We start from the raw sequence: 57,671 nt of genomic DNA, 5'->3' as shown, positions 1-57,671 counted from the left end.
ACAACATTTTCTTCTTTTTTACAAAGTGTTACTTTTATGAGTTTACTTTTCTCCACTTCGATTGCCTTGTTCCATAATACCTCTTGTAGTTTTAAATACCTCGCCTTTGAAGCTAATTTCGCAGCTCTACTCATCATTTCAATCATTAATGCTCCGGCAAGAATGTTTTTGTTATCAACCTTATGATTTTTTACATATGATTGATTTTCTTGTAGTTTTTTAATAAAAGCTATCTCTTCTAGATTAGATATATTCTCATCTATCATAATGGAATCAGATTTCATATTTTCAGTGTTCTCTTCTTCTACTGACACCCAATATCTCTTCCTGTCATAATAGTAAGTAGGTAAGGGAATCCTTCTAGCTGTTCCTCGACTTTCTAGCATACTCCAATCTACAGATGACTCATGAATCCATTTTTTCGCGACAGCCACTAGCTCTGCTATGTTCTGCATTCTTTCCGCTGTGTTGGATAATTCTTTCTGAATGTATAGCTTCCCTTCTAAAGTGTCACTAAGAAGTCCGTCTATGCTCTCCAATAAGCCAGTTACACTATTGCAAACGATAGCTGCACGAACATCAAATACTTCCCTACCAGTCTGCAATGTATAGGCTATATTAGGTAAATCAATTTCCTTTATATTTTCTCTTTGTATAAACTTTTTAAATTCGCCAAGATAGTTTCTTAATGATGCTTCTTTCTTTGCTGAAAAAACGAATACATTATCAATATTTCTCTGCTCATTCTTGTTTTGTGAATGTATTGGGTATTCTTGAATAATTACATGAGCATTTGAACCTCCCGCTCCAAAAGAACTAACTCCAGCTGTTAATGGATATTTTTTTTCGTCGATTTCCACTGCTTCCCAGGTGCAATACTTATGGGATAGCCTAAATCTTGTGTTTTCTAACTTTAGATCCGGATTTGCCACTTCTGAATGAAGAGATGGAACTAGTTTTTTATATTTCAGCTGTAGTAATACTTTTGTTATTGCGATGATTCCAGCAGCAGACTCTAAGTGACCTACATTAGATTTAACTGAACCTAAATAGCAAGGTTCCATTGTTTCTCTGCCAAAAGCTCTGGATAATCCATTTACTTCTATAGGATCTCCAAGAGATGTTCCAGTTCCGTGTGCCTCAATATAATTTATTGTTTGAAGATCCACACCCGAATTACCAATAGCATCTTTTATTACCATTTCTTGAGCTTTAGGGTTGGGCACTGTGTAGCCACTAGTCTTTCCCCCGTGGTTTATGGAAGAGCCTTTAATTACTCCATAAATATGATCTCCATCATTGACCGCATCTGCCAATCGTTTAATTAAGATGGCTCCCACTCCTTCACCAGGAACATAGCCATCCCCATCAACGCCAAAACTTTTACATCTACCTTCTGAGGATGCAAATTTGCCCTGAGCTAAAAAGACATATTTCGTAGGATGTAGTGAAAGGTTTACACCACCTACTAGTACCATATTACACTCTCGATCTCTTAAACTCTTCACTCCTAAGTGTAAGGCTGTTAGTGATGAAGAGCACATGGAATCTATTGCCATGCTAGGACCTGATAGGTTTAAATAATAGGACACTCTGTTGGCAACAGTAGCATAAGATGAGGATGCTGCAACAAGATCACCTTTTTCTTTATTGTGATTTGAAAACAGTTGATAATGGCCATACATTACTCCTACATACACACCAACTTTATTGTTCTTTTGTATCATATCCCTCGTATAGCCTGCATCTTCAAATGTGTTCCACGCAGTTTCAAGGAACAGTCGTTCTTGGGGATCCATTAACTCTGCCTCTTTAGGTGATATATTAAAGAATAATGGGTCAAACTTATCAACATCCTCAATAAAACCACCCCAACTTGAAAATGTCTCCTTGCCCTGATTTACACCTTCAAACATGTCAGGATTCCAGCGTTCTTGAGGAACTTCTTCAATACAATCCCTTCCATTAACTAAATTCTCCCACAGTTCATATACATCTTTACTTTTGGGATATTTCCCGCTCAATCCTATAATTGCAAATTCTTCCTCTATACTCTCTTTGTCATATGTAGTTCCTAGCTGATCATCACCTTCAACCAAACCTTTATCGTTTGGGCTCTCTACGTTTTTTATTCCGCTTTCATTAGCTGAATGATTGAGTGCATTTACTTCCTTTGGATAATGTTCCTTCAGATACTGCTTCAATTCAGAAATGGAATTATTCTCAAACAAAAGAGTTTTCGATAAGTCTCTAAAATACACTTCTAGTTGATTGATTATATTCAACATAATTAACGAGTCCAAGCCATAGGCATCAAAGGTTTGATTTACGTCAATTTTATCCGCGCTAATCTTGCTTTCTTCACTGAGAACCTTGATTAACAAATTTTCTAAAGAATTCATAGAATTTATGTTCTTTGCTTCCAACCCCTTTTCTGTCGTTTCTACCTTTTTAGAGGTTGCGGATTCTCTAATTGTCAAGCCTAAAATAGATAGAAGGACCACTCCATCTAGGTCCAATATAGTTATAGAATGCTTCCCAGTTTTCTGTTCTTTCTGGCAATATGCATAGAAAGAAGTAGGTATACTGCGATGAACCAATATTTCATTAATTGCAAAGGGTAGCTTCATTGAGTTTTCATGCTTGTTTATCATTACTCCTAAAACAGATTGGAGCATTGCGTCGATCAGGATCGGCCCATATTCTTTTTTGTTTTCCTTAACATTTAAATGACTACCATTAATATAGGCTAGTGAACTATGATCGTTATAATATATATTTTCAATTAATTGGAAATTCACTCCGTAGTTCATGCCACTTTTCTCAAATTGTTTATAGCACTCCTCTTTTGAAAGAACGGAAGATAAACGCTCGACAAGGGCTTTAATATCATACTTTTCCTCTTCAATATTTTTCCTTGTAATAATCCCACTACAATAAGTTTCATTACGATCATTTTTAAAATTACATTTGTAATCATTTTCTCTTGCTTCCATACTAAACTGTAATTGCATAGGCTCAACTACTTTTAGTACTCTTTCTACAGCCATATTTTGAATGGTATTATAATCCTTATAGTTTTTCTCCATTTTCTCTAATAGTTCAAAAATATAGCCTGCAAAAGGAAATACTTTATTTTCTTCTATTACATGCTCTCTAATAAAAGCTTCTTGGCCACTGTAATCAAATCTATTCATCATAAGATTTTCACTTTTATTGTTCACTTCTTCTTCCTTAACCCAAAAAACGTCTTTTTGAAACGCATAAGTAGGTAACGGTACATTATAACAACGTAATTGTTTGAAAAAACTAGAAAAATCAACCTTTTGCCCTTTAAGATATGTTTCCATATCCTCTTGTATATCAAAAGAAATTCCATTACCTTCTATATATTTTTTTAATTTTAGAGTGAGATCGTCTATATTTTTTGCCCAAAAAGCTATTTTATTTTTATATTGCTGTCTTCTAATGCAAAGGGTATAGGAAATATCTTGTATTGTGTACTCTTCTTTATTTTCGTTAATCCAATAGTAAAACTGGCTGAGGTATTCAACTACAGCAGACTCTGTTTTGGCCGAAAAAAGAAAAGGGAATGTCAATCCCCTTTTCACTACTCTTTCAGCCATAGGTGGTGCTTCCTGAATAATCACATGGGAATTTGTCCCACTAAATCCAAAAGAGCTTATGGCTGCTATTCGTTTTCCATTTTCACTCCCCTTCCAAGTATTAAGCTTTTTATTAATATAGAAGGGTGAGTTTTTGATATCAATTAATTTATTTTCTTCCGTAAAATAGATGTGTGGTGGGACTTTTTTATGTTTTAAACAGAGTAGGACCTTTATTAAACTTGAAATACCAGCAGCATTTGCTGTATGCCCAATATTATTTTTTACTGAGCCTAAAGCACAGTATTCTTTTTTATCTGTAAACTTCTGAAATGCTTTTTTCAATGCTTCAAATTCTATTGGATCTCCAAGCTTAGTTCCCGTTCCATGTGTTTCTATATAGGTAATTTCTTCTGGATTAATATTTGACTTTTTATATAAATCGTATTCTAATTCATACTGAGATTGAGAACTTGGGGCAGTGATCCCATTTGTTCTCCCATCCTGATTTAATCCAGTTGCCTCGATCACTCCATAGATGTTATCTCCATCTTCTATGGCTTTTTCTAACGGTTTGATTAATACGGCTCCACAAGCCTCCCCTGGAACAAATCCGTTCGCTTTATCATCAAAAGCTCGACACTTTCCGTCAGGAGATAGCATAGCCGCATTACTTGCAATAATATAAAATTTCGGAAGGGCTGATAAATATACCCCTCCAACCAAAGCCATATCACAATCATTATTGATAATACTTCTACAAGCGACATGCAAAGCTACAAGAGAAGAAGAACAAGCCGTATTAATAGCAAGAGTAGGTCCCTTTAAGTTTAATAAATACGAAATTCTAGAAGGGATAATGGAACTGTCATTCCCCCAAAATGATTGAGGTTCAAAAGGTACTCCAGCATCTTCTATATTCCTCATATAATCTCCTGAACCATTCACCCCTACATAAACCCCAACATTACTGTTTGCTATACTCTCATTTGCATAACCAGCATCCTCTAGCGTATTCCAACATTCTTCCAAAAATAATCGTTGTTGAGGATCCGTCAATTCAGCCTCCTTCCCAGAGATATTAAAAAATAGCGAATCAAACTTCTCAATATCGTTTAAAAAACCTCCCCATTTACTATAAGTTTTCCTTAAATCTTTTGTGTTTTCTTCATAATAATCATCTACATCCCATCTATCCTTAGGAACTTCCGTAATGCAATCCTTCCCTGAAGAAATATTATCCCAAAATTCAGTTGTATTTTTTGCTCCAGGAAATCTCCCGGACATTCCAATAATAGCAATCCCTAATGAATTACTACTATTTCTTTTTAGTAAATGTAAGGCTTCTTCTGGGTTAATATGTCCCGACTTAACCATTTTGAGTATCGCTTTCCGATCAATTCTTTGTCCCATAAACACCCTCCATTAGCTCATCTACTTCTTCTATTTCTAAATGACCATCATATAATTGTTTGAATATGTCTAACAAATATGAATCTTCTTGATCCTTATCTTCAATGACTAAGCTATGATTTTCTACTTTTAAGCTCCTTTCCATTTCGGCCGGATGCTCACTTACATACTGGACTTGGTATTCACTTGAATGAATAATGTAGTCTACTAAACTATTTATGTCACTATAATCAAATAGGATCGTGCTTCGTAGATTTAACCCTAATTCCCTGTTTATCTTCTTTATTATCTCTACACCAACAATAGAATCAATTCCGTTATCAAAGAAGGATTCATTTTCATTTATTTCGGTATCTAATTCAAGTGTTTCCGAAATGAGTGTAACTAGCGTCTTCTTTAACTGTTCTACTACATGCTGTTCTCCACCTTGATGCTCTACTTCCTGCTGTCTAATATGCTGAACAATGTTGTGTTTGGTATCTTTAGTAGTATGCTGCTCAGTATCTTGTAACATCAATTCGTCACCATATTCATTTTCTATATAATCAGACAACTCACTAATATTAGTGTAATCGAAGAATAAAGTACTTCTTAAGTTGATACCCAATTTGTGATTCAAAGTATTAATAAGCTGAATAGAGAGTATCGAATCTATCCCTAAATCCACAAAGGGCTTTTTCTCATCAACCTCTTCAATCTCTAATGTACTAGAAATGGTTTCTAAAAGGATATCATTTACTTTATTAATAGCCTTTGGAGTATTGCTGTTATTAATGATATCTGAATGAAGCTTCAAATTTTCATCTACATATTTTGTTCCATAAATAATTCTTTGACCTAAAGGCAGATGGTGACTATTTGTATTTGATACGAATATTTGCTGTTCCTTTAACAAATCTACCCATTTATCGTATTTTAATAATGGTGAACCACTTACCCTCACGTTCTCATCATTAAATAGCCACCATCCATCAACTAATCCGAATGTCAATGTTAGATATAAACTTTTTTCAACTGTTTCATTCAATAACAGCTTTCCTTCTGCTTTTAACAAAGTACGAATATTCCCTAAAGTAGTAGAAATATTTTTGGTAGCATGGATAACATTAGTGGCGATGATTAGATCAAATGATTGTTGAAGTGTTTGTATTTCTGCATTCTTCTCAATATCTAAGATTTGATATCGAACAAAGTGATTGTAATTAGCAAATTGCTTGCTAGCATGTTGTAAGAAACGGATAGAGACGTCAGTATAGTAATAGCTAATTCGATCACCAAACCTATTAATTTCTTTTAATACCTTTTCACTCGTTCCACCTGTACCTGCTCCTATTTCTAATATTCGTACTTTTTTATTTGGGTTAAGTTTAATAAATTCTTTCACTTGAGAAGCAACTAGCTCATTATAATAATCTGCAATGTTGTTATTTTTATATAGATTTTCCACATACCTTAATGAAGCTTCTGGAAACATGATATCTGTAGCTAAAAGTTCTCCTTTTAATACTCCAATATAATTTTTAACACACTCATGAAGCAATGTTACATATGGCATAATACTTGGGTACTTTTTAGAGTATTGGCTCGATACCATTGTTAATAAATCTTTATTCTGCTTGACTTGTTCTGCCCATCTGACTAAGAGACTCTTGTTCAAATTGCTGTAGCTAATCAATTCGTTAATAAGTCTAGTATATCTAGTAGATAGAGGGATTCTGATCATATCCTTTTTTAATTGCTTCTGAGTTAGTAAAGCTTCTAATAAACCTAATTCGTCAAGTATCGACACTAATGCAACTTCTGATAGACTGTTAATAGCTTGATATTCTTCTAATAAGGTATTGCCTGTTGATACCAACGTTTGACTATTAAATTCCTCTATTATCTTCCTATCAAATTTTACGGCAATGATTTGAGAGGCATCATCCTTCAAAAAGCTTTCAATAATAGAAAAAGCTTCTCCAAGATCAATGGAGTACACACCTTTAGAATGTAAGCTTTTCTTATACTGTTCAGATGCAACCACGCCTACATCACTAAAATATCCCCAATTAATAATCTTAATTTTTGTGTCGGTCTCAATTCCAACATATTTAGCAAAAGTATCTTTAAACGAACAAGCTGCTGTATAACTAGATTGCCCTAAGCTTCCTGAAAAAGACTGAAAAGATGAGAAAAACATCATAAAATCTAGCTTCTCTCTCTTGAAAACATCCCAAAGGATAACTGATCCATCTAACTTTGGTGCGATTACTTCCTTAACTATGTTTTCATCAGATTTTTTTATTAAGGCATCCTTTAATACTAAAGCTGAGTGAATGATTCCATTTAAAGGGATATTAATTTTCTCTTTTAACTTTCTTACATCTTCATGATTATTAATATCACATTGAATATATTCACCATTACCGCCAAGGTTTGTAAGAGTCAGTAGCTTTTCTTTAATATCTCCGTTAATTTTTCGCCTACCTACTAAAAAGATTCGAGCTTGATACGACCTACTCAAATACTTAGCCAGCTCATAACCAACTCCTTGGCCACCACCTATAATCAAGTACACCCCATGCTTTTTGAAGCTCAACGAATGGTTGTCTTTAAGAATTTTTGGTACTAAGTTATAGGTATACCTCTGGTGATCTCGTAATACAATCTCTTTATTATTGTGATCTGGTAAACTTAATGTTAAATCTACTACCGAAGTATTTTCGATGTCATCAATGTCTAAGTCAATATTGATAACATTCCAATTGCTAAATTCCTTTGCGATTGATTTAATCAAGCCTTGGACACTAGAACCATATGGAATTATTCTTTCTCCTTGTAATGAATGAGTATTGTTTGTAATAACCTTAAGGTTAATTTTTTTATCTGCTGCTCCAGTATCATCTAAACTTTTTACTAGTCTAAAAAGACCTAATACCCCTCTGTTTTTTACAGACTCGAGACTTAAAACATCTACTTGGCCCTCTAATTCCTCTAATGCTAGATAGTAAATAGTGTCAACGTCAACTAATTTTGAGAGTAATTTTTGAAATGCCCCTTGATCATTAGCATCGATTGTATATTCCTTATCGGATATTCTCATAAATGTATTACTTAGTAGCACTCCGATTGCATTTGGATAGAGCGCCATTAAATCATTCTCTATTTTTCTACTATCTTCTGTATAAATGATGAGCGTTTTTCTCGAGTAATCTTCCTCAAAGGCTTCGTTCTGAAACTTTATCCATTCCATCTGATAGATCTCAGTCTCTTTATTGTTCTTAATTATCTTGGTAGCCTGTTTTGTTTGTTGATTAAGTTTCAATTCTCTTGAGGCCATTTCCTGTATTTCCAAGACGATATTCCCCTCTATATCTGTGACTGTTAAATCAAACCTATCCTTTCCCCTCTTTTGAACAAATGAATACCCCTCTTTAGGTACCTTTGAGAATATGCTTATTTTTTCAATTGAGAATGGAACTTTGGGTAAATGTTCATTTGCAAATAGTTGCTCTGTTACCCCTACTGTAGCTTGTAAAGCGCCATCCATTAGGGTTGGATGTAAAAGATATTGACTATACTCATGATCAAGCTCTGGAGGTAGCCTAAACTTGCATAGGCTAGTCCCATTTTCACCACAGTACAACCTTTCTAAGGATTGACAATAAAGCCCATGAGTTACACTAGTCTTCCTAAAGGACTCATAAAAATCATCCTTAAGAATTAATTTTGAATAGTTGGATTTTAGTTTTTCTATATCCACCTTTCCTCTTTGCTTTCTTTTGACCTGTCGACTAACGAAAGCCTCAGAATGAGTCACCTCTTTAGTCCCTTTAGATACTAATGTAAACTTTAAGCCGTCTTGAGTTTTGCTTACATAAATCAGGATTTCTAGTTTGTTATTAACCACAATCGGTGCTAACCATTGAATTTTTACATCAAAGGTATCCTCTTTTAGTATTGTCCTTGCTATTTGACAGATACTTTCCAGGTGCCCTACTCCAGGAAGAACACATTTTCCATTAATCGTATGATCTCTCAATATATAATCTGATGCTTTGAACAGCTTCTTATAAACGAGGTGTCCCATCTCCATCGGGGCTTCATGGTCGATTCCGTCTACCATCGTTCCTATGCTGCTAATTGCCTTAATATTTCCTTTCTTTGGTATCCTATTAAACCAGTAAATCTCATTTGCAAATGGGTATTTTGGAAGAGGTACTTTTTTTCTTTTATCCTCTCTTATTGATTCCCACTTTATTTCTGTACCATTGACCCAAAGCTTTAGAAGGCTATCATACTTCTTCTTTTTTGCTAATATATTTATTAACTCACTAGTGTCTTCTTTTTCCATTAATTCTTCAACGAGTGAGTTCGAAGCATGTCCTGTATACATTCTTTCTTCTTTAATGTTATTTATAAAATTGGTGAGCTTCTGTTTCACCTCCACTTTATCCCTTGCTATAAAAGCTAATCTACTCTCCATCTCTACCCTACCAACTTGCAGTGTATAAGCAATATCACTCAATAATACTCCCTTATCTTTCTCTATTAACAATGGACTGATTTGTTTCCTTACTCCTTCAATAAATTCTTGAAGTGTTTTATTGCCATCGTAAAATCTAAGGTCAGTATCTAATTCAAAGGTACCTTCTAAATACTTTACTATTCTTCTATATTTTATGGCGTCTATTCCAAGGTCTTGTAACCTGTCAGTTAACTCCAAGTTCTGGCTATCAACAAATAGTTCCTTAGAGAATACCTCCATAACTTCAGAAACGCTTATATCTCTATTCTCCAATACTGTGTTAGACTCTTTTTCCATATCATTCATATAATGTAACATGTCTTTAGCATACTGAAGTAATCGTTCTTCCGTTTTAGCAGAGAGAATAATCATTTCCTCACGATGCGTCACTTCATTTGGAATTTGCTCCTTCTCAACATATTCCTCCAATATGACATGGGCATTGCTACCACCAAAACCAAATGAACTTATCCCAGCCCTTCTCGGAAAGTTTTCACCCTGCTCCTTAATAGGTTCCCATGCCATGCTATCCTGAGGAAGTCTATAATTTGTACCTTTTAGGTTAAAGTAAGGATTAAGCACTTCTAGTCTTGAATTACCTGGTATTTTCTTGTTTTTCATAGCCAATACAACCTTAATTACTCCTGCAATTCCCGCAGCAGACTCCAAGTGTCCAATATTTACCTTAACGCTACCGATTGCACAGTATCGTCCTTGATCAATTTTTCCATTTGATTCCTTAAAGGCTTTTACCAATCCATTCATTTCTACTGAGTCACCTAATTTAGTACCTGTTCCATGTGCCTCAATATAAGTGAGAGTATCGAAATCTACTCCTGCATCATTGCATGCTTTTAAAATGACATCTGCTTGAGCATTTGGATTGGGTGATGTGATTGTATTCGTATGGCCTCCATGATTTTCCGCCGCACCTTTAATCAAAGCATAGATGTGATCCCCATCCTCTAAAGCCTTACTTAAAGGCTTAAGTAAAACAGCTCCGACCCCTTCTCCTCTTATATATCCATTTGCCTCTTTATCAAAAACTCTACACTCATTACTTTTTGACAGCATGCCTGCTTTACTAAAGGAGATATGAACGGTAGGACTCAAGATAGCATTTACGCCACCAGCAATGGCCAAATCACACTCTCCATTCCTAATCGATTTTATTGCTTTATTCATAGCAATAAGAGAGCTAGAGCAAGCTGTATCGATAGCCTCACTTGGCCCTCTAAAATCTAAAAGATAGGAAACCTTGTTTGCTATCATGGCATGAGAATTTCCAGTAGCTGTATAGGCATCTATTTCTACTCCAGCCTCTTTTAGCAATTCATTATAATCCATCCCAGATACCCCTACAAAAACCCCAACATTCTGTCCCTTCAATTTTTCTGGTTTGTATCCACCATCCTCCAACACTCTCCATGATGTTTGTAAGAACAATCGTTGTTGTGGATCCATTAACTTTGCCTCTTTTGGAGAAATTTTAAAAAATTTCGCATCAAATTCATTTATATAATTAATAAATCCACCCCAGACATTATTCATTGTGTTATCTTCAATAAGGGGATCTCCATAATATTCCTTCCAATCCCAACGGTCATGAGGAATTTCTGTGATACTAATCTTATTATTAATTAGATTATTCCAATATTCGCTGAGGTTATGAGCACCAGGGAATATTGCATCCATACCAATGATAGCGATTGGTTCTTTAGATGATTCTTTTATCAGTTCTATTGGGTTGTTCAAGATAGGTTCTGTGTTGATAGAATGTAGGGTTTCTGGTTCTCCCCCTTCTTTTTCAACCATAACCTCAACTTCTTCCACATACTCTTCCATGTTAAATTTATCTCCGAAATATTGTTCTACATAAGCAATGAAATCCTTTATGACTGAATATTCAAAAAATAATGCCGGTGTAATATTTAAGTGGAAATTGTCCACTAATTCATTAGTCAATTCAGTAAAGGTAATAGAGTCAAATCCATATTGATTAAATTTTTTCTCGATATTTATGTCTGCCTCATTCATTTTCATGACCTTACTAATTGCCTTTTTTATCTCCTTTTGTATTTCCCTATTAAGTGATCTACTCTTGTTCTTGCTTATTCTTCTTTCTTTTTTCTTAGTAGCCATGTATTCAAATAGTTGGTTGCTGTCTCCTTTAAATACTATCACTTGACCGCTGTTACAATTTTGAGCTACTTGTATGGCTTTTAATCCTTCGTCTACTGACATTGGCTCCATACCAGTAAGTTTCAGGATATAACTACTGTTTCCATTTCCTAACTTCATACCACCACAATCCCAAAGAGGCCAATTAATTGATACTGTATTTCCAGGCAAACCTTTTTCTCTCCTATAGCTACTATAGTGATCCATGAAACTATTTGCATAGCCATAGTCAGTTTGTCCGATATTCCCTACAACAGAGGTTAAAGATGAAAACAAAATAAAAAACTCTAAGTTTTGATTAGAGAAATATTTATCAATTAAGATGGTTCCATCTATTTTAGGCCTTAGAACACCTTGTATTCCCGCCTCATCCTTCTTCATGAATAATGCATCATGAACATTACCTGCGGAATGTAATATACCATTTATCTGATATCCTTTTGATTTGATTCGATCTGATATCAAGCTCACTTGTTCCTCGTTAGAAATATCACATTTCATATATTCTACGATAGATTGATTTATCTTTATTTTATTAATTTTTTTCTCCAACTCATGATCAAAATTTGATCTACCTAACAAGATGACGTTTGCTCCATACGTTTCTACAATTTTTTTTGCTAGATTATATCCGACTCCTTTACTGCCACCCGTTATTAAATAGAAAGCATTCTTTCTAAATCTAATCGTTGTATCCTCATCCATGATTCGTTTCCACTTAGGCGTTTTTCTAACATAATTATCATAATATACTTCTATTTCACTTCCTGATTGGCAGTATAATAGTTCGTTTTTAATATTGTTAATTACCTGACTATCTTTCATATTCACATTACGTAAGGCTATAAGTTTACAATCAAGATCTTTATACTCTCTTTCAAGAGTTGAAAATAGCCCTACTAAAGCTCTATTCGATACATCACGGTTATTATCTTCCTTGAAAAAATGCTTGATTCTAATAGTTAAATTGCTGCTATTAAGATTTAGTTCCTTTAATATGTCGTAGTAGTTATAAAAACTAGTGGCCTTACTGTCTTCAAGATTGGTTCGTTTACTACTAAGATAAATAATATTCAAATTTTGTATTCCTATATCTCTTACTCTCTCTAACACTGATTTATATTCTCTAGGCAGTGTACGAGTATGCATGTCTTGATCATCTCCAGAAGGATTACGGTTTCCTTCGGAGATAATGCTATAGTTACCCTTCGAAATGTCTTTAACACAATGAGCAATGGAGTTGGTAAACTCATTTTCGCCATCAATTATTACTAAATAATATCCTTCATTATTTAAATAACGTGTGTCAAAATTACTTTCCTTTAAGACTGGAGTAAAATAGTGAATATTTCGACTCTCTTTTTTAAAGGCCTCTTGTTTTAAGCTTCTTTGATATGGCCTAGCTAAAATTCCACTTATCTTTAATAATACCTCTCCTTTTTTATTTAAGATTTGTATATTAAAACTCCGAATACTATTATCATTGTTCTTTATCCTCTCAATAAGGGAATATCCTTCTTGTTCAAGTTCCCCATAAATCTCAACCTTGGAAATAAAAAACGGAATATTAAGACTTTCAATTTCATTTTTTAGTAATGCAACAATACCTTGTAAAGCTCCATCTATTATAGAAGTATGAAGCCTCATTTGAGAAAAGTCCTTTTTTCTTATTGTAGGTATTTGTAACTCTGATAAAGCTTCATCTCTATAATTTGTGTAGATATTCTTAATTACCCTAAAGCTTTCTCCTAAATTTAAGCCTAAATCTTTGATATCTTCGTAATACATACTTGCATTATTCACTTGTGATAATTTCTTTTTTTTCTCTTCAATATCAATAGGCTTTGCTTGACTAATGTTTTCTCTTTTTAACCTACCTTGAACATGAATAAATTCATGTTCAGTTTCATCCTTCATTGTGCTAATGAAGAAATCATAATAATGCTCATGCTCAGATAAGGTGATATAGATCTTTGTGTTCTTATCAAATTCTATTGGGGATTTAAATACAACATTACTAATCACATTTCCCTTTATTTTTTTCCACTGTTCTAAAGCTTTCTGACTAATTTCCAAATATCCTACTCCAGGTAATATCTCTCTATCATCTACAAGATGCTCACAAAAATAAAACTCATCTTGCTTTAAATCCACATGAAATTTCTTCACTGAAGAATTCGTATCTTGTTCATTAATAGTTACTAATCTGTAAAACTCTTGTTTACTTTCAGACTCAGGGAGAAGGTTATCTTGGACTGACTCACTTACCCAATATCTTTTCTTATTAAATGGATAAGTGGGCAAAGAGATTTTATAGCATTCTTGTTCTTGGAAATAATCATCCCAGTAAACTTGTTCTTTATTAATATAGTTCATCATTAGATTTTCTAGTTTTAAATCAACCTCTTTATTTATTTGATAATCCTTACGTAACTTGAGATCTAAGTTAGGACTATAAAAGAGATTTTCCACTACATATCCATTCTTTAACCTGTCTAAAGCATCCATTAATGACTTTTTACTATCTACAATAAGGCCAATACGATGTTCAAAATGACTTCTTCCTGCAGAAAGTGTATAGCTTATGTCAATTAACTCATCTTCGTTATTAGTCATATAGGCATGTAACTGTTCAATTTTTCTAAATAATGCTTCACTACTCTCCCCAGACAAAAGAATAGGATAATTTCCTTCTGAACGAGGCTTTATTTCTTTTTTATACTCTTCAATAACCATATAGCAATTGGTTCCAGAATGACCAAAGGAGCTAACAGAAGCTCTTCTTAATGGATAATAGTTGGACTCCCATGCTTCCGTTTCCTGGCTAACATAGAAGGGTGTATTCTTAAACTCTATTTCAGCATTTTCAATCTGATAATGATTATGCGCTGGCAATAATCCCTTTTTTAAAGACAACAAAACCTTTACTAGTCCTGAGACTCCGGCAGCTGCTCCACAATGACCTATGTTCGTCTTTATTGAACCAATCTTACAATATTGTTTAAATTTATTGAGACTATTATGTTTTTTATATGCTTCGGTTAATGCTTTAACCTCCACAGGATCTCCTAGTTTTGTTCCTGTTCCATGTGCTTCGACATAACTAATTGTCTTAGGATCTATATTATATTTATCGTTTACCTTACTTATTAAGCTAACTTGAGCATCTACATTTGGTGCTGTTATCCCATTGGATAACCCATCTTGATTTACATCCGAGCCTTTTATTACACCGTAGATGTTATCTTTGTCTCTTACCGCTTCGTCTAAGCGTTTTAATAAAATCATCCCAACTGCTTCCCCTGGAACAAATCCATCTGCATGATTGTCAAAGGTTTTGCATTTAGCATCCTTAGAAAGCATCCCCATTCTATCTAAGAGAATAAGGTCATTGGGGCCGAGGATGATTTGCACTCCCCCTGCTAATGCCATATCACAAGTCCCACTTTTTATCGCTTCGCAAGCTTCATGTATTGCCACAAGAGAGGAGGAACAAGCTGTATCAATGGTTATACTTGGCCCTTTAAGGTCCATAAAGTATGAAATTCTAGAGGCTAGAATGGAGTTTGATCTTCCTAAAAATAAATGTGAATCCAGTGCATTTTCATCCCTAAATTTATTTTTTAAATATCCACTCTCTCCCTCACAACCAATATATACCCCTACATTCTTTCCCTTTAATTGTGTATTACTATAGCCCGCGTCCTCAAATGCATTCCAAGACTCCTCCAACACTAATCGCTGTCTAGGATCCATTAGTTCTACTTGTTTTGGCGATAAATTAAAGAAATACGGATCAAAGTGACCTACATCCTCTAAAAAACAACCTTTTTTACAATTATACTTATCAAAATACCCCTCTTTCACTTTCCATCTATCTGTTGGAACGGTTGTCACGCAATCCTCTCCAATGGTTAGGACTCCCCAAAGTGCCTCTAGGTTATTCGCTTTTGGAAACCTACCAGATACACCTATTACAGCGACCTCTTGGGCTTTATTCTTCTCCACCTGACGTTCTTGAAATATGTCGGTTTTCTGCTTAATTGGCGTTAGCTTTTCTTCAACATCCTCTACTTTCACCTTCTGCGATAGATAATCTATAATCTTGTTGATATTTGTGTATTTAAAGAAGTCAGAGGTTTTTAAATCCACTGAAAAAACAGCATTGATTCTAGATACTACTTGAGACATTAAAATCGAATCAATGCCATAATCCCATAATGATGTTTCACAGTTGATTTTATCAGCCTTAACATGAATAATGTCTGCAAAGACTTTTAATACCTCTTCCCTTAAATTACTTTTTTCAACATTAGAATTAGTGAAAACTTGTTCCTCTTGGAGTTCTTCAACAAACTTTCTATCACTATTTGTTGGAGATTCCATTATTTCCACATTACCATTACTCTCACAAATAATACATGTTTGTGAAAAATCAACTTCTTTAGAGGATAAGCCTACTGAAGAGATATTTTTGAAACCGTTTGCAGTAAGTGCCTCTCTCCACTGTTCACCTCTTAACAATGGTGATTTATCTATCCTGATTTCTTTATCTTCACTTAGCCACCATCCTTCTAATAAGCCGAAAGTATATATTGCAAACTCCCAGTCAGATGTTAATTCATTTAATATTAACCAACCATCCTTCTTCATAATACTTTTCAAATTTTTTAAGGTTCCATTCACATTCTTTGTTGCATGAAGTACATTAGCTCCTATCATTACATCTACTGAATGAGGCATAAATTTTTCTGCTGCTATATCATTTTCAATATTGAACACTGTAAAATCCATAAACTGATAGTGTCCGTACTGATTTTTACCTAAGTAAGTAAAATGCTTTGAAATATCCGTATAAATATATTTAATTTGATCACTATAAGTTGATATTTTTTCCATTACTTTTTTGGTTGTTCCACCTGTACCAGCCCCAAACTCAAGAATAACTATCTTCTCACTCTTATTGCGAAATTCGAGGTTGGACTGAATGTATGCCTCTACAGACTGAGCAACCTTTTCGTTTAAATAATCAGCGATCTCATTATTTTTATATATTCCCTCAATAAAGTTAATATTTCCTTCAGGTATAAGGACATCAGTGGCTAGCCTTTTACCAGTTAATATATCCTTCATACTGTCAAAAGCGATATTACATAGGTTTAAATGGTTATATAATACATTATTGGGTATAGATTGAAACTCTCTTTCTAAGTGACTTATTTTAAGGTTAATATCCTTTTCATCAGAACTTTTTAGTGTGAGCTCACCCTTCTCAACGATAATAAGTCCTGCTTTCACTAAGATATCTATAAGCTTTTGATTTAGCTTATGGTATTTATTAGATAGGTGATTCTCTAATTCATAAAGAGAGGATTGATTATCGTTTACTAAGTCTTTATATACTTTAAAAAGTTTTAAATGACATAATTTTTCTAACAAAATAATCGATATTTCCCAGTCTTTTTTCATATTTATTCTCCTATAAGTTATTATTAAAAGTCATTTACTCTCAAAGAGATTTTCCTCTATCTATTAATTCCATTTAAATTATCAATTACGCTACTATCTACATTCATCACAAATAATTGTGGATAATTATTCTCTAAGCTTTGCTTAATGGCACTCATCCCCAATACTGTATCTATTGGTTCTATTCCTCTAGATTTTAACCCATCCATATAAGCTATCACATGATCTTCTCCTTTTTCATTAAGCTTTTCAAGCTGCTCATGGCTTAAAGTCCAAAAACCCCAATTTATTATTTTTACGTCATACCCATTATCAAGGCAATGATTTAGAACATACTTATCTTGACATTGGCAAGCAGAAACATAGGCTCCGTGACCTAATAAAGCTCCAAATGAATCTCCTGAAGAAAAATATAGAAGATATTCAATATCATAGGCTTTAAGTATTTGGTTTAAAATCACTGCCGATTTTACCTTTGTATCAAGCATCTTTTTATATATTTTTTCATCAAGGTTACTAATTAAACCTGATGTAAAATACATGGCAGAATGTACAACCGCCGTTATTTTTCCAAACGTAATCGAAATAAGTGAGAATACCTTTTTCATATCCTTATAATCTGAAATATCTGCTTGATAATAGATTGCCTCTCCTCCTAGTTCCTCTATTTTCTTTATTTGACCTTTTATTCTTTGGTTTTCTTCACTTTTTCCTATCAACACAATTTTAACATTCGGTTCCTTTGCTAAGTGGTAGGCATACTCAGAACCAATCCTACCTGTTCCACCTAGTAGGACATAAACTCCTTTCGCCTTACTATCTACCTTGTTCTTTAGCTGTTTTTCTATATCTATCCTCTTCAGTTTTTCAACAAAGATCTTATTTGTCTTAACCAGGTAGTTATTACTTGGGAATGAGCTAAACAATAGTTGAATGTTTGTCTCATCAACTTTATCAAATTCAAATGTATTAATATTCCAACTGTAATATTCTTTCATGGCTGCTTTTAACAACCCTCTTGCTGCTGAAAAAAAGATACTATTACTCGCTTTGTAAGACTCTGTTACTAAATTGATAGAAATATTCTTTTCTAATACATCTAATGAAGCAATTGCCTTTATTATTCTTAATGTCGGCATTACACCATACTTCATTTCTTCCTCATACTCAACAATTTCATTTATCCCTCTACTCATAGTACAATCCCCTACAATTATTATTCGCTCTATCTGAGGAATCGTTGATAATATTCTGTAGAGAGAATTCTCTTCATTTACATTTATTCTGAATGAATTGTACCCTATCTTTCCTTCTACATCTCCTAATTCTATAAAGAATGCTCCCCTTGTAATATTCTCACTTTCAAGCAGTTGTTTGATTTGAGAATCTGTATTTTGAGTATAGATAATGATGGTATGTTTAACTGAATTGGAAACAAAGGTCACGTCCTTTTCTAAAGTAACTTCTTCTAATTCAATATTATATAAGTGTTCCAATTGAGTTACATTTTTTTCATCCTCTACTAACTTTGCATCTGAATCATGCCTATCATAATATCGATATTCCAATTCATCGAAGGGATATGTAGGTAAGGAGATGATGGCTGGTAACTTACCCGTATATTGTTTTTCCCAGTCTATATTCCCACCTTCTACCCAATCACTTGCAACCTTATTTATTTCAGTAGAACAAATCTCAAAATTCCTCTCCTTCTTCCCATAAAAGAAAGTAGGATTATAATTTTGCGCTTGAAACATATCCAATATCTGGATAATTTCTTCAATCTCTTCTACTACAGCAGCTAATCTATACTCCATTGACTCTCTTCCCACTTGCAATGTAAAACAAAGATCCTGGATATTGATCTCTTCGTAAGGGGGCTTACTAATATGAGTGCTAGTATCTTGAATTACTTTTACTAACTCGTTTACATCATATAAGTTCATTAATTCCGAAGTAGATATCTTAATGTTAAACTCTTTTTTTATCATATCCTGAAGTTGAGCAACTTGAAATCTACTTAACCCTAAAGTCAATAGAGTTAACTCTGATTTTATCTCCTCGACAGGTATACTTAATATACAACTAATTATGTTTAACACTTTTTCTTCTATAGATTTTCTCATTTCGATTGACAATCCTCTGTCAATCGATGTTTTCCCTTTTAAAAAGCTCATAAACTTATCCGTATATTGCTTCAACTGTTCATGACTTTTAGCGGAAAGAACAAAGATATTTGGTTCGTTTTCTTGGGTATTGATTCCCTTTGCATATTCCTCTAGCACAACATTGCAATTTACACCGCCAGCTCCAAACGAACTCACTACAACTCTTCTTTTATCCACATCATCTTCCAAATCCCAACTGCCTAGCTCTGTTTGTATGTTTATTGGACTATTTGTTAAATCAATTCTTTCATTTATCGTTGTAATATTAATAGAAGGTGCCAGTTGCTTATGCTTTAATTCCAAAATACTTTTTGTTACTCCTGCTATCCCTGCAGCCGATTCTAAGTGTCCAATATTTGATTTCACACTGGAAATAGCACAAAACCCCTTATCATCTGTCTGTTCACTAAATGCTGCTTCAATAGCGCTAACCTCTATAGGATCCCCTAGTACCGTTCCAGTCCCGTGAGCTTCAATATGAGTAATATCTCTTGCATTCAACTTTGCTGTTTCTAGACTCCGACTAATAAGCTCTTGTTGAGCCTTTAAGTTTGGAACATGATATCCACTCGTTTTTCCACCATGATTGATTGTTGTAGATTTAATCACAGCATGGATGTTGTCCCGGTCTTTTACAGCCTCCTTTAATGGTTTTAGTATAATAGCACCTATCCCTTCCCCTGGCACAAAACCATCTGCATTTTCTGAAAATGTACTACACTTCCCATTCATTGAAAGCATTTGTTTCTGACACAGTAGTAAGTATTTTGCTGGATGAGTATATAAATTCACCCCACCGACAATTGCCATTTTGCATTCATCATATTTTAAACTCTTACAAGCTAAATGTAGTGCTGTAAGAGAGGAAGAGCAGGCGGTATCTACAGCCATACTTGGACCTTTTAGGTCGAAATAATAAGATACCCTATTTGCTATTGACCACATCATACTATGAGTCATATCACCTCTAGATTCTTTCCAACTTTCTATACCGAAATAATCATAGGTTGTACTGGTACAGCCTATGAATACTCCCACATTGCTCTTATATTTTGTCTGCATCCTATTTTTGTTATAACCACTATCCTCTAATGCTTCCCAAGCAATCTGTAAAAACCGTCTCTCTTGAGGGTCCATTAGTTTTGCTTCTCTAGGCGTGATGTTAAATAAAGAATTATCAAAATTATAGATCTCATCTAAAAATCCACCTTCTTTACAATAAATATACCCTTCAAAAGCAGCCGCTTTTGAAGGGTGATAGTATTCCTCCCAATCCCACCTGTCTATTGGAACTTGGGATATACAATTTTTCCCCATTTTAATATTGTCCCAAAACTCACTTATATTTTTTGAATGTGGATATTCCCCACTTATACCAATGATCGCAATTTCATCCTCACTATCTGGGGCTAGTTCTTCCTCCCTTGTTGCGGCCACTTCTGGTGATATATCCACTTTATATTCTGTAAATTCCTCATCTTCTTTATTTTCTCCCTCCTTTTCACCCAGAGCATGATTCGAGTAAGGAGTACTTACATTAACTTGTATTTCTGAGGAGTAATTATTGATTATATAATTCACAAAATCTATTAAGTGTTTAAAGGTAAAGAAAATAGTGACAGGAATATTTTTAATATTCAATTTATTTCCAACTATATTCATTAACTGAGTGATTAATATGGAGTTAAATCCTAGGGCACTTATTTCTTCCTCTAATTGAATTTGCTCTTTACTTATACCAAATATTTCGTTTATTGCTTCCTTCACTACTTCTTCTACTGTTTCTTTTTGTATAACAATTGGCATTGACGTCCCACTATCCGAAATTATATTTCGATGATGCAGGTAATCATTATTCAGAAAAACTTCCTTTATCCTGTTCGGATTAAATTTTGCCACGCTAATAGATCTGTGATTCGAATGTAGTATTTTTGCTAGTGCCTCTATAGCTTCTTGGTCTTCAATCGGAATTAGCCCGTTTTTCTCGAATAGCTGATCTTGTTCAATGTCATTTAATTGCATACCACCATTTTTCCAGTATCCCCAATGGATGGATGTAAATTTAGTCGATGAAGCTTCATCGTGATTTAAGGACTCCACATAATTACTTATAAAGCTGTTAGCAAAAGCATAATCAAATTGACCAACGTTACCAATAACTCCTGCAATAGATGAGTAAATGATAACTTCACTAATCTTATACTCTCTTGCTATTTCACATAGATTGCATACCCCAAACGTCTTACTCTCTATTACTTTCATCAACTCTTCTTCTTGTTTATTGATTACTAACTTATCTTTTGTTATACCTGCACAATTAAAGACCGCCTCTATCGTTCCATATTTTTTTTCTGTTCTTTCAATAACTTTTCTAATCTGCTCTCCTCTATTAATGTCAGCACTATAGTAATCAACCTCTAACCCATGTTCCTTCAGTGTATTTTTAGCTTCCTCTAACCTCCTTCGGCTACTTAATACTACAGTAGATCCATTTTGAAAAAGCCATTTGGCTAATATAATAGCAAGCTTAGACATACCACCAAAAACGACTACTGTTTTTCCTGAAAATTTATTTGTGCTGGACCACGAATTTAAGTTTTCCTCCTCTAAAGTTTTCGTATATCTTTCATTATTAATATATTTAACCTCTATTTCAGCAGTCCAGCTGTATATTTCCTTAATAATCATCTGGCATTGCCACTCAATATAATCTTCAGATGTCTCATACTGATGATCCAAAAGAATACTTTTCACCTGTATATTCGTGTACTCTTGTTTAATAGTTCTGAGGCTGGCTTGGATAGAATTTCTAATTGGATAGCTATATTCACTTCCTTCAAATACATATAAAAGTTTCGTATCTTCAAAACTATTTTTTAATCCATTCGTCTTAAGTATTCTAAATAAGGGAAGATATACACTTTTAATGAATGCATTCAAATCATTTCTATCTGTACTTACTGTACCTTCAGCATTCTCTTGCCATTTATAAATGATCGTTTGAGTCTTTCCTTCGTGTAATGTAGTTATATCTTGAAAAAGCTTATAATAATCTTTACCATTTTCATAGTTGATACTGTAAATATCCTTATTAAGCTTGTTGTATCTATTGCCTTTAAAAACCAAAATAACATGCTCACCTTTAGCCTTTAAGCTGTCATAGCACTTATAATTACTATCAAATAAGATGATCAAATTTCTACCCAATTTGTAATTAGCTAGTGGCAAGTCTTTTTTTTCCCATTTAGCCGTTAAGTATGAAAGAGACTCCTCCAAAGAGTAAGGAGTCTCTGGTAAGCTTACTTTCTTACTCTTGGCTTCAAAATACGTTATCTCATCCTTTTGAAACTGATAAGTTGGCAGACTAATTTTTTTATATTGAATATCATTTATGAGCTGTTTAAACTTGATTTGATAATGATTATTTTTCCAAAGCTCTAGTAATTTCTCTACCATCTTTTCTCTACTCTGAATTAAGCTAGAAAATAAAACAAACTCTTTATTAACTTTATCATCCACTTCAAGCGGGTCCTTTTCCAATTTACAATATCTATAGGAACTACTAAATGTTGTAGCGTTTATCGTACTATACGTTTTCATTATTGGGAAACTTTCAATATGACTTATCGCGTCTATTTTGTTTACTTTTTCTATAGTCTTCTTTATTTCATCTGCTTCATTTAAAATTATACTTATTAAATCTTTTATTGTTATAATCCCCGCATGAATCAGGGAAATTACTTCCTTCATGTTGTCATTTATTTCATCATTTTCTAACTGAATGTTCCATTTCATATACAGCTGTTCTAGAGCACTGATCATTGCAATTACTAGCAGTTTCTTTATATTTTCCTCAGTTCTTACACTGCCTTGTAAAATCGGCCAAAAATTAATATTATGCTGCTGTAAAGGCGTAAGCCAGTTTTCCAAACATTTCTTAAAGCTATAATTTTGCTCAAATAATTTATTTGTTTTTTCTACTAAAAAAGTCCATAGATTTTGTGATACTTTGAAGTTAAGTACATACATAAAGTATGATTGATTAATCACACAATTTTTATATGTTTGATTACTATAGATATCAAAATAATTAATTGTAGGGGTATGTAGGACGACCTCTTCAAATTCTCTTTCATTTATTAGAATTTTAATCCCATCTTCTAATTGAATTATTCCTACTATTATTAAGCTGAGTAGAAATCCATTCTTAGCACCAGTTACCGTTTTATACTCTAATCCAACCCCTTTTAAAAAGTAAACAAATGCTAATGATTGTAAAAATAGATAAAGTTCTTTATTTTCTTCATGTAAAGAATTACTTTTTAGTTTTTCTATATACTTTTGAAGTACGTCGTCTTTTTGTAAGCTTAACAATATTGATTCATATTCAACTTTCAGCTCTGGTATCCCCTCAAAGAGCTTATTAGTACTTTCTACGTCCGTAAATATTTCATCGATTAATAACTTCTTATTTTCTGAGTTATTTTTCTCTTTATGAAGAGTATTCATAATAAAGTTTTCTATATCATGGTGATTTTTCACTAAAGTTCCAATTCTATATTTATAACTCTGTCTATTCATTAAGGTCTTACAGATGTCAGCTATCTTGGTTTCTTTAAAGCTTTCATTGGAAACAAACAATTTCCACTCGTTAATCATCTTGTTTAGACTTTCCTGGCTATTTGCAGATATTAAGAAGGGGAAGGGCTTTTCATTATCTGTTGATTGTAATGGAATATTCTCGTATTCTTGTATAACTACATGAGCATTAACCCCTCCATAGCCAATAGAAGTTACTCCTGCACTTAATGGCTTATTGTTATAACGCTTCCATTGTCGTAATTCCTCCTCTATTTTAAATCCATATTTATCCATTTCTATAATCGGGTTAGCCTCTTCAAAATTAATTTGGGGTGGTATTTTTTTATTTTTTAGCATTAAGATAACTTTTATTAACCCAAGCAATCCAGATGCTGCAGAAGTGTGTCCAATATTTGCTTTTACACTTCCTAAAGAATACTTTGGTCTTCCCTCATTCCCTATATTAAAGAATTTCCTTAAGGCTTCAAACTCTATTGGATCACCTAATGCAGTCCCTGTTCCGTGCGTTTCAATATAGGTAATATCACCAGGCTCCACCTGTGCATAGTCATAGGCTCTAACTAAAACATCATATTGTCCGTCTACACTAGGTGAGGAAATAGTCGGTGTTTTTCCGCAATGATTAACAGCGCTTCCTTTAATAATACAATGAATATTATCCTTGTCTCTTATTGCACTTGTTACTGGCTTTAACAGTAATACTCCTATCCCTTCTCCAAATATTACTCCATTCGCTTTTGAAGAAAATGGACTCACTGTTCCGTTTGGTGATAGCATTCTATTTTTGGACCATAACACGTACCTAGTTTCATCCTGAAATAGATTAACTCCAGATACTAATGCATAGTCTACCTTACCTATTCTTAATGCAGACATAGCTTCGTCTAACGCAACTAAAGATGCTGAGCAGCCAGTATCAATAACCTTGCTTTCTCCCTTCAGGTTTAAAAAATTTGATATTCTGTTGGATAACATAAATTGATAATTTCCAGAGCCTGTATAGGAGGTAACTTGTGTACTATCCAAATCAAACTGTCTATAAAATTCCATCGCCGAAACTCCAGTGAACACCCCTGTTACCTTCTTTTGTAGTTCGTTCATACATATACCAGAATCATCGATACATTTAACACTTTGTTCTAATAAAAGTCTTTGCTGAGGATCTAACTCTTGGGCCTCTATCGGAGAGATATTAAAAAAACGATAATCGAATGAATACATATCACTGATCATCGCAACCCATTTTGCATAGCTTTTATTATTTTGTTCCTGATTTGAAGAGAAGTAGCTGGTTCCCCAACTACTTCTCTTCACCTCCTCTATAGTAGACTTTCCTTCTTTAATTTTCTGCCAAAACTCTTGATAATCTTTGGCACCTGCTGCAATACAAGATATCCCTACAACAGCAATATCTTCTTGCTTAAACATATCGTCTCCCCCTTCCTTATGCACTTATGTTTTTTAATCGACTTTCTAGTATTTCTATTGCTTCTTCCATTAGTTTCATTCCTATTTCATCAACATGTCTATTTCTCCAATCTGTTAAATCAGTTCCCTTTACCCATTGATTAAATGCCCCCATTGCCGACCCACAATGAATTTGAAAATTAACTTTATCCTCCTTAATACCGTTTATAGCATTTTTAGTAGAATTAAACAGATACCACTTGAATAATAAGGACATCTTATACTTCCGGTTTATATTAGCTCTCTCTATAACCTCTGATGACTGATAATTCTCTATTTCTTCCCATACACTCTCGAAAGATCTCTTAAAATATTTGTTTTCTATTTGTTTTCTTATTTCCTCATCGATATCCTCAAGTGAATTATATTGTCTATATAGCTCATACAATTTATTTGCTCTTGCAGAGAAAAATAATCCTTTTTTCACGACTTGGACCTTAGCCCCAAATTCAAACATATCTCCTGCCGGTGCATAATCAGTATCTTGAATATTTATTTCTTGTAAAATTTCCTTTACTAACGAACTTGTTCTTGCCTCCACCGTGCATTGATTAATGGACCCTGTTACAATGTACTCTGCCCCTAAAATAAATGATGCAGCTATAGCCTCTGGAGTTCCAATCCCACCAGCAGCTCCTACTCTAATCGCTTTAGTATATCGATATTTATTCATATATCTATCTCTAAGGCGCATAATGGTAGGAAGCGTGACGAAACTAACTCCCTGATCTGTATGTCCCCCTGAGTCACTTTCAACTGTGATATCATCTGCCATAGGGATTTTTTGGGAAAGCTCTAGTTGTTCAAAGCTAACCTCTCCTCTATTATATAAATCATTAACAATTTCGTATGGAGGTGGAGATAAAAACATCTCTGCAATTTCAGGTCTTGAAACCTTTGCAATGATTCTATTCTTTATTTTTATCTCACCCTGCTCCCTTTGTAAGTTCTGAATACGATATCGTACTAAATTTTCTGTTATCTCCATAAAAGCAGCTGCTTCAATAAGTGTGACACCATTTTTCAAGAAACAATTAACAACCTCTCTCTCTTTTTCTGGGTGGTCTGGTGTATGGACGAAATTAACCCCAAAAGTCTTATCACCAACACGTTCTTTTATATTAAGAATGGTACTTTCAATCTCGTTTATTTTGAGACCACCCGAACCATAAAACCCTAACATTCCAAATTGCGCCATTCTTACAACCATCTCTTCAGAGGCGATCCCTCTGTACATGCCACCTGCAATATAAGGATAAATAAGATTATAATCTTGCATAAATTCCTTGCTTCCAATTCCTATATTCGCTTGGTTATTTTTAATTTCTTTCCTGAATAAAGCGTCAATCTCATCGCTTTCATGATATCTACTAAGGATTTCATCTGTTGTATTATCTTTAATATTATCTATAAAGCCTAATAAGAAATTGCCATCACCTATCTGTTCGAAATGAATATTTCTATCTCTAGCTAATAAATATCTTATACTATCAACCCACTTTAATGGATTATCGATTTGGTTTGCTATTGTATCTTTTATATCTTCTTGAATATAAGGTCGTGCTGTTAGATTTGATATGATTGGTATTTCGATTCTATTAAATTCAAATTTATTGATAAATCTCCTAAATTCATGCTTTGCGTTTGTCATATATGTTGAATGAAAAGCACCACTAACATTCAAAGGAATAACCCTTGCACCAGCATGATTAAACAAGGAGAAAGAATTATTGACCTCTTCCTTTCCACCAGCGATAACTGTTTGTATAGTTGAATTGTAATTAGAAATAAAGACATGACGTAGTTCATTTTCTTTAATTATTTCCTCAACCTGCTCTGCTGGAATTCCAGATATTACAGCCATAGCTCCACCATCAGCTTGAGACATCATCTCAGCTCTTTTCTTCACCAACTCCAAAGCTGAGGAAAAGTCTAATACCTTTGCAGCTACCAAAGCATTACATTCACCCAAACTATGCCCAGCAACAAAATGTGGCTCCTCCTCATTCTTTATTTTTTCCAAATAATACAAATGATTTACCACAAAAATTGCTGGTTGAGTATACTGTGTTAAATTTAAGACATGATTAGGAGCATAAAGACATAGCTCTTTTAGAGAATAACCTAAAATTCTATCTGCAATTTCTAAAACATCTTCATACTTATCAAACAACTCTTTCCCCATCCCTACTTGCTGTGATCCTTGTCCAGGAAAAATGTAGACTATCATATTTCCATCCCTCTCTTCTTTTTTTCTATCAGCTAACTCTCCTATTAACCTATGATAATTGTCTTTCGATCTCTTAAACGGTGTTAAAATTGTATAAAATTCAGCCATGGAATGGTTTGAAACTATTTTTTTGGTGAAATTAATCATGTTTCCAGTAGGTCCCAAATCTATATAGATAGCCTCTTCTTTCTCCTTGAGATTAAGAATGGCCTCTTTAAATAAAATTGGTTTTCTCAGTATATTTCTAAAGTACTCTATATCAATGTTAGTCACACGCATCCCATCAACAGATGATATTAACGGATATTTTGGCTTTCTAATCTGTATATCTCTTATTTGCCCCAGTGTATTATCTATGTATAAATCCACTAGTTCACAATGAAAAGGATATTCTATTGGTAGCCTTTCATGTAAAACATTAAGACTTTTCAAATGATTAGTAATGTTATCTACATCTTCACACCTACAGGATATTACGTAGTTCCCATCAAAATTAATTCCTGCTAAGTAAGAATCTGAAGCAAGTACATTATCTTCATAATAATTACTTACATCATCATAAACCGTAATCATATGGCCTTTATTACAGTGCTCCCTTAGAAAAGTAATGTGATGATATAGATATTGCAACATATCCCTAAGGCTTATAGCTTCACTTATTGTTAATGCTACAAGTTCCCCTAAACTGGAGCCTATAATATAATCTGGCTCAATTCCCTGCTCGATTAGTATTTTTCCCATAGCATATTCAATCATAAAGTTAGCAAAATGGGTATATTTGAAATCTTTAAAGCTGTTTCCTGCTTTTTCTTGATGATATAATTCCTCGAGCACAGAAGCTCCTAATAATTTTTTTACTTCGACATCTAATTCATCTAATATTCTTTTATATCTTTTATTACTATCATACAGTTCTTTCCCCATCATATAGTATTGACTACCATGTCCTGGAAATAAAAAGATAATTTTTTTATTCATATATAACTCCTTTACCTTTTTATGTTAATAACAACCGACCTTCTTAATTTTATGCAATGATAAACCACCTCATAATAATGAGGTGGTTTATCTTAACAAATATAGACGTGAAATTTATTACTCATGATTACCTATTACAATCAAATAACATCTCTTTTTATTTTTAATGTTTCCTTTTTTATTTTTATCATCTTAGGTATTGCTACTGTATATACAAAACTATTAAACACGGTTGTATAGGCAACAAAATGAGGAAAACTAGTAAAGTGAACAACATATTTATCTAATAATGTATCATACGTTATTAGATTTATTTCAAAGATACTTATTTCAGTAGTAAAACCTACCTTTATCGCTTTGGAAAGAGCTTCTTTAGCAGTCCAAAATATTAAAAGCTCTAAATCATTATTATTCAAGGAGTTGTCTAAAAGATATAATTCATTCCGCGTTAATATTTTCTTTATAGTATTTGATATTTTGCGATCCACTGCCTCAATGTCAATTCCAGCGAGGATTGTTCTAGGAAACCCCATAGCTACAAAGAAATTTCCAGAATGAGCCAAACTCACATCAACATTGATATTATTGATAACAGGCTGATTAAAAATTCCTTTAGTTAATAATAATTCATTTTTTTCATCACAGTTATCCTTGACTAATTCCTTTATTAAGAACCTCCCTAATGAATATTCTTTTTTCCTTATAAAGGATATTATATTCCGATACTCTAATAAATCTGCTTCATTTAAATAATCGACTGCAATACTTTCAATTTTGGTATCTTCGATATCATCAGAGATAAAGTAGAAGTACATGTCTTCGTTTATTCTGCTAAACTCAATTTCTGTTTTATAAGTTAATATATCGATTCCCTATCACCTCACCTATAAAAGCCTCTGAAAGAGAAATCCAAACTTAAGAACTATCATTTTCTAAAAAATTGCATAAAAAACCATTTGATAATGGTTCCGAATAGTTAATAAGCACTATTCACTCCCTCATCAAAGCCATAATTTCTAACTGTGAAAGAAATTCATTTATGTGAATACATATAAAATTAGTGTGTCGAAACTACTACTAACATTTATGTATCTTTTTCTACCTAACTATAAAAGACAAATCTATATGTTTTTCTTTTCCATTGATATTAAATCCCACTCTTGCTCTGTTTCTACGAATGTTTAATTTCTTAATCTTATCTTCTCTCCCTTTAAGCGGGCCTGAAGTGAAAATGAGACCAGCTTCTGATAACTTAGCAAATGAGATTTGTATAGTATAGTCTTTATCCAACATACTTTTTATATTGCTAATCTCTGAAAGAGGTACCTTTGAAAAATTTTCATCATGATGTGAGAGTATTTTATTATAATCAGGAATTCTTTTTAATTTATAGTATAATTTATAGTCCATAGATGCCTCTATGAAAACATATCCTAAAAACAGCTTTCTCTCTACCTTCTTTACGATTCCCCTCTTTCGTTCCAGCATTATTCTTGAAGGAGAAAAGCAATTAGTAATATATTTCGAGAAATTTCTCCTTATAAACTGACAAACACTCTCTTCTTTATTTGACTTTACCTGTAAGACGTAATAATCCATTGTTATCCCTACTTTTGGCTAGTTCATGGATTGATTCATGTGAATTAGAATATTTTTTAAATAATCCAATTCACATACTCTCCTGTTAAAATATTACTTTATTTCTATTTTTATTTCAAGTCTTTTTATCATATTATTCTTACTGATGCTAGACTAAAAAGTGGACACAGATTGTTATAATAAAATTAATAACAATTTGTGAGGTGCATCCAAATGCCAAAAGGTAAACGTTATGATGAAAAATTCAAGAAAGACACGGTAAAGTATGTGCTAGAAAACCATAAGACTGTTGCTCAAGTAGCTAGAGAAATGGATATTAATGAAAACACTCTGCATACTTGGGTGAAAAAATATAGCCAACAACCAGAAATAAAAGCTACACAAACATTCGCTACACCAGGTGCCGAGGTAAAAGCGTTACAAAAGCAATTGCGTGATTTAAAAGAAGAGAATGAAATCTTAAAAAAGGCGATGCACTACTTCGCGAAAAGCCCTCGGTAAAGTTTGGATTTATTCATAAGAACCGCTCCCAGTTCCGAGTGGAGAAGATGTGCACAATTTTGGGAGTTTCTAAAAGTGGCTATTTTAAATGGTTGAATCGCCCTAAAAGTGACCGTCAGAAAAGACATGAACAATTAAAGACATTGATTTTACGTACACACATTGAATTTAAACAAAGATATGGTAGTATCAAAATCTTTAAAACGCTAAAGAAGCGTGGTGTAAAAGTAAGTGAACGCACAGTTTCTAGAATTATGACCGCCAATAACTGGAAGTCCTGTACAGTTAAAAAGTATAAAGCAACAACCAATTCAAAACACAAGCATCCAGTTAGTGAAAACATACTTAATCGTAAGTTCCAAGTGGATAAGCCTAATCGATTCTGGGTAACTGACATTACTTATATTTCAACCAATGAGGGCTGGTTGTATTTGGCGAGCGTTATGGATTTATATTCTCGTAAGATTGTTGGTTGGACGATGGACAAAACTATGACGAAAGAGTTAGTCATAAATGCGCTAAAAATGGCTTATAAACGTCAAAGACCAAAACCAGGACTCATTCATCATTCGGACCGTGGTGTTCAATATGCTTCGAACGAATATCAAAAGGTATTAAATCAGTACAAAATGGTTGGTAGTATGAGCCGTAAAGGAAACTGTTATGACAATGCTTGTATTGAATCTTTTCATGGAATTCTAAAGCGAGAGCTAGTCTATCAAACAAAGGTTAGAACTAGATCTGAAGCAAGAAAATCAATCTTTGAATACATTGAGTTTTTCTATAATTCAAAACGAATTCATTCTACACTTGATTATCACACACCCATTGAATTCGAGAAAAAGTATCATGTAACAGCAGCATAAAGTCTATCTTTCATAAAAAGGTTTAAAGCGCTTTTCTTTGAACTTTTTTATGAAAGCCACCAAGCGAAAGCGCGGTAGAAAATCTGTGTCTATTTTCTTGACGTAGTATCAGCTCCCTATGTTCTAACTTTAGACCCGTACATTCGGAAGTTCGTCAGCTCCTTTCTGCGGAACATTCACAACCTATCTAGTTTTTCAGCCATGCGGCATTTTGGTGGCATACCTTTTCCATTGAAGTGGACCTAGCCTTCTTTCTGCCGAATCTACTGTGTTTCACACTCCATGAACTGTCAGTCAAGACGCATGCAGGAGTATTGATGGGTTCGTTTCTGAAAGCATGGTTTCATCATTCCTATCCTCCGTTGTAAAGTTGAAGATTAAATCTAATAAACTTCCTGTCTTTCACGCTGAATAGTGCTTATAACAGAACTTGTCGCGCGCAGCCGTTAGTCGAAGAAGACATTTACTTTTTACCCAATGAAAAACCGTCAAATAACTGTCCACCAAAAGGTTGCAATACATTATTAACTAATTGTATAACTTGATTCTTATTACCAGTCTTATAAAAAATATCAAAAGCCTCTACAAATTGATTTGCGAACTCTTCATTATAATGTTTTAACGAACGAACTATCCATTTTGAAGCACCTATCCATTTTCGGTTAGTCCTTAATACAAATTCACTTACCAATTCAGCGAGGGTATTTGCTATAAATAGTTCTTCTGCTCTATTAGAACTACCAATGAAATCTTCGAGGGCATCCGTAATAAAATAACGCTTAGTATTAATAGTTTCTATTGACCATTCTTTTGGACCCTTTTCTAAAATTTCCTTAGCTTCTTTTTTTATTGAATTAATTATTCCTTCATCTCTTAGGATTATTGCTTCTGAAACCATCCTTGGCAGTGAGGGTCTCGCTCTTTCATAATCAGTATCAAAAAAATGCTTATAAGAGGTCAAGTTATGTACAAAAACCTCAACCGCCCAACCAAAGGCTATTAATGACTCTCTATAAACTGACCTAATATCTTTTTCGAAAACAACAATATCAAGGTCAGATGTGTCAGTTGCCTCACCCCGCACAACACTCCCAGCTAATAAGGCTCCTTGACAATTCGGAAAATACTTATGGATAAATTGATGTGCTGCTTCAATTGGGATTAACCTATTTAAATTCCCCAGTGTCTTCACCCCTGATTAAAGAAATTTCTAATACTTATTTTCTATTTTAAAGAGAAAAATACCTTTAAAAACCCCATTTCCTCTACCCAAAATGCCTTGTTAAACAATCTGGACGTCGTTTGAAGACCCTGTTAATTTAAGTGTTACTTAACAACTCGCCTAATACGTTAAATCCACTTGTATCAGGCTTTTCAAAATAGGAAAAGATTACGCACATTGCTTAAAGGGCACTGAAAAAGTTAAAAACCATACTTTTCCAGTACCCTTCTTCTCATTACGCAGGAGTCTACCTAAATTTCATTCACTACGTTCTCGTCACGCTTAAATTCACAGCTAAACCGTTTCATTATATCCTAGACTCTAGCAATACACTTACTCTTCCTTCTCCCTTTGCTTTCGTTCCTCACGCCGTTGCTTTCGCAATTTGTGACGCTCAATCGCTCCTTTATATTGCCACTTCTCTTCTTCCGTTTCCGGTATAACCGGTGGAACAAGCGCAGGCTTTCCAGATTCATCTAAAGCGACAAATGTTAAATAAGATGTAGCTGTTAACCGCCTCTCCCCCGTCAATAAATTTTCGGCTTCCACTTTCACATAGACTTCCATTGATGTTTTATGTGTATAAGTCACAAAGCCCTCCAAACAAATCGCTTCACCAGCGTGAATCGGTGAGATAAAATCCAAGCTGTCACTAGAAGCTGTTACAACCATTGAGCGAGCATGTCGCATAGCACAAATACAAGCGACTTTATCAATGTACGCCATTACGTTGCCACCAAATATAGAACCTAAAAAATTCGTATCCGGGGGTAAAACAAGATCTGTCATCACAGCCTTTGATTGTGACGCTTTCTTTCCTTTCGTTCCTTTCATCCAATCACCTACTTCAATTAAATATTCTTTTGCTACTATTCGTTCTTAATCATACAGTAGTTACATACAAATTGCCTAAATCACAGTCAATTACATGCTATAATCCATGTCTTCGTTGCAAAAAAATATTGAGAAGCTTCCCGGAAAAAGCAGCTAACGTTTGCTGAAATAATGTTCCAATGACAATCGGAACCGAAACCTGTGCTGGAAAATACAAAATGGCAATCGTTGCTCCTACACTAATATTACGCATTCCACTATTAAATAAAAGACTAATGGTTACTTCATCACTAAGACGAGCCCATTGCGCCAAAATAACGCCTATTACATAACCAAGCATCGCTAACATCAAGACACTAATTCCAACTTTAACTAAATGCCAGCTTAATTGAAAGGCTGGAGCAGCAACAGAGCTATTAACAGCAATTACAACAAATAAACCTATTTTTGAAAAAGGAGATAAATAGCCTTTTATTTCCCTTCCTTTCTCTAGTGTGAACTCACTCAAAACAATCCCTAGCAAAGAAGGAACGACAATCATCCAAAATAGGCTTGTCATGATTTGCCATGTATTCATTTCAATATTCGAACCAACCAAGACCTGTAAGGAGAGCGGAACGAGAATTGGAGACAATAGCGTATTGATTAAAACAATTAACAGGGTAATCGATAAATCGCCTTTATAAATCGATACCCACATTAAACTAATAACACCTGTCGGAATAATAAACGCAATGATGATGCCTACTAACGTATATAAATCATGAGAAAATAATAAATGACCAAAACTAAATGCTATTAACGGCATAATGATTTGTAAAATGGAAAGAGCTAGTAGGATTGGCAGTGGACGAGCTAATGATTTTTTTAATTGAGAACTTTTAATACCGATACTACTAACAAATGTAATAAAGGCAAAAATCCAAGGAACAAGCATGACCAACATTTGTAGCCAACTTGTACATATGAGCCCAATTAGGACCGCTATTGGTGTCAAATAAAGCATTCTTTTCTCCAAGAAAGAATTTATTTGTTTCAACATTTCCTCACACCTATCTTCTTAACAACTATAGAACAACATCTTATCAATCATACTCTATTCTGTTATAATTAGTAAATATAACAACGTTTTCAATAATGGAGGATTAAATGAGCGTAACGATAAAAGACATTGCCAAAAAAGCCGGAGTGAGCTATTCAACCGTTTCAAAGGCTTTAAGAAATAGTCCCTTAGTAAAAAAACCAACTAAAATAAAGATTAAGGAAATTGCTGAACAATTAGGTTATCAGCCAAACGCTGCAGCACGAAGCTTAGTACAAAAAAAATCCTATACAGTTGGTGTCATATGGCCTACAGTTGAACGTGTTGCGCCTTCTATATTAATCACTAAATTAAATGAGCTACTCGAAGAACATTCATACACAACTTTACTGTCCATTAACAAAGTCGACCAAGCGATTGCGACCTTCAATCGATTCCAAGTAGATGCGATTATTGTCTTTGGAGAACTTGATAACGTTCAAGAGTTATCACTAGCATCAACGGTTCCGATTTTACACTACGGCGTTCAGACCTTGAAAGATGCTCCGACAATTGATGTGAATCGGCAATATGCGATCAAGCTTGGTGTTACACACCTCAAGGAGTTAGGACATGAACATATTGCGTTTATCGGAGACCAATCAAAAGAAAACACATTGCAGCGCGCAAAATTAGTCGGTTTTCTTGAAGGTATGGGTCTAAATGAGAAGTCAGAAATAGAAAAGCTCGTGATACCAACAAACGGATTAGAGCTACACGATGGATATATGGCAGCAAAGCAACTCTTTGAAAGACAAAGTAACATTTCTGCTGTTATTAGCGGTAGTTATGATTTAACACGTGGCATTTTACGAGCGGCTAATGAGTTTGACTATAATGTACCTAAACATTTTTCTATCGTTAGCTATGATAACATTCCGCAATCAGAGGACTTACATATCGAATTAACGACAGTCGGGGTTCCAATTTCCCGAATTGCAAGTGAAATTACGAAGTGTGTTTTAACGATGATCGAGAGTAAAGAACCTACTCGTTCCGTTGTTTTAGAACCAGAAATTAATATAAATGAATCGACGAGAAAAATCTAAGCTAGAGACACAACGAAAATGAGATGTTCGTAAGTGCGACTATAAAATAAATTTTCCAAAAATAAGAGATGGAGTGCGCTAAGATCCATTTCTGCCAAGATCATCTTATCCCTACATCTCATCGCAAGAAACTCAAAATAACCATCCATCATGATTTTTTCAGATGGATGGTTATTTACTTTTATTCTACATGCAACCTGAATCATTTGAGACCAAGACATGTATATGTTCAATCGTTCTAGCTTTTAATAGATTTCGAGATTTGGTAGGTCGGTCAGTATTTTCATAAAGTACTAACAGAAATCAATCCCATTCACTTGTGCTATCAGACAGGCTTAAATAACCGCAAGTGCGAACGGAACTATTATCACTTCGATCCTGACGTTTTTTACAACTACTTCAGATCTTCCATCTTAACGAAGTCCATATCTTTAAATGTATAATTCTCTCCAGCCATTGCCCAAATAAACGTATAGTTATTTGTACCAACACCTGAGTGAATCGACCATGGTGGTGAAATAATCGCTTGCTCATTTTTCACTACTAGATGACGTGTTTCGCTTGGCTCACCCATAAAGTGGAAGACTCTTGACTCATCCTCCATATCGAAATATAAATAAACCTCCATGCGTCGATCATGCACGTGTGCTGGCATCGTATTCCACATATTATTAGGCTCAAGGAGTGTCATTCCCATCATTAACTGACAACTTTGTAACCCATCACCATGAATATACTTATAAATGGTTCGATTATTTGATTCACTATCAGATCCTAGCTTTGTCGGCTCAGCATCAGCGATAGGAAGAACCTTCGTTGGGTACTGTTTATGAGCAGGTGATGATACTAAATAAAATCGAGCTGGATTAGAGGCATCCTCACTTGATAATGTCACTTCTTTATTTCCTAAACCGACATATAGGCAATCACGCTTTTTTAAATCATATGATTGTCCGTCAACCGTTACCGTTCCATTTGGTCCTATATTAACAATTCCTACTTCTCGTCTCTCAAGGAAATAATCTGTACGTAGTGCATCTCCAGCATCTAATTTCAGATCTTCTCCAGTAGGAATCGCTCCTCCAATAACAACACGATCATGATGTGAATAGAATAAATTGATCTTCCCCTCTTCAAATAACGATTCAATCAAAAACTCTTCTCTTAATTTTTCTGTTGTATATTTTTTTGTATCCGTTGGGTTTGCTGCATATCTAATTTCCATCACTAATTTCTCCTTTCAAATTTTAATAGATTAAGAACTCATCCATCCACCATCAACACAAAGTACATGACCATTTACATAACTTGACGCATCAGAAGCCAAAAAGACTACAGGACCTTTTAAATCAGCAGGTGTTCCCCACTCGCCCTTTGGTATTCTTGATGTAATATAAGCATTTCGAGCTTCATCGTTACGAAGCGCCTCTGTATTATCAGTCGCCATATAACCAGGAGCGATAGCGTTTACATTAATGCCTTTGCTTACCCATTCATTTGCCAATGACTTTGTTAAGCCAGCAATCGCATGCTTACTTGCTGTATACGCTGGAACTCTTAAACCACCTTGAAAAGAGAGCATTGAAGCTATGTTAATAATTTTTCCGGAACCTTGCTTAATCATTTGCTTTCCAACCTCACGTGTTAGTCGAAAAACAGAGTTTAAATTTACGTTAATGACCGCATCCCAATCCTCATCAGAAAACTGTTCCGATTCATTTCGACGTATAATGCCCGCATTATTAACCAAAATATCAATCTTATCCACCTTTTTCAAAGCGTCATCGACTAATTGCAAGGCAGCACCTTCTTGACTTAAATCAGCATTAATTTCATAAAATGACTGACCTAGTGCCTCGATTTTGCGACGAGTATCAGACATATCACTAATCCCTGCGCCGATTACATCTGCTCCAGCTTCAGCTAATCCAACTGCCATGCCTTGTCCCAGTCCACGGCTAGCTCCTGTGATGAGAGCTACTTTACCATTTAAAGAGAAGGGCGTTTGCACCATACCAAAACCTCCCAATACCGAACGTCATAGCGTTCATTTATGTTCGTTACAGTTCGATTATAACACCTACATCACAAGAGTTCAACTTAAAACAAAAACAAACTCACTTAATTCCCTACTAAAACAGGAACGCCTAAATGCTCGATTTCTTTTCTAATATGAACATCCAATTGATTATCCGTTACGATCCCATTTACATCATTGATATGAGCAAATTGAATTAATCCTACCTTTTCGAATTTGGTTGAATCAGCTACTAATGTCACTTGATCTGCACATTGCAAAATTTGCCTTTTCCACTCAATATGAAAGCTATTTAGTACAGTTAATCCATGTTCGACTGAAACCCCTGTTGCTCCTACGAACAACCGGTTAACACGGATACGTTTAAGTAGATCAGACGCTTGAACACCGAACAAGGAGCTTGATGTTCCAATCCGAGTTCCACCTAATACCATTAATTGGACAAGCTCTTTATTCATTAATTCATAGGCGATTGTAATATCATTTGTAATGACCGTAACTGGAAAATCCCCTAACAAGTTCGCTAACTGACGTGTTGTCGATCCCCCATCTAATAATATCGTTTCATTCGGTTTGATTAATGTAAGTGCAGCCTCTGACAAATTCAATTTTCGTTCATTATATTTAGATTTTCGTTCATTAATTGGGAAAAGACTCCCGCTTTCCTCCTGCAATACTGCTCCACCATGAATTCGTTTCAATAATCCTTTTTCCTCTAACGTGACTAAATCAATTCGAATCGTCTTTTCTGTTACCCCAAGCAAATGGCTCAGTTCAGATACTTTTACAATTTTCTTTTTTTCTAATTCATGTAATATGGCTTCAAATCGTTCTACTGAGTGCATAAAATCCTCCATCGATAACAAAACTATTTTTGTCTTTCTATTATCGAACGTAAATGAACATTTGTAAACATAAAATATGAAAAAACGCGACATCGTCTTTTCTTTAAGTTTGCCAACACCCTTTATGATTTTCCTATATTTTCTTCCTCGAATTTTTTAAGTTCTTATACTGTAAAAAAGCTTTCTTTCTCTTTAACTTACTTCATTTACATAGAAAAAATCACTCATGAACGCGATCATAAGTGATTTTTTCATTTAATTATTTCAGGGCATAGGCCATAGTCGACATAAGCGCTAATTCTGGTTGAGTTGAATCAAGTCGGCTATATTGAACGATAATCGGTTTATCGCTTTCGATTTCTATCGCATAAGGAACGCCTACTGGAATTTTTTCACCATCTAATGATAGCTCACTAGTCCGAATATGCTTTGTCCGTTTTGCTGGTACTTCATAAGCGATTTGTTCTAAAGGTGGACGATCCTCGAAATAAATCGTTATGGAAAGTTGTGCCTTTCTCTCTTGACAGTTTAAAACACAAATCGATTCATGACTCAATAATTCATTTGTACTCTCTGGAGGAATATATCCATCCGGAATATACCAAATTTTTTCGCCTTTTTGCATGTTACATCTTCCTTTCTATTGAGGCTCTATTGATTAACTGGCCTTCTTTGAATTAAATCAGTAGGTGTTAAACCAGTAAATTTTTTAAACGTTGTCGTGAAGTAAGCAGGGTTTCCAAATCCAACCTTCTCAGATACTTCATAGATTAAATAATTTCCCTCTTGAAGCATTTTCTTGGCCCGCTCCATCCGTATTCGAGTAATATAATTTTTAAACGATTCTCCTACAATATTTTTAAAAATTTGTCCGAGATAATTACGGGAAATATACAATTCATTCGCAATATCTTGTAACGTAATGTTCTCACTTAAATGTTCATTCACATACTCAACAATTTGTTCAACTAACTGCCTATGTTTCTTATTTTCATCCCAGCTTTGATGGATACAAATTTGCTTTGTTTTCCCCTCTATAAATTGTTGTAGTTCAATCCAATTTGTTAACAGTGATAAATCATAGATTAAATCTTTATTCTCGGGCAAAATTTCCGATAAATTCATACCAATATCATGTAATGAATACGTCATAATGGTCCACATTTCAATTCCAAGTCTTACCGCAGCAGCTTGATGGTAAGGTTGATCTTTAAGCTTATCAAAAAATGGTGAAATAACATGACGGGCTGCTGTTTCATCGGCATGTCGAATTGCTTCAGAAAGCTTTTGACTGACTTCCATACCATTTGTCCATAGTTCATTCGTGACAATTGCTTTTTCACTTAGTGGTGAGACAGTAGTCGGTATGACTGTACGTTCCAGTGCCACTTTCATTGAGTCTTGTAGCTGCTCCCAATTAGAAAGAATAGAACCAATGCTTACATTCACCTTCACTTGTAGAAAAGACTGAATGCTATTTTTAATTTTATTTGCTATATTGTGTAAGCTGTCCATAAATAATTCTGAATCTTGTTCACTATGAATTGTTAAAATCCCTTGAAACAAATGAACTTCAAAATATTGATAATCATTAAATAGTTCTTCGGTAAGATCATTAATAATATTGTTACAAGCAAATCGAAATAAATTCCAATCTGAATGGTAAAATGAAGTGTTTTGCAACGGTTCATCATACGTAATAGCTAGAACGGCATGATTTTTATACTTCCATTTTGCGATATAATGTTGAATGCTTTTCGGAACATTTAACACATTCGCAGTACCTGTAACAACCGATTTAACCCATTCTTTTTCAACTAATGATTCATAAACAACTACCTTATTCTCTAATTCCTTCATTTGCTTTTGCTCGGTTCTCTCATCTTGTAATTGACTGATCATTCTTTCTAACACTTCTGTTATCGTATCTAGGGAAGCGGGTTTAGACAAATAGTCGGCAACGTTCAACCTCATTGCCTGTCGTGCATATTCAAAATCATTGTAACCGCTTAAAATAATGACTTTACAATTCAAGCAATCCTCTTTCAATTCTTGGATCATTTCTAACCCATTTAAAATAGGCATATAAATATCTGTAATCACGATATCTGGCTTCACACGCCTTATTAATTCTTTACCATCCTGACCATTTTTAGCTTCACCAGCCCATTGACAATTTAAGCGCTCCCAAGGAATCACTTTTTTCATTCCTCTTAGAACTTTTTGATCGTCATCAATAATGACCACTTGCCACATATAAAGACCCCCTTTATGATGTTTCATGCATTTGACCATCTTCATCCTTTTGTTTAGGTAATTGAATCGTAACAATCACACCACCTTGATCACGGTTCTTAACAGAAACATTCGCCTCATCACCATAATACACATCCAGCCTCTCACGAACATTTCTTATGCCATATCCCCCAGTAGGTAACCTTTCATGCTTTACCGGCTTATTTACAAGCCCTATTCCATTATCTACAATTTGTATGGTAATATGGTGGTCGTGCTCTTGAATATCGATAGTAATGTAGCCTTTTCGACCATCTTGAAAACCGTGAATAATCGCATTCTCAACAAATGGTTGAAGCGTTAATTTTGGTATTAAGTAGAAACGGACTTGGTCACTCACATTCATTTCATAATCTAGTCGATCTTCTAGTTGAATTTTTTGCAGTTGTAAATAATAATCCAAATAACTTAATTCATTTTCAATTGTAATTATACTAGCCCCTTTTGAAAGACCTATCCTTAACATCTTTCCTAATAATTCGAGCATTTTGCTCATGTCATGATCGCCACGCTCCATCGCTATCCAATTCAATTGGTCTAACGTATTATAGAGAAAATGTGGATTAATATTTGCTTGAAGCGCTTTAATTTCAGCCTCGCGTTGCCTTTTATTTTGTTCATCCAATGATTCGTAAAGAATTTTAGAGCGATTCATCAAATCTTGAAAGCCATTAAACAACTGCCCAAATTCATTTTTATAATCTTTCGGTAATCTTGGAATTGGCTGGGTCACTTCATAACGTTTCATTACATTAGCTAAGTGTAAGATTGGCTTCGTAAAGCTCCTAGTTAACAATAGTGTATAAACTAACGCTATGAGTAATGCAACGACACCAATTAAAATCAAAAATTTCATCATTTCTCTACTTGGCGCAATAATTTGTTCGTATGGAGTCGTTTCCATAAGTGTCCAATTAACAGGTTTGATCGAAGTAGCTACAATATATTGGCCATCATGCCTGATTTGAAATGTTACTTCACCTTCATCGATTTGTTCCTTCGCTTTTTCTAGTTTTGAGTAAACCTTTTCATCTAGTGATATCTCACTTGTACTCGCTAATATTACTCCATTCTGATCTAATAGAGAGATTGGTTCTCCTTCACTATAACCAAACAACCAGCCTTGAACGGTATATGGATCTAAATTAATGATTATGACAGATTGAAGTTCCCCTCGAGATGTATTAATTTTTCGGCCATAGCTTATAACAGAGGTTTCGCCACCTACCATCTCAACTTGTCTTGGCCCTAACCATGCTGAACTAATATCTTGAATATGCGTGTACCAACTTTCTTCTTCTATTACACTCAAATCATGGTATCGTACAGGGTATTGAATATTATCTATAGGTGGTGACGTTAAATAAATTTCGATTGAATGAATAGCTGGAATACTATAAATAATATTTGAAAAATCCTGTGTTACTGGTGAAGTTGAACTTGTAAACCAATGCTGATCCGCTATCATATCACGAAAGTTTTTTTGCCGTGATAGAACAACAGAATAATCCTCAAACGTCCCTATTTTACTAGTTAAATCATCACTCATTAATTTCAGTTGGCTTTCTTGATACTCATTTGTTGTTTGCAAAAGTCCTGATACAGAATACTGATAACTGACGTAAATAATAATGAACAGTAATAGAAGAATGAATAAGAAGAAGCTCCCAAACAATAATTGACGAATTCGGTATTTTTTTAATAACATCGAGCTATTCCCCCAGCCCAAAAGCACCAATCATAGATTTAAACGATTATATAGTCATAGTAACAAAAAATCATTATACGTATATTGTGATACAGCTAATAATTCACCTGTTCTTGTTGTTGTCCTTGCCTTTCCTCCATTTTTGCAAAGGCATTTAAAGAAACAACGCAGACGAGTGAAATGACAAGACTAGCGCCATAGAAAATGAGTAATCCTGGGAATGCATAAATTAAAACTGTTATGATCGCCATCCCAAATAAGAGAAAAAGACAATAATGCACATGTGCAATTCCGATCATTAAAGAATAATGAAGGCATTTCTTTAAAGGGATATCGTAATGTACGTATACAGGGAATATAAATAGAGCCATTACGAAAAATAGCACAGCAAATATTGACACGACTACACCAAAGAACGTCAATTCAAACCCTGTCATAAATGCAAGCATTTGTGTGCTCACAAATAATGTCATCACACCTAAAAGCAGCAATAACCCAATCATATTAGCCTTCCAAAAATCTTTTTTGTAATGATATATAAATCTATTCATTAAAGAAGAGTCTTCTTCATGCAACAACCGACGACGTAAAACAGCAAACATCGCAACTGTCGCAGGAGCCCACCCGAATACACCTAACCCTAAAATCGTAAATAGGATCCATAAGGCATTTAATAGAGCCAGCCTCATTAACCATTCAAAGAACGTATTAAATCCACTTGAAAACCCTGAAAAGTTCATAGACTAGCAACTCCTCGCTTTTAATATTGTAATCGCTTACAGTATAGTATACTGGATATTGTCGATTATACAAAGATAAAAAATGTTAAATTACTATAAAAAAACAACAGACCTAACAATAGTCTGTTGTTTAAGATTCTATTAATTTATATTTCGGTGCTTTAGAAGTGAAGCAAAAAATACAAGAGCAAGACCTTGCCCCCAGCCTTGGACACGCTTATCTGGGACATCTTTGTAGCCTTGTGCATCATTCATAACAGCCGTACCCGCAGATACATTCAATACTGATCCATCTTCCTTAACCTTCTGTAATAGACCATCAATTGATTTCTGAATATATTTATTATAAAGCTTCCCTCTCACTAACAAAGACGCTGCAATCCCTGCACTTCCAGAAACCTCATACGGTGAAGTAGGGTCTTGGACAATCGTATGCCATAATCCGTTATCTGCTTGTAAACGAACGAGCGCGCTTTGTTGATCTCGAAGCGATCCGTCAATAATCATATAAGAAGGGTGCTGAACTTCAACAAGTTCAAGAGCTCTTGCCATCGTAATAGCAGCCCAACTATTCCCTCTCGCCCAAAAAATACTCGACATGTTGTTTCCAGCTATATGATCCCATCCGTGATAATATAGGTCTGTATCATCTGATTGTAAAAATTTCTCATGACCATGATACTGTTTTAATCCAAACTCAAAATAATCGTTTCGATCTAACAATTTCCCAATTCGCAACAGGAAGTAGCCGGCCATAAACATCGTATCCACCCATGCTTGCTCAGGGAATTGATATTTCTCACCATTTACAGTATGCTGCAAAATACTATCATCAAAACGTTCTGCATCGTTTACAAGGTATTCAGCCATTTCAGTAGCTACCTCTAAATACTTATCTTCCTTTTTCACCTCGTATAATGTCAATAAAATATGACCGATCGACGATGCATTGACCGTTAATTTAGGAAGACCATCCTCTAACTCTTCATCAATCCACTCTTTAACTAAATCAATATATTTTTCTTCTCCCGTTACTTCATATGCTTCCGTTACTCCATAGAAAGCCACTCCACCAGGCCAATCCCAACTAAAATCCATTTTAAACGTCCGATCAACGATTCTGTCAATAACCTCTATTACTTGCTGTTCATCAAAACTTAATTGTGGCATTCTATCCCCTCCTCATAAACATCTTACTAAGGTGGATGAATCTTTCGTTTAAAGGTCCAACCACCCTCCGTTTCTCCTATTACCCTTCCAACCTGCATACATCTCTCTTTATTTCAAGCCTGTCGTCGCTATTCCTTGAACTAAATACTTCTGGAAAAAAGCGAATAAAATAAATTGTGGAACTAATGATAGGGAGGACATGGCAAGTAAAGGTCCCCAGTTTGTATTACCATCGGTATCCATAAAATTCCGCAATCCGATTGTGACCGTATGCAAATCAGCACTATTTAAATAAATTAATGGAGCTAAGAAATCATCCCAAGTCCACATAAAGGCAAATAGCGCAACTGTAACGAGCGCAGGTTTAAGCAACGGCAAAATAATTCTCCAGAAAACACCAAATGTTGAGCAGCCATCGACAATTGCCGCTTCATCTAATTCTCTTGGAATACCACGGATAAACTGAATTAAAAGGAATATAAAAAATGGTGTTCCTCCCAAAAAGGCTGGTACAATAAGCGGATAAAAGGTATTAACCCATCCAATATTATGAAACATCACGTATTGTGGAATCAACGTTACTTGTACTGGTAACATAATCGTCCCCATCAAACAAGCAAATAAAATTCCTTTGAATTTAAAGTTCAGTCTCGCAAATCCATAAGCAACGATACTACTAGAGCATATAGCACCAACTACAACAAGCGATGTGACAATCGCTGAGTTTCGAAAGAACACATCAAACCCTGTACGTCCGAATCCTTCCCATCCTATAGGATAGTTTTCCCACATAAATACGCTAGGAAGAAGCGAAATAGCATTGTTAAAAATTTCCTCTGCTGGTTTTAATGAGCTTGCAAACATCCACAAAATTGGATAGATCATTAGAAAGCCAAAAGCAGTGACAAAGACATAATAGATGACATCTTTTAGAAGACGCTTATTTTCCATGATTAACGCCCTCCTTCCGATTCATAATAAACCCAATATTTAGACGTTTTAAATAAAATTAACGTAATAATCCCGATCACAACTAACAAAATCCAGGCCATTGCAGATGCATAACCCATACGTAAATATTCAAATGCTACTTCATATAGGTACAATGCATAAAACAAGGTTGAATCCATTGGACCACCGTTTGTGATGAGATACGCTTGTGTAAATGTCATGAACCCACCAATCGTTTGCATCACTAAGTTAAAGAATATAACAGGTGTTAACATTGGAAGTGTTATTTTCCAAAAACGAACAAATGAATTAGCTCCATCGACACTCGCTGCCTCATAAAGCTCTTGTGGAATTTGTCTTAAGCCTGCTAAGAAAATAATTAAAGGTGAACCAAATTGCCAAACAACAAGTATAATAAGCACAGATAACGCTGTATCTGGATTACCGATCCAGTTTGTTCCTGCAAAACCTAACGATTGTACAAACTCATTGATTGCCCCATTACGTCCAAATAATTGTCTCCAAACGACCGCAATAGCTACACTTCCTCCGATGATCGAAGGTATATAATAAATCGTTGTAAACAACCCTGTCCCTTTTCGACCAGTATTAAATAGCAACGCGAGCAAAAGGGCAAAAATTAATTTTAACGGAACTGAAACAAATACAAAAATAAATGTCACTTCCATTGATGTACGGAAACGCGGATCACTTGTTAGAACGTTAATGTAATTTTGAATGCCAATCCAATCTGGACTTGAAAGTAAATCATAATTAGTGAATGATAAATAGAGAGAAACGATCATTGGTCCTAAAATTAAAACAATAAACCCGATTAACCAAGGAGAAATAATCGCATAACCTGTTAATGTGTTTTTTAAAGCTTTCCTTTTTTCTAGTTTTTTTGTATGCTCGGCCAGCTCATTTGAGCTTAGCTCCGCCTTTGTTACCTCTTCAGGCTTAGCCATGATCGCTCATACCTCCTCTTCTAAGAAAAGGGAGAGCTCAAAAAGGAACGAGCCCTCCCCCACTTCCTTTAATTCAATACATTCTCAGCTTCTTGCATAAATTGTACAGCTGCTTCCTCAGGTGTAATTCGATCGTATTTCAATGTTTCGATAACACGTAAGAATGAACCACGAACCTCAGTTTCACCTGGAGGAGATAATGGGTCTGCAGGGCTTGTATAATCAGCTACAAGCTCTAAGAACTCAAATGTCTCTTGTACTGGTCCATCAACCATTGGCGCTAAGTGATCACGTACTGCTGAAGAAATCGGCACACCCCGATCAGCTTGTAAAATCTCATTTGCTTCTAAACTATTTGTAAAGAAGTCAATAAATAACGCTGCAGCTTCTTGCTCCTGAGAATGTGTAGCAATTGAAAAAGACATACTTGGACGAATCCAATTTCCGTGTTGTCCTCCATCGAGAGATGGTAATATCGTTAACCCTAATTCATTATCAGTAGTTTGAGAAACACCGATGATTTGATTACTTGCAGCCATCTGCATAGCGGCTGAATTGTCAGCTAACATCGCATTTCCACCATCAATATAATCCATCGTAATATCATGTGATGGTGCTGCACCTTCATTAACCATATCTTGTATTAGTGTAAAGAAATCGACTAACACGTCTTCCTCAAACCCAAGTCCAGTACCTTCTTCATTGAAGACAGATTGTCCATGCTGACGCGCATAAGTAAAGAACATTTCAAATTCTGCATTCGCTAAGTCAAATCCATAAAAATCTCCATCAGCGTTTTCTACCATTTCTAGCATTGCATCAACCATTTCTTCATACGTATAACCAGGATCAAGTGTAATCCCATGTTCTTCAAACATATCACGATTGTAAATCGTCGCTAGTGCGTTGGCACCTAGAGAAACCGCTAACACTCGATCACCATCATGATTAATCTCTTGGTAAACCTCATCGACGTCATCTAAATTAATTGTTCCATCTTCAATAAATGGAGCTAGATCGACTAATAAATCACGACTAATATACTCATTTAATTGCGAGTTGTCCATATTAATAACGTCAGGTAAGTTAGAACCAGCCGCTTGTGTATTTAATCTCTCCCAATACCCGTCCCAGCCCGTATACTCAGGCTCTACCGTAATATGAGGATACTCTTCTTCAAATAAATCAATCGCTTCAAGTGTCATATCGTGGCGTTCTTGTCCACCCCACCAAGCAACTCGAATCGTCACATCTCCTTGATCACCGTCATTTGTTGCTGAATCATCGCCGTCATCTGCTGGCGTTTCCTCTGCACCGTCATCACCAGCATCATCGCCACCAGTGTCAGAGCTACATCCAACGACAACAAGTAACATAGCCAAGATCATTAGCAATAGGAATTTCGACATTTTCATCTTCATTTTTGTTACCCCCTATTTCGAATTTGTAAGTGCTTACATTTACTATTATAGAGTTTTCGTTTTCGAGATGATAGATAACAAACGTTAAATATATTTTGAAAATCAACAAAGTTTAGGAACAATAATGACCGTTTTAAAAACTCACATTAAGAATAACTTCTTAATGTTTGGTCGCATTACGACACATTCCTCCTTTCATAAATATAAAAAGTCGACAAAGATTTGCACTTTGACGACTCTTCTTATCTCTTACATAATGGTAGTTATCATGACAAATGACTTGATACATCCAATTCAAATAACAGCTTCTCTCGTCTAGCGCTGCTATAAACAAATATAACATTTGCTTTTGTCTCAACGACCGGTGCTTCTTCCCAGCTATATTCGGTTGATTTTGGTTCCCCATACACGGCATTAATAAATATACTGTTTCCTTTGTCACATTGTGCTATTGCAGTTGGAATAACGGTACGTGAATGGATCACATTCGTATTAGAATGAGGATGCACAAGTTTTGTGTGACCATTTCCACTCAAATGTTTGATCCCGCTCAATCCTAATGTCGTTTTGGCTAATACCTCATTTCGACTTTCTTCAATAGCTAGCTGTTCTTTCCCATAAGGCTCAAATGGTTTTCCTAATGCAAAACCACCATCGGCGACATCTAAATCCCGATTACTATTAATAACATGAATACGAACGTGCCAAGGTGCTCCTACAACGAGCCATGTTTTTATGACAACATCGTCCCAAGGCTTCCATTTCGTATAGATATAATTTTCTTCAAGTTCCCATTCTTCACTCTTTCTTTTTACACGATAAAGGTTATCTCTTTCACTTACTGCAAGCATCGAGTCAAATGCCCCTTGCTCTAATCCCCATTCAGCTCTCGGTACACTAAATCCAAAGTAGTTAGAATACACAAATTTTTCATATTTAGCAGAAGTATGTGTATGTTCATTTGTTGAGTGATGACCACTATTAAAGGCTAATACGTGACCTACTTCATCCTGGCGACAAATCGTTAAATGTGCGGATCTTTGTAATAATGTTTGCTTTAAACGTGGAAGAGATTGTTCCTCAGCCTTCCAAAAGAGATGATCATGATCAAGTGCTAAAATTAAAAAGGCTTTCAAGCCCCAATACGGAGAGCCTGGAGAATTGTAGTTCTCCGCCATAATTAAGTTCGGGTACGTATATCCAATACTTAACGTACCATCTGCAAGTAAAATCGCTTGATCTAACCACCACCGTATGTGCCTAAGGATGATTCCTTTCATCACACTAATCGAAAAAGCATCGACCTCTGCAAAGACCATAGCACTCCAAAACGACACCTGAGCAAATCGATATGTTAAGCTACGACCATAAGGTAGGGCAGAGCCGTCATTTGAAAACCAATGAATGAAATCTTTTGCAAATAAACGAGCTCTTTCTTTATACTTATGTGAACGTGTAGGATCTTCCTTCTCCATCAATTTCGCATAGAGCAAACAATAATAATGAATGGCAAATGAAGTATAATAGTCACAATGACCACCGACACCATCGGAATACCAGCCATTATGAAGATAATAGTCTTCTATTCGGTCTAAATGCCGCTCCATCTGGTCTTCGTCATACGATACTCCAATCCTTTTCAAACCAAGATTTACGACAACTAAAAAGAGAAGCCAATTACAATCATGAGCTTTATAAGAATGGATTTGTGAAAGCCAATTCACAAGGTTTCTTTTTTCCTCCTTATTTAATGGATCGTATAATTTTTCTGGTGCAATCGCTAATGTTAAACCATAAGCGGCCATCTCTACAATTTTTTGATCGTAATCAGTCAAACATCCCCAGAATTCCTCATGATCAGGGTTTGTGCCATTTTTAACACCTTGGAGAATAGAATCCCAATGCTCATACTCTCCACCTCCAGCTACTAAAGGAGCAATTCCCCACAATGGCCTTGAAAACCCTTCCATAAATGCTGTTGATTGAGAATAACTTGCGCTCGTGTTTCCTATATGAACATGCGCAAAGGCTGGACTGCTTTTCTCCATTAAAGGCTCGCATAATTGCTTGACTGCTTGTTGGATATCAGCTCTTGTTTTAAGTGAGTTATCATGGATGTCTAAAGGGAATTTTCTCATTTAATCATTCCTTTCGTTTATGTAATATAGAAACTTATTAACTATGAAACCCATTTCATTTATTCAATCTTATAAGATTGAACATTCTAACGTCAACTAGTTTTGTCATTTTTTAAAAAGCTAATAATATGTTAGGAAATGTTGGCTTCATTGTACCATTTCATTTAAACTATATGAGATGGCTTAATTGGAAGGTGGAAGTATAAATTGAAGGTTCAATGGGAAAATGTTGTTGCAATCGGAATCGGGGCAGCAATTGGGACAATAAGTCGATACGGGCTAAACTTATTCACATTGGAGACAGGCTATCCTTTTGGAACGCTTATTGAAAATCTATTCGGAAGCTTTCTTTTAGGTTTTTTAACGGCGTGGTTCTTACTTTTTATCCCAAAGGAATGGGTTAAGCTCGGGTTAGGAGTTGGCTTGTGTGGCGGTTTTACAACGATGTCAACATTAGCAGCAGATGCAACATTTCTTTCTACTACTTTTACTGCTTTTGATGCGATCATTTACATATTTGGTTCAATGGTAGGAGGTATCCTATTTGCCCTACTCGGATTCGAACTAGCAAGAAGAGTTTCCGGTAAATGGATTCGATTTAAAAAGCATGAGGTGAACGGCGGATGAACTTGATTTTATTAGCCATTGGTGGCGCATTAGGAGCTATTTCACGTTATTTAGTAGGTTTATACATGATGGAGCGTTTTCCGAATCCCCCTGTCCCGATTGCTATGTTGTTTGTAAATGTACTCGGATCTTTTAGTCTTGGATGCTTCTTTTCATTGTATTTTAAACAAGTACCAATCGGTGCCTATGAGGACCCTTATTACCTTTTTTTCGGAATCGGTTACTTTGGTGCTTTTACAACCTTTTCTACATATAGTGTTGAAGCGATGCAATTATTTAAGCAAAAGAAATGGAAGGAATTTGGGTTTTATGTTTCAATGAGTATTTTCGGCTCCATCCTCTTTTTCCTTATTGGGTTTACAATATTCCGTCTTTGAGGCTTGGATATCTTACTCCTATCCTTGCCTCAAACTTCTTTACCCTAAGACTGCCTCAATCCACTCTTTCATCATTAGCATGTCGCCTAATGAATTCATATGTACACCATCAGTTGTTAATGGCTGTTCATTTTGTGCTTCTAAATAAGTAACAAACGCTTGGTGAGTAGGGACGACGATTGCTTCAAACTCCTCAGCAACTTCATGGACAACTTGAACATAGGCTTTTAACAGTTGATTGCCTTTCGCTAGTAAGTCTTCTTCAATTATGGTTGGCTCCATTAAGATGATCGTCGCATTGGTGTTTTCTTTTACTTCCTCTAGAATTCTGATATAAATTTCTTTATATTGATCAGGAAATACTTGCTCCATTTCAGGATGATCAAGCTGTCGCCACACATCATTAACTCCTATTGATACAGAAAGATAATCAGGATTGAGATCAATCACATCTACTTTCCATCGAGCCTCTAAATCCGATATTCGATTCCCACTTACACCTTTATTCAATACGTGAAGGGATTTATTAGGATTCGTAATATGTAAATAATCTCTTATTAACCTTACATATCCCCACCCAATCATTTCATTATCTTCTTTTCGGCCTGAATCTGTGATACTGTCACCAATAAATAATATACGGTCTTTATTGTTAAATTGCATACTCCTCCTCCTCAATCTATAACGCTACATACTTACGATCATTAGCATAATCGGAACGGTGACGATACTTAATACCGTTGTTACCAATGTACTAAATGAAACAAGGTCTGGCTCCGTGTCAAATTGTAAGGCAAACATGGTCGTATTTGCTGCTGAAGGCATCGCTGCTAATACAATAAGTATACTTGCTAATGGTTGATCAATTGGCAATAATAAAATAATTCCATAAGCAACGACAGGAGAAATAATCGTTCTCATCACAATGATGAAGCTCAATTCCTTCATAGCTACTTGCTTACGTTTGATTAGTGCCAACTGCATGCCAAGTACAATCATGATCGTAGGTATCGTTGCATCTGCAATCATATCAATGGATTGATACAGTTGAATTGGGATATTTAATTGCATCAATTGGCATGCTAAACCGAGTAATGCACCATAAATTAATGGCATACGTATGACTTTAATAAAAGCTTGCTTCATCGTATTTCCTTCGCGGCTCCCTCTAGCTGCATAATATAATCCGATTGTACTCATTAGAAAAGATTGAATGACCATCATGATAACCGCATAGTCAAATCCAACCGTTCCATATGCAAACAATATAATAGGGACTCCATAATTCCCACTATTCATAAATACTCCAGTAAGAACCATAGCTGATACTTGAGATTCGCTCGATTTCATGATCTTCCCTGCAACAAAGGAAACAACAATTAATCCAAGACAAAGAAGTAAGCAAAAGGCGAAAATATAAAAATAGTTGATCGTTACAGGATTCATATAAAAGGTACGAAAAGCTAAAAACGGTGACATTAAATAAATCGCTAGTACAGATATCGGTTTCGGATCAAATCCAATCATCTTTTGTCCAAGAAATCCAACAGCAAATATTAAAAAAGCCGGTAATACAATTAATAAAAAACTCATTCAAAGGACCCCTATACTAAGTAACTCAATACGTTGTTTATTATAACTCAAATTCCCCCACTAAAAAAAGAGGAGACTATATTTGAATCATAAGCCTCCTCTTTCCTACGAAGGTCACAGAAAAAGTTTATTTTTTACTTATATTGTGACCTCTGATTTTCACCTTCATCAGTGACTTCCATTTTTAGCGTTCTAATTGTTTAAATAACGCATCATATGCGTTGGATGTCTTATCCCAAAGCTGTTCTGGTTCTTGATCTTCAGGGATTTGAGTGAGAACTTCTTGCGTTATAGAACCTTGGTAACCGATAGACTGTAGTTGTTTTAAAAATTCAACAAGATTGATAACCCCTTCCCCAGGGTATAAACGATCATTATCTAACACTTCTGATACAGGAATACTTTTTGCGTCATTTATATGAACATGGACAATTTTCTCCACATCGAGCTGATTTAATTCGGCAAAATCAATCCCAGTTGTGTAACAATGATAAGCATCAATTAACAAGCCAACATTCGCCTTACCTATCGCTTCAATTAAATCGATTGTTTCAGACATCGTCCAAATAAATGGATATTTCCACGCAGTACGAAGATGGTGAGGGCCAACAAATTCTAATCCAAGTTTCATATCGTACTCATTTAAGATAACTGCACACGTACGAAAACGTCGAACCGCTCTAGCCATAAATGCTGCTGGTGGATAATCAGTAGACGGTAATATATACGTTACACATGAGCGGCAACCTAAGGCCGACGCAACTTCAGCTTCTCGAATAAATGGCTCTAAACCTGTTTTAAACTCCTCTTCCTCACGTCTCCACTCTACTGATAATCCAATTGCTCCGATTTGAATGTTATACTTTCTTAAAAACGCTCGTGCTTCTTCTAACCCAATTTGTTCAACCCAGCAAACGAGCTCATTTCCACTCGTATCAACTGATTCAAATCCATACTTAGACGCGTTTATAATAAATTCTTCAATTGTTCCAACATCGCCTAAACCAGCATTGGTGACTCCTTTTAACATATTATTCACCTTCAATATCCCAATTTAATTGCACTTCACGTCCGGTTTGAGAAGACTCATAAATTGCACTTAAAATTAAATTATTCGTATAGCCTGTTAATGCATTAGAAATCGGTTCTTTTCCTTCACGAATACATTCAAGAAAATGTTGGCTTAAACGAAGTCGCTCCCCTTCTTCTTCTTCCGCTGCTTCTAAATCGACGTCAATTGTCTCATCAAACCTTTCAGTTAGAAACTTACCCTTATTCCCACGAATCGACGCTCCACCTTCACTTCCTAATACATGAACAAATGGTTGACTATCTGTATCCATATGAACAGCCCAACTTACATCTAATGTAAGAGTACTACCATCCTCCATTTTAATAAAGGCAGATGCTAAATCCTCTACATCATACGTTCCATCCCAATTTGGCTTCCCCCATGTACCAATTCCTTTCTTTCTTGGACCGAACTCAGCATAGGTCGAACCGAATACCGAAATTGGTTTAGGATTGCCCATCAAATACAAAGACAGATCTAATAAGTGCACACCGATGTCAATAAGTGGACCTCCACCAGATTCATTCTTCTGTGTGAACCACGTTCCCCACCCTGGTATTCCTTTACGTCTAAACCAGCCTGCTTTCGCATGGTAGATCGATCCCAGTTCACCACGATTAATTTGATCCTTCACTTGTAGAGCAATCGATTCCCATCTCATTTGGTGAGGAATCATGACTACTTTACCTGTTTGTCGTTGAGTAAGTAGGATTTCTTTTGCATCACGTTCATTAATCGCCATTGGCTTCTCTAACATGACATGCTTACCTGCTTTTAATGCTTGGATTGCAAGAGAAGCATGATATTTATTTGGAACGGCTACAATGATTGCGTCTAAGTCCTCATCGGCAATTAATTCCTCTGCTGTTTCATAAACACTCTCAATCCCATACTCCTCAGCCCTTGATTGAGCCATTGGGAGAAAGACATCAGTAATCGCTTTCAATTCAACCTCTTGTTTAAGTCGATCGAATACGCGTAAGTGAACATTGCCAATATTCCCTGCTCCAATTACGCCTAATGTTAATTTAGTTGTCATTATAATAAACCTCCTTAATATCATTCTACTACTTATTTTAATATGAACCTAGAAAGAAGTCTCGTTATTTTTTTCACTTATCTTTTTTACAATAACTAATGATTACATTTCATTTAATGCAAATGATTTCTTCTCCATTTCCTCCACGAACACCCAATCACCCTTTACCTTAAGTACATATATTGATACTGAAATCAGGTTAAAGGAGGCTAATAACATGAGTCATTATGGCGGTGGGTTTGCGCTACTAGTCGTATTGTTCATTTTACTTGTTATTGTTGGAGCAGCTTATATTTGCTAAGGTCTTCAATAATAAGTTAGGGATGAGCGTTATAAGTTCATCCCTTTTAACGTTTATTTAGTCCAATTTGGTTCATATGTGTAAATCGTTTCTCCACCATGCTGAGCATTCCCTCGAAAGTTAATCGCATCTTCCTGCTTAACTAATACTTCACGAAATTGTAAAAAATCCGCTCGCTTAACCCGATATTGTGTCAATTCTTTACTACGTAATTGCTCCAAAATCACTTTCGCCTCATTTTCTTCCATGTTCATCCCCATTTCATTAAGAAAGTGAATCCAATGTTTCTTCAGCAGCCTTATAGGCAAGCTGCAAATCATCCGCTACAGCCTTATAGGTTATGCTACCACCAGCTACGTTTAAACCTAATAATAGTGCACCGTTTCGAAGCACAGCATCTCTTATTCCTAGTTTTGCAATTTGTAAAATGTAAGGAAGTGTTACATTCGTCAAGGCAATTGTTGATGTTCGTGGAACAGCACCAGGCATATTGGCAACTGCATAATGAACAACTCCATGTTTCGTATAAGTTGGTTGATCATGAGTTGTAACCTTATCAATGGTTTCAAATATTCCACCTTGATCAATGGCAACATCGACAATAACAGAACCATCTCTCATCGCTTTAATCATCTCTTCACTGACGAGTTTCGGTGCTTTAGCTCCTGGTATTAAGACTGCCCCAATAACTAAATCAGACTTAGCAACATACTCTGCTATATTTAATGGATTAGACATCATTGTTTGGACTTTGTAACCAAATAAATCATCTAGCTCTCTTAACCGATTCGGATTTAAGTCAATAATCGTCACATTTGCACCTAAGCCTATAGCTATTTTCGCTGCATTTGTCCCTACAATTCCGCCTCCGATAATCGTTACAGTCCCTCTACTTACACCAGGGACGCCAGAGAGTAATATGCCTGTTCCGCCTTTAGGCTTCTCTAGAAACTGTGCACCTACTTGTGTTGCCATACGGCCAGCTACTTCACTCATCGGTGTTAATAAAGGAAGTGTATTTCCAATTTGAACCGTTTCATATGCAATCGCAATGACGCCACTTTTCATAAGTGCTTCTGCCAATTCACGAACGGCTGCCAAATGTAAATATGTAAATAAAATAAGACCTTGACGAAAATATTGATATTCAGAAGGGAGAGGTTCTTTAACCTTGACAATCATCTCAGCTCGTCTCCAAACTGTCTCTGCTTCATTCATTAATTCTGCTCCAACATCTTCATAATACTGATCAAAAAAGCCACTTCCCTCACCTGCTCCTTGTTCGACCAAAACACGATGACCTAATTGAATTAAGGTAGAGACACTGGCTGGTGTCATCGCAACACGATTCTCATTGTTTTTCACCTCTCGAGGAACTCCAATAATCATTTGTCACCCTCCTATACATTTTTTCTTATATAGTATGAACGATCATGACATAATTATTGTACAAAATCGAGAATTAAACGTAGCGCAATAGCTTCAAAGCAAACATAAGGACCGTAATAATCATCAATATAAGGCTAGCTCGTCTTAACTTACTAACGTCATCATAAGATTTCAAGGCTGAATGCTGTTCGATTTGTTCTAGAACAAGCCTAACATATTTCGCTGTGATCCCTAAATAAGCACTTAATACGAGCCATACAACTAAAACAGCCAAGAACCAAAAATTAAGCCAACTAGTAGCTAAATAAACTCCCGTCAACAACGAAACAATGACTCCGATATGTGCAATAAATAAGATCGGCTTATAAAAACGCAATAGCCTTTGTAAAGCTACTACATTTCTTTCTAATAAGCTCCCTTTAATAAGCCAAACGAACGGGATTAATAAAAAGAAAAATAAGGAAAAAACTAAATGAATTCCATAAAAAATGATCTCTAGCATTACTCTCACCCCAGATACTCATCATATCAAATATTCACGAAATCGAACAGGATTCAGTCGCAAAGAATATCAATCCTATGATAGGATAGGATGGAAGATAAGTTGAGGTGAATAAGATGCCTAATGAAGGATTCATGTGGTTTATTGTTGGTTGGACTGTCTTTTTAATAACCATTATGTTTATCGGCGGATACTTCATGTTTCGGAAATTCCTGAAACGTTTGCCGAAAGAAGATGGAAAGTCAATATTAGACTGGCAAGACTATTATATCGAACAAACACTCCATTTATGGAATGACGAACAGAAGGAATTACTAAATGATTTAGTAGAGCCTGTACCTGAATTATTCCGCGATGTTGCAAAAGGAAAGATTGCAGGAAAAATTGGTGAATTAGCACTAAAAGATCAAATTGACGTCTTAACCGAAGATTATATTATTAAAGGTTACATTATCGCCACACCAAAACGAGACCATAAGTTTCTTATCAAGAAATTAAAGGAAAGAAAGATTGATATGACACCGTACAAAGAATTATTAGAAAGCTCATGATCACAGAAACAATGAAAGACACCATTTCTCAGTGAAATGGTGTCTCAGCCTGTCGACAAAGTCGACAGGCTGGTTTGTTTAGTAGTCAGGATTCGGCTCTTCGACTACGCTACCGGGATGGGGGGCACGCTTTCCGCAGGCGGGCGTTGAACTAACCGGCTGCGCCGGTGG

34 protein-coding genes (1 of these 34 running past the window's edge) are annotated in these 57,671 nt (G+C 35.2%); 6 read left to right on the top strand and 28 right to left on the bottom strand.

Translation table 11 applies throughout. The features are described from left to right. From MW695_RS10940 to loaP, 6 genes are all read right to left on the bottom strand, one after another. Positions 1–5,018, bottom strand: partial view of an SDR family NAD(P)-dependent oxidoreductase gene (locus MW695_RS10940; RefSeq protein ID WP_247105353.1) — the 5' portion only. Its footprint begins 10,555 nt before the window's first position; 5,018 of the gene's 15,573 nt are visible here — the first part of the coding sequence; the start codon lies at positions 5,016–5,018; the stop codon falls past the left edge of the window. Further along, the gene (locus MW695_RS10935; RefSeq protein WP_247105352.1) at positions 5,002–17,178 is read right to left on the bottom strand and encodes an SDR family NAD(P)-dependent oxidoreductase; all 12,177 of its coding nucleotides are present in this window, start codon (positions 17,176–17,178) and stop codon (positions 5,002–5,004) included. The genes MW695_RS10940 and MW695_RS10935 overlap by 17 nt, the downstream gene beginning before the upstream one ends. 56 nt (positions 17,179–17,234) lie before the next feature. Further along, positions 17,235–25,376 carry an SDR family NAD(P)-dependent oxidoreductase gene (locus MW695_RS10930; RefSeq protein ID WP_247105351.1) on the bottom strand — a complete coding sequence of 2,714 codons (8,142 nt, stop codon included), beginning with the start codon at positions 25,374–25,376 and terminating at the stop codon, positions 17,235–17,237. 16 nt (positions 25,377–25,392) lie between these two features. Further along, positions 25,393–28,623, bottom strand: a complete 3,231-nt coding sequence (gene fabD / locus MW695_RS10925) for an ACP S-malonyltransferase (RefSeq protein ID WP_247105350.1) — start codon at positions 28,621–28,623, stop codon at positions 25,393–25,395. 140 nt (positions 28,624–28,763) lie between these two features. Further along, positions 28,764–29,438, bottom strand: coding sequence for a 4'-phosphopantetheinyl transferase family protein (locus MW695_RS10920; RefSeq protein ID WP_247105349.1), 675 nt, complete (start codon positions 29,436–29,438; stop codon positions 28,764–28,766). Positions 29,439–29,721: 283 nt separating this feature from the next. Continuing rightward, positions 29,722–30,222, bottom strand: coding sequence for an antiterminator LoaP (gene loaP, locus MW695_RS10915; RefSeq protein WP_247105348.1), 501 nt, complete (start codon positions 30,220–30,222; stop codon positions 29,722–29,724). Positions 30,223–30,435: 213 nt separating this feature from the next. Between loaP and MW695_RS10910 the strand changes: the two genes are divergently transcribed. Then, a protein-coding gene (locus MW695_RS10910) for an IS3 family transposase (protein ID WP_252120739.1) occupies positions 30,436–31,589 on the top strand; the annotation gives its coding sequence in 2 pieces (ribosomal slippage) (positions 30,436–30,691 and positions 30,691–31,589; 1,155 coding nt in all). A gap of 463 nt (positions 31,590–32,052) precedes the next feature. On the opposite strand, the gene MW695_RS10905 is transcribed toward MW695_RS10910, so the two are convergent. From MW695_RS10905 to MW695_RS10895, 3 genes are all read right to left on the bottom strand, one after another. Then, entirely contained in the window at positions 32,053–32,772 is a 720-nt protein-coding gene (locus MW695_RS10905; RefSeq protein ID WP_247105487.1) for a nucleotidyltransferase domain-containing protein, read from the bottom strand. Between the two features lie 372 nt (positions 32,773–33,144). Next, entirely contained in the window at positions 33,145–33,645 is a 501-nt protein-coding gene (locus MW695_RS10900; RefSeq protein WP_247105347.1) for an acyl-CoA thioesterase, read from the bottom strand. A gap of 97 nt (positions 33,646–33,742) precedes the next feature. Next, positions 33,743–34,687 (bottom strand): bile acid:sodium symporter family protein, encoded by a 945-nt coding sequence (locus MW695_RS10895; protein WP_247105346.1) that lies wholly within the window; start codon positions 34,685–34,687, stop codon positions 33,743–33,745. 107 nt (positions 34,688–34,794) lie between these two features. Between MW695_RS10895 and MW695_RS10890 the strand changes: the two genes are divergently transcribed. Continuing rightward, positions 34,795–35,775 carry a LacI family DNA-binding transcriptional regulator gene (locus tag MW695_RS10890; RefSeq protein WP_247105345.1) on the top strand — a complete coding sequence of 327 codons (981 nt, stop codon included), beginning with the start codon at positions 34,795–34,797 and terminating at the stop codon, positions 35,773–35,775. Between the two features lie 394 nt (positions 35,776–36,169). On the opposite strand, the gene kduI is transcribed toward MW695_RS10890, so the two are convergent. The 12 genes from kduI to MW695_RS10830 all read right to left on the bottom strand — a co-directional run bounded on the left by kduI (position 36,170) and on the right by MW695_RS10830 (position 50,049). After that, positions 36,170–37,000, bottom strand: a complete 831-nt coding sequence (kduI, locus tag MW695_RS10885; RefSeq protein WP_247105344.1) for a 5-dehydro-4-deoxy-D-glucuronate isomerase — start codon at positions 36,998–37,000, stop codon at positions 36,170–36,172. A gap of 30 nt (positions 37,001–37,030) precedes the next feature. Beyond that, positions 37,031–37,789 carry a 2-dehydro-3-deoxy-D-gluconate 5-dehydrogenase KduD gene (gene kduD / locus MW695_RS10880; protein ID WP_252120738.1) on the bottom strand — a complete coding sequence of 253 codons (759 nt, stop codon included), beginning with the start codon at positions 37,787–37,789 and terminating at the stop codon, positions 37,031–37,033. Between the two features lie 107 nt (positions 37,790–37,896). Then, positions 37,897–38,658, bottom strand: a complete 762-nt coding sequence (locus MW695_RS10875; protein ID WP_247105343.1) for a DeoR/GlpR family DNA-binding transcription regulator — start codon at positions 38,656–38,658, stop codon at positions 37,897–37,899. A 259-nt stretch (positions 38,659–38,917) separates the two neighbouring features. After that, positions 38,918–39,283, bottom strand: coding sequence for a sensory rhodopsin transducer (locus tag MW695_RS10870; RefSeq protein ID WP_247105342.1), 366 nt, complete (start codon positions 39,281–39,283; stop codon positions 38,918–38,920). A 26-nt stretch (positions 39,284–39,309) separates the two neighbouring features. Then, positions 39,310–40,914, bottom strand: a complete 1,605-nt coding sequence (locus MW695_RS10865) for a response regulator transcription factor (RefSeq protein ID WP_247105341.1) — start codon at positions 40,912–40,914, stop codon at positions 39,310–39,312. A gap of 13 nt (positions 40,915–40,927) precedes the next feature. Then, the gene (locus MW695_RS10860) at positions 40,928–42,661 is read right to left on the bottom strand and encodes a sensor histidine kinase (RefSeq protein ID WP_247105340.1); all 1,734 of its coding nucleotides are present in this window, start codon (positions 42,659–42,661) and stop codon (positions 40,928–40,930) included. A gap of 95 nt (positions 42,662–42,756) precedes the next feature. Next, a complete protein-coding gene (locus tag MW695_RS10855; RefSeq protein WP_247105339.1) occupies positions 42,757–43,401 on the bottom strand; it encodes a YesL family protein in 645 nt (214 codons plus the stop codon). A 141-nt stretch (positions 43,402–43,542) separates the two neighbouring features. Beyond that, complete coding sequence (locus tag MW695_RS10850; RefSeq protein ID WP_247105338.1) at positions 43,543–44,571, bottom strand: glycoside hydrolase family 88/105 protein; 1,029 nt, start codon at positions 44,569–44,571, stop codon at positions 43,543–43,545. Between the two features lie 108 nt (positions 44,572–44,679). Further along, the gene (locus MW695_RS10845; protein ID WP_247105337.1) at positions 44,680–45,522 is read right to left on the bottom strand and encodes a carbohydrate ABC transporter permease; all 843 of its coding nucleotides are present in this window, start codon (positions 45,520–45,522) and stop codon (positions 44,680–44,682) included. A gap of 2 nt (positions 45,523–45,524) precedes the next feature. After that, positions 45,525–46,490 (bottom strand): carbohydrate ABC transporter permease, encoded by a 966-nt coding sequence (locus MW695_RS10840; RefSeq protein ID WP_247105336.1) that lies wholly within the window; start codon positions 46,488–46,490, stop codon positions 45,525–45,527. A gap of 68 nt (positions 46,491–46,558) precedes the next feature. Continuing rightward, a complete protein-coding gene (locus tag MW695_RS10835) occupies positions 46,559–47,911 on the bottom strand; it encodes an ABC transporter substrate-binding protein (protein WP_247105335.1) in 1,353 nt (450 codons plus the stop codon). A gap of 266 nt (positions 47,912–48,177) precedes the next feature. After that, entirely contained in the window at positions 48,178–50,049 is a 1,872-nt protein-coding gene (locus MW695_RS10830) for a DUF2264 domain-containing protein (RefSeq protein WP_247105334.1), read from the bottom strand. A 207-nt stretch (positions 50,050–50,256) separates the two neighbouring features. Here MW695_RS10830 and MW695_RS10825 point away from each other — a divergent pair, with 207 nt between their 5' ends. Together MW695_RS10825 and crcB are read left to right on the top strand one after the other, a co-directional pair. Next, positions 50,257–50,676 carry a fluoride efflux transporter FluC gene (locus tag MW695_RS10825; RefSeq protein WP_247105333.1) on the top strand — a complete coding sequence of 140 codons (420 nt, stop codon included), beginning with the start codon at positions 50,257–50,259 and terminating at the stop codon, positions 50,674–50,676. Further along, positions 50,673–51,053 carry a fluoride efflux transporter CrcB gene (crcB, locus tag MW695_RS10820; RefSeq protein WP_247105332.1) on the top strand — a complete coding sequence of 127 codons (381 nt, stop codon included), beginning with the start codon at positions 50,673–50,675 and terminating at the stop codon, positions 51,051–51,053. Before MW695_RS10825 ends, crcB begins: the two co-directional genes overlap by 4 nt. A 39-nt stretch (positions 51,054–51,092) precedes the next feature. Here the strand turns inward: crcB and MW695_RS10815 are convergent, their stop codons facing one another. The 4 genes from MW695_RS10815 to MW695_RS10800 form a co-directional block, all read right to left on the bottom strand. Continuing rightward, positions 51,093–51,716: an SGNH/GDSL hydrolase family protein gene (locus MW695_RS10815; protein WP_247105331.1), complete on the bottom strand. Its 624-nt coding sequence runs from the start codon at positions 51,714–51,716 to the stop codon at positions 51,093–51,095. Positions 51,717–51,740: 24 nt separating this feature from the next. After that, positions 51,741–52,646: an AEC family transporter gene (locus MW695_RS10810; RefSeq protein WP_247105330.1), complete on the bottom strand. Its 906-nt coding sequence runs from the start codon at positions 52,644–52,646 to the stop codon at positions 51,741–51,743. 184 nt (positions 52,647–52,830) lie between these two features. Continuing rightward, positions 52,831–53,676 carry a sugar phosphate isomerase/epimerase family protein gene (locus MW695_RS10805; RefSeq protein WP_247105329.1) on the bottom strand — a complete coding sequence of 282 codons (846 nt, stop codon included), beginning with the start codon at positions 53,674–53,676 and terminating at the stop codon, positions 52,831–52,833. A 1-nt stretch (position 53,677) separates the two neighbouring features. Further along, positions 53,678–54,757 (bottom strand): Gfo/Idh/MocA family protein, encoded by a 1,080-nt coding sequence (locus MW695_RS10800; protein ID WP_247105328.1) that lies wholly within the window; start codon positions 54,755–54,757, stop codon positions 53,678–53,680. A gap of 217 nt (positions 54,758–54,974) precedes the next feature. Between MW695_RS10800 and MW695_RS10795 the strand changes: the two genes are divergently transcribed. Beyond that, positions 54,975–55,058 (top strand): YjcZ family sporulation protein, encoded by an 84-nt coding sequence (locus tag MW695_RS10795; protein ID WP_035343904.1) that lies wholly within the window; start codon positions 54,975–54,977, stop codon positions 55,056–55,058. 53 nt (positions 55,059–55,111) lie between these two features. Here MW695_RS10795 and MW695_RS10790 read toward each other — a convergent pair whose 3' ends face one another. The 3 genes from MW695_RS10790 to MW695_RS10780 all read right to left on the bottom strand — a co-directional run bounded on the left by MW695_RS10790 (position 55,112) and on the right by MW695_RS10780 (position 56,949). Further along, positions 55,112–55,318 carry a hypothetical protein gene (locus tag MW695_RS10790; RefSeq protein WP_306421141.1) on the bottom strand — a complete coding sequence of 69 codons (207 nt, stop codon included), beginning with the start codon at positions 55,316–55,318 and terminating at the stop codon, positions 55,112–55,114. A 4-nt stretch (positions 55,319–55,322) separates the two neighbouring features. Continuing rightward, positions 55,323–56,447: an alanine dehydrogenase gene (gene ald / locus MW695_RS10785; RefSeq protein WP_247105327.1), complete on the bottom strand. Its 1,125-nt coding sequence runs from the start codon at positions 56,445–56,447 to the stop codon at positions 55,323–55,325. Between the two features lie 73 nt (positions 56,448–56,520). Further along, a complete protein-coding gene (locus MW695_RS10780) occupies positions 56,521–56,949 on the bottom strand; it encodes a hypothetical protein (RefSeq protein ID WP_247105326.1) in 429 nt (142 codons plus the stop codon). Positions 56,950–57,065: 116 nt separating this feature from the next. On the opposite strand from MW695_RS10780, the gene MW695_RS10775 reads away from it, so the two are divergent. Beyond that, positions 57,066–57,500 (top strand): DUF2621 domain-containing protein, encoded by a 435-nt coding sequence (locus tag MW695_RS10775; RefSeq protein ID WP_247105325.1) that lies wholly within the window; start codon positions 57,066–57,068, stop codon positions 57,498–57,500. The last annotated feature ends 171 nt before the right edge of the window (positions 57,501–57,671 follow it).

The organism is Halalkalibacter sp. APA_J-10(15) (assembly GCF_023017105.1).
Classification (GTDB): domain Bacteria; phylum Bacillota; class Bacilli; order Bacillales; family Bacillaceae_D; genus Halalkalibacter.
Note: the sequence above shows the minus strand (reverse complement) of the source record. Positions and strands in the feature narration are given on the sequence as shown.

Bases quoted from the DNA above. Each gene is read 5' to 3' on its own strand.
- MW695_RS10830 (WP_247105334.1), bottom strand. From the start codon at position 50,049: ATGAGAAAATTCCCTTTAGACATCCATGATAACTCACTTAAAACAAGA.
- MW695_RS10850 (WP_247105338.1), bottom strand. From the start codon at position 44,571: ATGCCACAATTAAGTTTTGATGAACAGCAAGTAATAGAGGTTATTGAC.
- MW695_RS10865 (WP_247105341.1), bottom strand. From the start codon at position 40,914: ATGTGGCAAGTGGTCATTATTGATGACGATCAAAAAGTTCTAAGAGGA.
- MW695_RS10805 (WP_247105329.1), bottom strand. From the start codon at position 53,676: ATGTTAAAAGGAGTCACCAATGCTGGTTTAGGCGATGTTGGAACAATT.
- MW695_RS10870 (WP_247105342.1), bottom strand. From the start codon at position 39,283: ATGCAAAAAGGCGAAAAAATTTGGTATATTCCGGATGGATATATTCCT.
- MW695_RS10855 (WP_247105339.1), bottom strand. From the start codon at position 43,401: ATGAACTTTTCAGGGTTTTCAAGTGGATTTAATACGTTCTTTGAATGG.
- MW695_RS10860 (WP_247105340.1), bottom strand. From the start codon at position 42,661: ATGTTATTAAAAAAATACCGAATTCGTCAATTATTGTTTGGGAGCTTC.
- MW695_RS10895 (WP_247105346.1), bottom strand. From the start codon at position 34,687: ATGTTGAAACAAATAAATTCTTTCTTGGAGAAAAGAATGCTTTATTTG.
- kduD (WP_252120738.1), bottom strand. From the start codon at position 37,789: ATGGTGCAAACGCCCTTCTCTTTAAATGGTAAAGTAGCTCTCATCACA.
- MW695_RS10875 (WP_247105343.1), bottom strand. From the start codon at position 38,658: ATGCACTCAGTAGAACGATTTGAAGCCATATTACATGAATTAGAAAAA.
- crcB (WP_247105332.1), top strand. From the start codon at position 50,673: ATGAACTTGATTTTATTAGCCATTGGTGGCGCATTAGGAGCTATTTCA.
- MW695_RS10920 (WP_247105349.1), bottom strand. From the start codon at position 29,438: ATGTACTTCTACTTTATCTCTGATGATATCGAAGATACCAAAATTGAA.
- MW695_RS10845 (WP_247105337.1), bottom strand. From the start codon at position 45,522: ATGGAAAATAAGCGTCTTCTAAAAGATGTCATCTATTATGTCTTTGTC.
- MW695_RS10800 (WP_247105328.1), bottom strand. From the start codon at position 54,757: ATGACAACTAAATTAACATTAGGCGTAATTGGAGCAGGGAATATTGGC.
- MW695_RS10835 (WP_247105335.1), bottom strand. From the start codon at position 47,911: ATGAAGATGAAAATGTCGAAATTCCTATTGCTAATGATCTTGGCTATG.
- MW695_RS10815 (WP_247105331.1), bottom strand. From the start codon at position 51,716: ATGCAATTTAACAATAAAGACCGTATATTATTTATTGGTGACAGTATC.
- MW695_RS10790 (WP_306421141.1), bottom strand. From the start codon at position 55,318: ATGGGGATGAACATGGAAGAAAATGAGGCGAAAGTGATTTTGGAGCAA.
- loaP (WP_247105348.1), bottom strand. From the start codon at position 30,222: ATGGATTATTACGTCTTACAGGTAAAGTCAAATAAAGAAGAGAGTGTT.
- MW695_RS10900 (WP_247105347.1), bottom strand. From the start codon at position 33,645: ATGAAAGGAACGAAAGGAAAGAAAGCGTCACAATCAAAGGCTGTGATG.
- MW695_RS10775 (WP_247105325.1), top strand. From the start codon at position 57,066: ATGCCTAATGAAGGATTCATGTGGTTTATTGTTGGTTGGACTGTCTTT.
- MW695_RS10930 (WP_247105351.1), bottom strand. From the start codon at position 25,376: ATGTTTAAGCAAGAAGATATTGCTGTTGTAGGGATATCTTGTATTGCA.
- ald (WP_247105327.1), bottom strand. From the start codon at position 56,447: ATGATTATTGGAGTTCCTCGAGAGGTGAAAAACAATGAGAATCGTGTT.
- MW695_RS10795 (WP_035343904.1), top strand. From the start codon at position 54,975: ATGAGTCATTATGGCGGTGGGTTTGCGCTACTAGTCGTATTGTTCATT.
- MW695_RS10935 (WP_247105352.1), bottom strand. From the start codon at position 17,178: ATGAAAAAAGACTGGGAAATATCGATTATTTTGTTAGAAAAATTATGT.
- MW695_RS10840 (WP_247105336.1), bottom strand. From the start codon at position 46,490: ATGGCTAAGCCTGAAGAGGTAACAAAGGCGGAGCTAAGCTCAAATGAG.
- MW695_RS10890 (WP_247105345.1), top strand. From the start codon at position 34,795: ATGAGCGTAACGATAAAAGACATTGCCAAAAAAGCCGGAGTGAGCTAT.
- MW695_RS10780 (WP_247105326.1), bottom strand. From the start codon at position 56,949: ATGCTAGAGATCATTTTTTATGGAATTCATTTAGTTTTTTCCTTATTT.
- kduI (WP_247105344.1), bottom strand. From the start codon at position 37,000: ATGGAAATTAGATATGCAGCAAACCCAACGGATACAAAAAAATATACA.
- fabD (WP_247105350.1), bottom strand. From the start codon at position 28,623: ATGAATAAAAAAATTATCTTTTTATTTCCAGGACATGGTAGTCAATAC.
- MW695_RS10810 (WP_247105330.1), bottom strand. From the start codon at position 52,646: ATGAGTTTTTTATTAATTGTATTACCGGCTTTTTTAATATTTGCTGTT.